Genomic DNA, 57,671 nt, shown 5'->3' with positions numbered 1-57,671 from the left:
ACGATATTGATGCCATGGCTCATATCCGTTCTAAGACAGACCTCCCGCTTATGATTGATGAAGGACTAAAAAGTTCTCGTGAAATGCGCCAAATTATTAAATTAGAAGCTGCTGATAAAGTGAATATAAAACTAATGAAATGCGGTGGCATATATCCAGCTGTAAAGCTCGCTCATCAAGCTGAAATGGCCGGCATTGAATGCCAAGTGGGATCAATGGTCGAATCATCTGTTGCCTCTTCCGCAGGATTCCATGTCGCTTTCTCAAAGAAAATCATTACGAGCGTAGAGCTAACAGGACCATTAAAATTCACGAAAGACATTGGAAACTTACATTACGATGTACCATTCATTCGCTTAAACGAAAAGCCCGGACTCGGCATTGAAATAAACGAAGATACACTACAAGAACTAACCGTCTTTCAAGACGTTGTACGCTAAAGGAGGACTATCATATGACGGTTCTATACGAAGGAACATTAAAACAAAATAACGAATCATTTCACGTTACATTACTATCACTAGAGCACATCGAACAAATTTTATCACTACAAAACATCGTAGTTGAAGCACTAGAAGATAAAAGTCGTTTACAACCACTCTCACAAGAAGAATTTCAATACATTCTAGAAGGAAACGGCATGATGATCGGTGCTTTTATCGAAAACGAACTCATCGCATTTCGCGCTCTACTCGTCCCTCCTATCGACGATGAACATTTAGGGCTTGATATTGGTTTGCCAGAAAGTGAACTACACCGCGTCATCTATCAAGAAATCTCAAACGTTCATCCGAACTGCCGAGGAAATGGTATGCAAAAAATATTAGCGAAAGTCATTATGGAAGAATTGCAAAAAGAAGACAGCAAATATGATTACGTATGCTGCACCGTTGCTCCTTTTAACATTCCAAGTTTGAAGGATAAATTTGCGCAAGGGATGGAGATTGCTGCGCTGAAAGAAAAGTATGGTGGTAGTCTGCGGTATGTTTTTGTGAAGAAATTGCGTGAAGACAAGAAAAGAGATTGGACGGATGTTCAAAGTATTCTAATGAGTGATGCTAGTGGACAGCAGGCTTTGCTTTCGGAGGGGTATCGTGGGTATGAGATGGAGAAAGTTGATGAAGAATTTGTTGTGAAGTTTGGACGATAATCTATATACTCAAAAAAAGGAGATGCCTGCTATGACATCTCCTTTTACTTTCTCTTCATTGAACATATCGATTGCAACTCCAAATATATCGGCGGTTTTCGAAATATATCGGCGCAACTCCAAATATATCAGCGATTTTCGAAATATATCGGCGCAACTTCAAATATATCAGCGATTTTCGAAATATATCGACTTACCGACAAAGATTGACAATAATTGCAACCTATACAAAGCGCAACATTAAACCGTCATCTTCCAACTAGATAAAGCTAACCAGTTCTCCATTTCTTTATAATCAGGCATTATCTTCCCGACAAGACGCCAAAACGATCGATCATGATTTAAATGAACCATATGACACATTTCATGAACAACTACATAGTCAATTACTCGCTGTGGTGCCATTGCTAGCTTCCAATTGAATGTTAGTTGTAAATTCGAATCGCAAGTACCCCAAGTACGACTACTATCTGTAATACGAATAGAACGTGGTTTTGTTTTGAAATTACTTTGATGCGCTTTAATACTCTTCTCTACTAAAGATTTACACTGCTTATAGTAAAATCGTTTTAAAGCTTGTTGTATTTTCTCATCCTTAAGCTCTTTCACATAAATATGTAACTTATCCCCTTCAAATACTGCGTTGTCTTGCTCAATGCTTGCATCTTGGGAAATCTGTATCGGATACGTATTCCCTAAATACAAAAAGCCTTCTCCTTGATCGTAATCCTTTTCCTGTGGTCCACGCGCTCGCTCCGCCATTTCCTTACGAGTTGTCTGAATCCAATCCCACTTTTCCTCTAGCAACTGGACTAAGTATTCAACAGGTGTCCCTTTCGGAGCCTGTACTTCCACATTTCCGTATGAATCTACAAAAAGACGCACGGACTTTTTCTTCTTATAAGTTATATGAAAATTAATTGTCTCACCTAAATATGTATGTACCATTTCATCACCTAGCGTATTATTTTACAAATAAAAAAGAGTAGGATACAAACGTCCTACTCTACCTATTATATCATTTACTGCTTTAACGAACTCATTATCCTCTATACTTTACAGCTAATCCTTTAATGAAATTCCTTGCGTATTTATCGCCGCACTCTTTGTAATTTTTATGGCCTTTTTTTCTTAACAGAGCGCCTAACTCTCCTTTTGTTACCGTAACGCCTACGCTATCTAATATATCAAGTACATCCTCACTCGTTAAAGATAGTGCGATTTTCATTTTCTTTAGAAGAAGGTTATTGGCACTCTCCTTACTCTGTACAGGTGCAGGCTGCCCTGGTTTCGGATCTTGCTTTCCTCTTTTTAAAGTAATAAATCCATTGAAAAATGCCTCTAACATCATCATATCGCATGTTTTTACGTACTCATCATCTTCGATTACATCCGCATCTTCAGCTTCATGCTGAGGAGCTCTCTTTATTTTTGTAAGCATATCAACTACGTCTTCTTTCGTTACTTCCATCCCGCCAAGTTTAAAGATTTCTACCATATCTATATCTCTTATATCTAAAGCATATCTTACTCTTTTTAATATATCGTTGTTGCTCATTGCCATTGGGTTTCCTCCTGAAATGTTGATTATCATAATGCTTTTAGCATGTGTAAATGAATGTCGTTAAGTTACTACTTTAACATTTTAGGGGGAGGTTTTGTAGTCTTGGGTGGATTAATGGTTTTAGAGGTTATGCTAATACCATAAGCAGACACTTAGTTTGAAAGAGACTAAAATATTTCTAAATTTATCTTTCCCAGTTTATTGCACTTGTTAAGTAAATAATATTTCCTCTTTATCCACACCTACCATATCTGAAACAAAATCCTAAATAAAGGTTGTATCCCCACTCTTTTCTTTAATGAAATCAATGAAATCATAACCAAATTTGGTTACTGTACCATCTTCAGGTGGTGCCTCACCAAATGATATCGTTTGAATTAAACCTAGTTGTTCTAATTTGTTATGAATATATGTAGTTAAAGCCGTTCTACGCTGCCCCATTTCCGAAGAGTCTATCTCCAATTTTTTCTTTTCTTTTGATAGTAGCTCTCTATATTCATTAGTTTGTTTAAATAAATGCTGAATATCAATTTAGTGCATATTCTAGGAAAGTAAATGCGATAGGAAATCATTAAGTATGTAGCAGGATCAATTAAATCATTGGGGTTATGAAAACTTTCCGCTTTTATTTGTTACTTATTTTCGATAACATAAATAGAAAATAAAAAAAGAATCATATATATTTATTCACTATGTTTACTTAACAATTTTTTATATAAGTTATTACCTTCATACTGACTTTTAAGCCCCATAAGCAATATAGTAAATGCTAAAGCAAGGATTGTAAAAGCATTGGAGTTCTCAGTTAAATATGTCTCTAATCTCCCCGATTGTAACAATTTAAGATTAGGAATTATTAAAATTCCACTCATAAAAACTAGATACAAAAAGACCTCAAGCAATTCAAATATCCTTCTCAACCATATAGAGCTTGCAACCTTTTTAGCAAATTCAACCATGTCTAAATACACCATAGCAATACCACTTAAGGAGAACCCAAAAAAGGATGCAACTGATAAATTAATTAATCCGTGAGCGTATAAAAAGGACAATAAAATTAATATAAGGCCAAAATAGATGGTAAAATCATTCCTTTTTTTAATAACCGTTTCATATAATTGTTTCCAATTATCCATAACAACCTCCAATATTATATTTCCTTATATAAATATATAACATTTTTTGTTTTTATTACTAATTTTATTTATACAATTATTCCCTATACTTATTTTAGCTTTAATCTTAATTAATCCATTCCTTTCTATTTCAATCTCCATTCAATTATCCCCATCCCCCTAAATATTTACCTACTATAAACAGATGAAATAGAAAAGGGGATCATAACTTAACATTAGTGATTTCTTCAATAAACTCCGTCGGCAATAATACATTGTATTTTTTAAAGATTTCCTTAGGCATTTCATATCCTTGAAATACATTATTCTTTACCAATAATTCAACAACTTGTTTTAGGTCTCTGCTTCATACTACTACACATAAAATAATTAAAAGGCTGTGGAGAATGCATTCTCCACAGCCTTTTTTTCGCTGAACCTCTTTTTCTGTTTCAACACTGCTAAAAAAGAAAAAGAGCGATTTCTTATGATAGGGACAATCGAGAATCATCGAAATGAAATCCAGTTTCCGTAAAAAAGCTAGTTCCGCCAGATCCCTTTCTTCGTGCAATTGAAGCAACAATTAGTTTTGATTTTATTAAAGAGAAGTTACCTCTTTATTACTGTGAATATAATGGTTGCTCTCCTATTCAATCTCTTTTTTATTTGATACTCTTATTGCTTATCAATGTAATCTAAACACCCTTGACACCATGAAGAATTCCCTTCAACATTAGAGTTGTAATATTCTTCACATCGCTCGCATCTTTCTAGCTCATTAAGATGTCCACAGTTCACGCAAGTTCCAATCTCACATATGGAACTATCAATACAAATATATTGCTCCGAACACTCCTCACATTCACTATTAGCAACAGGATAGTTTCCACCATTCTTAATAGATTCATGCTTTGCCCTTTCAACTATCTCAACCAAATTAGGAAATAAATCTTCAATTTGCGATTCTACTTCCACAACAAATTCACTTATTGATCCTTTTGAAAACTCATTGTACTTAGTTGGAAGATAATAATTTTGCTCATCCACTAATGCCGCTTCACCATTAGTGTAAGTCAGATTACAAGTATCAACTACCTCGCCATTATTTAATAATTTAAGAGTTAAAGTACTTTCTCCACCACTCTCTTCATTAATATCTAAATTCGAAGTAATTACCAACTCGTCATCTGTTATTTTACTTTGAATACTTAACAATTCATTTTCTGTACCTTCATCATAAGAGAAGGGATATATCTCCGTCTTCACATCATCCCTAAAATATATACTATCTCTAATAGAATCTATATAACCCAAAACATTCTCTTCAAATATTTCACAAATAGATTCATTATCTAAAATTCTAATACCCGCTTCTGATTCCATTCTTTCAAGTTCGAACATTTCTAGTTCGGCTTTTCGTTCTTCCTCGATTTCCTGGATAATTTCTTTCTCTTCATCAGAAAAACTAGTCTCATTAAATTTTGTTTCTGCTCCAGACAAAGAAGTAGCAACTACTTTTATACTTTTCTTAATTGTTTTGTAAGCGTTGTGGTCAAGAAGTTTATTGTGGGCAACATGATTTCGATTTTTACCAAAATCAGACCATTCATCTATAAATCCTTCAGGAAAATACTTCCCAAACAGCGTATCCCACAAGTCTATTTCAACTTCACACTCTTTTCTTAACTTTTCTATAACTTTTTTATACTCTGCAGCAACGGTACTAATATCACCCGTTTCCTTTAAAGATTCCAGTAAATTCGCTACCACATGATTATTTTCAGGAGAAAATTTCTTTATCTTAAGTGTCATTATTTCAAGTAAATCATCAGTATCTATAGATAAAAGACGATCACTTACATTAGCATATGATTGAGCAACACGCTTATAGGAAGAAAATCTAGCTTTATATTTATCTTGTATTTTCCTTGTAGTATACTTGTCCCACCAATTCACCCCGAAGTTTCTAATCATTACTATATTAATAAACTGTCTTAATTGATTTTCTAATTCATGTATATCGGCATACAGTTCTTTAGCAAAGCTCGTTGACTGTTCATCACTAAGCCATATGCATTCTTCCCAATCTTTTCGTAAACCATTTTTGATAGTGAACTTTAGTTCAGATAAATCCTTATCAAATTCTTGATTTATAAATTGAGATACAATAGATACAAATAGGTGCTTTGAATTATTATATGTATATATTTCTGTTTCTACAAAATACAACCTACCATTTTCTGACTCTAATTTAATTTTCTCGCCAAATGGTGTAGTATCATAAATATCACATGTTTTTACAATATCTTGATTAACCAATAATTCATTCGCGAAATTTTCAATATATTTCTCTTGAATATCCTCTATAGGATTTACCATTACAAATTTAATCATCTAGCCACCTACCCATTTCTATTTAAAGTAACTTAATTATTATACCAACTCCATTCCATTTTTTACAATTAAAATTAATAACCTTATATGCACAAGGATAACCCTCACTCCTCTGGAACGGGTTATTCTTTTGCATACTTGTTCATATAAATAGAAAAAACTATTTTTTACTTTTTTAATAAGTTAGTATCCAAGATGTCACTATTTTTTCAGAAAATTAAAATAACTAACAATCAAAAAAGGATTTCAGCCCTAAATCTTACAGGTTCAGGGCTGAAATCCTTTTTAAAACTAACCGCGCCATACAAGAGACTCGTAGATTTATTACATCCTTAAAGACTTCTTCTTTCAAAAAATAAGCCTTACCAAAAAAATCTCCATCTACAAAGAAACTCAAAACTAAACAACTCCCCCTAAATTAACGCAACCCATCCCCTCTAACTCTCAAGACTTACACCGTCTCACTATCCCCAACCCCATCAACACTATCCTCAAACTTATCCAACAAAGCACGCACCTCATCCGTCGACTTCGTGCTCATCAATTGATTTCTCAATTCAGCAGCCCCAGGGAAACCTTTTACATAAATTTTGAAGAAGCGGTGAAGCCCTGTGATTGAGCGTGGCAGTACTTCTGCATATTGATCTTGTAAATCAAGTTGTAGTCTTAAAAGATCTAGATGTTCTTTACTGCTATGCTCTCTTGGCTCTTTTTCAAACGCAAATGGATTTTTGAAGATGCCTCGTCCGATCATTACGCCATCAATGCCGTATTTTTCAGCAAGTTCCAGTCCCATTTTACGATCAAGGATGTCTCCATTGATTGTTATTAACGTATTGGGTGCAATGCGGTCACGTAATTTTTTAATTTCCGGAATTAGTTCCCAATGCGCATCTACTTGGCTCATTTCTTCTCTTGTGCGTAAATGAATAGAAAGGTTTGCAATATCTTGTTTGAAAATGTGCGTTAACCAATCTTCCCACTCGCTTAACTCTTTAAAGCCAAGTCGTGTTTTTACGCTGACAGGTAGTCCACCCGCTTTTGCTGCTTGGATAAGTTCTGCTGCAACGTCTGGACGTAGAATAAGGCCACTACCTTTCCCTCTTGATGCAACGTTCGGTACTGGGCAACCCATATTAATATCGATGCCTTTAAATCCTAGTTCTGCCATACCGATACTCATTTGACGGAAGTATTCGGGATTGTCTCCCCAAATATGTGCTACCATCGGTTGTTCGTCTTCTGTAAAAATTAAACGGCCACGTACACTTTTCATACCTTCTGGATGGCAATAGCTATCCGAGTTTGTAAACTCTGTGAAGAATACGTCCGGACGACCAGCTTCACTTACTACGTGACGGAAAACAACGTCTGTCACATCTTCCATTGGTGCAAGTACGAAAAATGGTCGTGGTAATTCACGCCAAAAATTATCTATCATTTTAAATTCAAATCCTCTCACTATGAATACAATTTCAAAATCTCAATTTATAATTTGTGAAAATCAGCAATATTTATTTTAACTAAAATCGCTTATGAATGGTATTTTTGTAAACCAAAAAGCAGATGGTATAGATTTTCCTATATCAACTGCTTTCCTATTATACTAACTTAAGCCAAGCGACACACTCTACGTGAGTCGTATGCGGGAACATATCAACAGGTTGTACTTCCTGTGTTTTATATCCGCCTTCTTCTAGTACTTTTAAATCACGTGCTAATGTTGCTGGGTTACATGATACGTATACGACGCGTTTTGGCTTCATGTCGATGATTGTATTTAGTAATGCTTCGTCACAGCCTTTACGCGGTGGGTCTACGACCATTGTGTCAGCAATTACGCCTTCTTTGTACCATTTTGGAATGACTACTTCTGCCTCTCCTACGCCAAATTCAGCGTTTGTCATGTTGTTTAGTGCTGCATTTCGGTTTGCGTCTTCAATTGCTTCTGGGACGATTTCAACGCCGTACACTTTTTTCGCTTTTTGCGCTAGGAATAACGAGATTGATCCGATTCCGCAATAGGCATCAATTACTGTTTCGTTACCGTTTAATTTTGCGTATTCTAACGTTTTATCGTATAGCACTTTCGTTTGTTCTGGGTTTACTTGATAGAATGAACGTGCTGAAATCGCAAATTTAATGTCACCGATAAAGTCATAAATATATTCTGATCCGTACAGTACTGTCGTTTTATCTCCGAAGATTACATTCGTACGCTTCGTATTTACGTTTTGAACAATGGATTTTACTTCTGGGAATTTCGCTGCAATTTCTTCAATGATTGCGTTTTTGTTCGGCAATTCTGCTGTACGTGTAATGAAGACAAGCATAATTTCCCCTGTTACTTGTCCGTAACGAGCCATTACGTGACGAAGTGTTCCTTTGTTACGCTCTTCGTTGTACGCAGTGATACCGTGCTTTTCACAAATACGTTTTACTTCTTGAATTAATGTATCGTTTTCTTCTGCCTGAATTAAGCATGATTCCATATTAATGATATCATGCGTTCCTTGGCGATAGAAACCAGCTACAAGTCCGCCTTCACGTTCTCCGATTGGTACTTGTGCTTTATTGCGATATACCCACGGATTTTCCATGCCAAGTACAGGATGAACAGGAACATCACCTAGTCCTCCGATACGTTGCATAACGTCACGTACTTGTTTTTCTTTCGCTTGTAATTGTCCTTCATAAGTTAAGTGCTGAAGCTGACAACCGCCGCACTGATTATATACTGGACATTCAGCATCTTTACGATATGGACTTTCTGTATGAAGCTTCATTAAACGACCAAATGCGAAGTTTTTCTTCACTTTAATAATTTTAATTTGCGCTTCTTCACCTGGTAATCCGTTTTTAACGAAAATAGGATAGCCCTTTACTTTCGCAACACCGGCACCATCATGTGTTAAATCTTCAAATACTACATCTATAAACTCGTTTTTCTCAACTGGTGGCGTCATTTTAGTACTCATTTTCCGACCTCTCTTTTTCATAACACTGCGTTACATTTTATCATACTTATATGGTCTTTTTCTATTGGAAGAAAAAAAGCTATTGACGATAGTTCTCTGTTAATGTTACGCTACTACTAATTTAATACGGACGATGTTACCTCATATATACTTGATAATATGGATCGAGAGTTTCTACCCGGCAACCTTAAATTGCTGGACTATGGGGAAAACTAATGAATATTAGCCTATGCGCAAAAAAGGACTCATATTGATTAGCTTTCTCTCATAGATGAAAGTGAATCCATATGGGTCTTTTTTTATTTTTATTTTTCTAAAAGGTCAGACATCTTACGTATGACATAAAACCTCATTCCTTTATTTTTAGTAATATAACGAGCGTTTTATGTACAAACTTTATACGAACTTCTGAAAGGGGCAACTACATGCAATATGTAATGAGCATTATCGGTATTCTTGCCGTGTTAGGTTTATGTTTTGCTTTGTCAAACAACAAAAGTAAAATCAACTTCCGTGCAATTGCAATTATGATTGGTTTCCAAATTTTAATCGGTTGGTTTATGTTTGCTACAAAGATTGGTCAACAAATCATTATTTTCATTAGTAAGGTTTTCAACAAACTAATTAAACTTGGTACGACAGGTGTCGATTTTCTCTTTAATGGAATTCAAAGAGATTTTGTCTTTTTCTTAAACGTATTATTAATTATCGTATTTTTCTCAGCACTACTTTCAATCTTTAGTTATTTAGGTGTTTTACCATTCATCGTTCGCGTTGTCGGCGGTGCAATTTCAAAAATTACTGGTTTACCACGCGTTGAGTCATTCCATGCAGTAAACTCTGTATTCTTCGGTTCAAGTGAAGCGTTAATCGTTATTAAAAACGATTTACAGCATTTCAATAAAAACCGTATGTTTATCATTTGTTGTTCTGCGATGAGCTCCGTTTCTGCTTCTGTTACAGCATCATACGTAATGATGTTAGATGCAAAATACGTACTAGCAGCTCTTCCGCTAAATTTATTCTCAAGCTTAATCGTTTGTTCGTTATTAACACCAGTTGATACGAAGAAAGAAGATGAAGTGATTCAAAAATTTGATAGAACGCTATTCGGGGACAGCTTTATCGGTGCAATGATTAACGGTGCGCTTGATGGTTTAAAAGTAGCTGGTATCGTTGCCGCATTAATGATCGCCTTTATCGGTGTGATGGAAGTTGTAAACTACGTAATTAGTGCAGCTTCAGGCGCAATGGGACATGCCATTACTTTACAACAAATCTTCGGTTACGTACTTTCTCCATTCGCATTCTTAATGGGTATTCCAACTCAAGATATTATCCCAGCTGGTGGTATTATGGGTACGAAGATTGTTTTAAATGAGTTTGTAGCAATCCTTGATTTAAAAGACACAGCTACAACATTAGCTCCACGTACAGTTGGAATCGTTACAGTATTCTTAATTAGCTTCGCAAGTATTAGCCAAATTGGTGCAATCGTTGGTACAATCCGTGCCCTTTCTGAAAAACAAGGAAGCGTTGTTTCTAAATTTGGTTGGAAAATGCTATTTGCATCAACACTTGCTTCTATTTTATCTGCGACAATCGCTGGATTGTTTATTTAATAAAAAATCACCTTACTTTAACGAGTAAGGTGATTTTTTTGATTCTTTATGAAACCGAGTGAAATTCAACTGCTTCTTCTGTATTGATAATCCTATCTTTATATATACCTTTTATTGAAATGTAAATGATAGATTTGTTTATGTTTTTTAACTTTCCTAATGAAAAATGATAAAGCAATCCATTACTTTTTAAAGTCCACATCTTCCCACTCCATGGACCAGTAGCTTTTTGTTCATCCGACGCCTTGATTTCACCTTCATATTCGCATTCTCCCAAAGGAGTTTTAATTGTATTCTTCTCTGTATCAATTCGAATATTTTTAATTAGATTCAAATTTTCATCAGAGAGAATTTGAATTTCATGATCTTTCTTTTTAAAAAAGAGTTTTCCGTCTTTGGTATTTATATATTCTGCATTATCCATTTTATCTATCATAAAATCATATTCTTCTTTTGTAATACCTAAGTTTTGATGATAAGGAAACGTTTTTTTCGGTATAATTTCTTCTTCGGCATACTTCAAATACCAATCTAAATTATTTGTAATACTATCGCTCATTTTATTTCCGATTTTCTCTAATTTCTCTTTTATCTCATAAGGAAATTCAAGTGTCATAATATCCGCCGTCACTTCCGCATTCATAAGATGCGATGGAATATACTCTTCCACGCTATTCGCTTTACTCACTTCACTTTGACAACCAACTATAAATAGCGATATGAAAAAGATATATATTATTTTTTTATATTTCATTTCTATTCTCCACTCCATACATTATTCTTACTTAGTTTTATAGCGGTTTTCATTATAGTATAAAATCTTTATATTTTAATAAAATACATATCCTTATGCAAAATTGCATATTAATATGTATTCTTCTTACTTTAAAATTAGCTTAAATAACTTTCCAAATTATACAAATAACAAGTTTAAAATGTTATAATTTTCAAAAAAACCATTGGAGGATATTATGAAAGCTCACGCAATTTTCGATTTCTTACATTTACTAGTCTTAACGCTGAAAAGCTATTATGTATGGGGAATACCTATCTATGTCTTCATTATTCCTCTTATCTTTGTAGTCGGTTATATTATTATTAATTCTAATAAGAAACAAAAAAATACATCTATTCAAAGTCACTAATCTATTACATTAATAACCTCCTAAAAATCATATTCCCCTCATTTTCTTCAAATGATATGATGAACAAGGGTATATCCCCACCACTCTTATAGCGGTGGGGATTTTAATGTAAATATGCAACATACTACACAATAGAAGGTGATTTTTATGAGAAAATACGCAGCAATTGCTTTATGTACGTCTGCCATTCTAGCAGGCTGTAATACTAACAATGTAAGTCCAGAACCTAAAAAAGAGAAAACGGCTCAAGGGATTAAGAAACAAGAAGAGACTGTGCAAGAACAAGGTAAAATCTCATATAATTCAGTTACACACGAATCTACAAACACAAGTATTCATATTACAGACATAAAAGATTCTTTAAATGAAGTACAATATAAAATTTGGCGCACAGCTGATGGCAAGGAAAGTGCTAAATCTTTTTCTTCTAAAGAAAAAGAGAAACAATTCACACTTCCTTTTGATATAAAGGAATTTGAAGGAAAACGCGGTGAGTTCCAAATTGAAGCAACAGGAATGAAAGAAGATGGGAAAACAATCCCGCTTACGAAATCTACTATTACTTTCGAACAAAAGGTTCCTGTTCTTATGTATCACGCAATTGATGATTATCATGGTCAAGGCATTAAAGACTTATTCGTATCACCAGCTAACTTTGAAGCACAAATGAAACATTTAAAGGACAATGGTTATACGCTTTTAACGTTTGAACGCTGGGGCGATATAAATAAAGTAAATAAACCGATTTTCGTTACATTTGATGACGGTATGAAAAATAATATGAATGCATTTCGCATTTTACAAAAGCTAAAAGATGATACTTTTAAACCGGCAGCAACAGAATATATGATTGTTGATAACGTTGATGTAGAAGGAGCATTGTCTACTTCTGAAATAAAAGAAATGGTTGATTCCGGCATTTTCTCGGTGCAATCTCATACTGCAACACATGCAGACTTACCGAAAATTACAAACTATGAGGAAGAGTTAAAAGGTTCAAAAGAAAAGCTAGAAAAAATAACAGGTAAGCCTGTTATCGCGATTGCTTATCCATTCGGTCATGTAGATGATAAGGTTGTTGCAGAAACGAAGAAGTATTATCAATTTGCGACGACGACAAAGCCTGGGCAATTCATTACGAAGGGTGAACCTGATGAATTGTTAAAGATGAAGCGCGTTCGTATACACCATACAACGACTGTAGAGCAGTTTGCTTCTTCAATTAAGTAAATATAAGGGCTCAATACATTTTGAGCTCTCTTTTTACTTTATATTTATATATATTTTTAGAATTTTCTTGTATTATATATAGTAAGAAATCTTTCAAATTAAAGGAGATTATACATATGTCATTTGAACAAACGTTAGAGAAATATGCTGCTCTTGCAGTTAATGTTGGTGTTAATATTCAACCTGGACAAACTTTATCAATTAGTGCACCTCTTGAAGCTGTACAATTTGTACGCCTCGTTACAGAAAAAGCATATAAATCTGGTGCAAAACACGTATATGTAGATTGGAATGATGAGACGTTAACACGCTTAAAATTCGATCTAGCTCCTGAAGAAGCTTTCGCTGAATTTCCATCTTGGAAAGCACATGCTCGTGAAGAATTAGCAAAAGAAGGCGCTGCATTTATGTCTATCTATGCAGAAAACCCTGATTTATTAAAAGGTGTAGAACCATCGCGTATCGCAACAGCTCATAAAGTAGCTGGAGAAGCAATGAAAGTATACCGTGATTACGTACAAGCAGATAAAGTAAGCTGGTGTGTCATTTCTGTTCCTACGAAAGAATGGGCTGCGAAAGTATTCCCTGACGTAGCGCCAGAAGAACAAGAAGCCAAGTTATGGGATGCTATTTTCAAAGCTACTCGTGCTGATTTAGAAAATCCTGTAGAAGCATGGAAAGAACATGATGAAACATTACATACAAAAGTGGATTACTTAAACGAAAAGCATTATAAAGCTCTTCACTATACAGGTCCTGGAACAGATTTAACAATCGAACTTCCAGAAAAACATGTATGGGCTGGTGCTGGTAGCTTAAATGAAAAGAACGTACCATTTATGGCTAATATTCCAACTGAAGAAGTATTTACAATGCCACTTAAAACAGGTGTAAACGGCCAAGTTTCTAGTACAAAACCGTTAGTATTTGCAGGTAATATTATCGATAATTTCACGTTAACATTTGAAAACGGACGTATCGTAGACTATAAAGCTGAAGCTGGTGAAGAAGCTTTAAAACATTTAGTAGAAACAGATGAAGGTTCTCACTTCTTAGGGGAAGTAGCTTTAGTACCTCATGACTCACCAATTTCAAACACAAATGTTTTATTCTACAATACACTATTTGACGAAAATGCATCTTGCCACCTTGCGATTGGAAATGCTTACGCATTTAACTTAGTTGGCGGAAAAACAATGTCTAAAGAAGAACTTGCTGAAAACGGCGCAAACGCTAGTATTACACACAACGACTTCATGATTGGATCAGCTAAGCTTGATATTGACGGTATTACTGCTGATGGCAGACATGAGCCTATCTTCCGTAAAGGTAACTGGGCGTTTTAAATTTATTACCATAAAGAAACACATTGGATAATCCAATGTGTTTCTTTATTTATTTGGTTTCAATTCAAATTTTATTGTTCTATTTTCACGCGTAAACTCTGGTCTATACGTAGCGATATACGTATTTTCTTTCGCTACGTCAAATAGCATGATATCTTGAATTTTTTCTTCTGGTGCTAACTTTTTACTAATAAAGCTATCAGGGTTATTATATTCTTTAAATCTTGTACCTTTCTTATCGGTAATCTCAAATTCATAAAATGCAAAAGGTATTTCCTTTTTACTATTATTTTCTACTTTGAAAATAATCCCCAAAATCTCCTCTTTCTTTTTATCCTCATCATAATCCGGATATCCTAATTTAACTGAATCGATAGTTACTTGCAAACCATCTACGTCTACTGTCTCCCCTATTTTATACACTTTATCTTGAACATCTTCTTGTTTACTTTCATTACTATCTTTAGTCTCAGTGCAAGCACTTAAACTAAAAGCTATGCCAAAAATTAAAACAATTTGACTTACCTTTTTTAACATACTCTTTCCTCCACATAAGACAAAATTTCATATATATCATAACAAAACGCTTTACTCTTTCTTGTCATATTTTGTCGTATTAATTGCTAACTGCACAAATAGAAAAAAGCTATCTTCTACAAAAGATAGCTTTCATGATGCCGATGAAACCTTAAGCCCAATGACACCCAAAACAATAAAAAGAATACAAAATGCTTGAAATAAACTAATATGCTCTTTAAAAAAGTACACACTAATGATTGTAATAAGTAATGTTCCAACGCCAGACCAAATAGCATAAGCAATACTTAAATGAATCTTTTTAACGACGATGGCGAACACGCTGAAACAAATTCCATAAAACACGAAAATCAGTACACTTGGAACGAGCTTTGTTAAACCATTTGATAGTTTCATCGCAATTGTTCCAGCTACTTCAAAAATAATTGTAACAAGTAATAATAGCCAATATACCATACTAGAATCTCCTTCTCTGTTACCTTATAGAGATTCTAGTATACTACTTATAGTCCCAATGAAATATATTTAATTTCTAAATATTCCTCAATGCCGAAATGGCCTCCTTCACGACCGATACCACTTTCTTTAAAGCCACCGAATGGTGCTTGTGCAACTGATGGAAGACCGTCGTTTAGACCGATAATACCGTACTCTAACGCTTCACTAATTTGGAATGCTTGGCTAATGTCTTTCGTGAAAATATACGCAGCTAAACCGTATGGTGTATTATTTGCACGTTCGATTACTTCATCAACTGTTTTAAATTTCGCAACTGGTGCCACTGGCCCAAATGTTTCTTCATTCATACAAAGCATCGTATCATTTGCCAATCCAATTACAGTCGGTTGAATGAAATGTCCCTCTAACTCTGCGACCTTTTGACCACCATATAAAACTGTTCCACCTTTTTGAATAGCATCTTCAATATGTTCTTGTACTTTTGAAACTGCATTCTCATCAATAAGTGGTCCGACAGTCGTTCCGTCACCGAAACCGTCTCCTACTTTCAACTGCCCTACTGCCTTTTGGAACTTCTCTACAAATACTTCGTATACTTCTTCTTGAACGAATACTCGGTTTGTACATATACACGTTTGTCCTGCGTTACGGAATTTCGAGCCAATCACCGCTTCTACTGCTTTATCTAAATCCGCATCATTCATTACGATAAACGGAGCGTGGCCACCTAACTCAAGCGAAACTTTTTTCATCGTTTGTGCAGCACTAGCCATTAACTCTTTCCCGATTTCCGTTGACCCTGTAAAGGATACTTTTCGAACGCGACTATCTTCCATCCATGTATCAGCAATTGCTTTTGCACTACCTGTTACGATATTGATTACGCCCTTTGGAATATCTGCTTCATGGGCTAATTCCGCTAATTTCAATGCAGTTAGCGGCGTTTGACTTGCCGGTTTCACAACGGCTGTACAGCCTGCTGCAAGCGCTGGGGCTACCTTTCTCGTAATCATAGCAGCTGGGAAGTTCCAAGGTGTAATAGCTGCCATAACGCCAACTGGTTGCTTCATAACTAAAATGCGCTTATTCGGATGAGAAGCAGGAATCATTTCACCATATACACGTTTCCCTTCTTCTGCATACCATTCAACAAAACTATTTGCATAATTTACTTCACCAAGCGCTTCTGCAAACGGCTTTCCTTGTTCCTTCGTCATAAGCGCTGCGATCTCTTCTTTATTTTTATCAATAAGCATGAACCACTTTTTTAACTTCGTTGCACGATCTGCTGCCGTTAACTTAGACCACGTTTTAAAAGCTTCATGTGCAGCATCAACAGCTTGCTTTGCCTCTGTTACTCCGCCTTTTGGTACAGTTGCAAATATTTCCTTCGTCGCAGGATTATTTACTTCAATTTGTTCTTGTAGTGTAATCCACTCACCATTTATATACATCGCCTTTTTATCTATACTTACGAAAGTCGCCTTTTTATCCAATGTTTTCTTCCTCCTCTATGAACTTCTTAATTTTCCTAGTAGCAGCAGATTGACTAATTTGCAAAAACTCAGCTACTTTATAACTTGATCCATACGTTTTATACGCTTTAAGAATAATATTTCTCTCTACCTCTTCCAGCATTTTATAAAGGCTTTGCCCCGATTGTTCAACTGCAACCTCTTGCATAGAGAGTGGCAAATCCTCTACCGTTACAACATCATCGACAGTAATAACAATTCTCTCAATTACATTCTCTATTTCTCTATTGTTTCCTTCCCACGGATATCCAACAAACATTTGTAACGTACTCGGCGCTAGTTTCACATCACGTCCGTATTTTTTATTAAAGTGCTGCAAGTAATGATAAATAAGCGGTAAAATATCTTCTGTTCTTTCCCTAAGCGGGGGAATTGCAATTGGAATGACATTCAAACGATAGTATAAATCTTTCCGAAATGTTCCTTGTTTCACCATCATACTTAAATCTCTATTTGTTGCCGCCACAATTCGAACATCCACTTTTTTTAATTCTCTTCCCCCTATAGGACGAAATGTTTTTTCTTGCAATACTTGCAAAAGCTTTGCTTGAATTTCAATCGGCATTTCACCGATTTCATCTAAAAAAAGAGTTCCTTTATGCGCGGATTCTAATAGTCCTTTTTTCCCTTCACGATTCGCACCTGTAAAAGATCCACCTGAATATCCAAAAAGCTCTGATTCAATTAAATTAGTTGGCAATGCTGCACAATTAATTTCATAGAAACTTTCATGCTTACGGTGACTCACTTCATGTAAATGGCGTACCAATCGACTTTTTCCTACTCCAGTCTCGCCTAAAACGAGAACAGTACTATCCACTACAGATACTTTTTTGATTGTATCGACTATTTTTTGCATAGCTAGACTTTTAAAAATCAGTCCTTCATGCTCATATGTTTCTCTTAATTCTTTTTTATATGTTTTTAGCTGATTATCCATTTCCTCTACCTTTTGACGTAATTGATAGAGTTCAGTAAGGTCGCGAGAATAACTAATCACTCTTCTTAAATTTCCCTCATCATCAAAAACAGGCCTTGTACGAACGTGTAAATACTCTCCTGATTTTGTAGTTTGAACGAGTTCAATTGGCCTCTTTTTTTCAATCACTTCTAATGTCGCTGATGGATAAAAGATTCCATCCTTTTGTAGTTCTTTTACATGCTTACCAACTAACTCTTCGGCAGCTAGTTGGTAGTGCCTTTCACATGTACTATTTACACGCACAACGATCCCTTGCTCATCTGTAACAAAAATTTCGTCAAACGCATATTCAAATACATCTTTTAAATCCATTAACACTCGTTCCTTTTCTGCAACCATCCTAGCCACCCCTAACTTCAAATCCATCGATCCACTTCACTACCTTTATTATAAAGTGAATTTTCTGCATTTAATATAGAGTCAGCTAGAATGTTTGCTATTTATACTTCAGTTTTTAAACACGAGCGATGTTTGTTTGTTCATAACAAGCTTGCAACGATTCTTCAATTATTGTTAATCCTTCTTCAAGTTGCTCATCTGTAATAACTAAAGGCATTAACACACGGATAACATTTCCATATGTTCCTGCTGATAATAACAGTAACCCACGCTTATTTGCTTCTGTACATAGATTAGCTGTTAACGTTTTGTCAGGTGCTTTCGTCTTACGATCTTGAACGACCTCAAATGCACACATTGCTCCTAACCCACGCACATCACCGATGCAATGATATTTATTTTTCATCTCTTCGAATCGGTTCATTACGACTTTTCCTAATTCTATCGCTCTATCATTTAATTTCTCATTTTCTATTACATCGAGAACAGCTAATGCAGCCGCACATCCTAATGGACTTCCTGCATACGTTCCACCAAGTTCACCTGGTGCAGACTCATTCATAATTTCTTTACGTCCAATGACACCACTTATCGGTACACCAGCACCTAATGATTTAGACACTGTAATTAAATCTGGAACGACATCATAGTGATCAATTGCAAAATATTTTCCTGTACGACTAAAGCCTGTTTGTATTTCATCCGCTACAAATAAGATGCCGTTCTCTGAACAAATGCGGCGTACTTCTTGAACAAATTTCTTACTTGGGACGATAAATCCACCTTCCCCTTGAACAGGTTCCATTACAACAGCTGCGATTGTTTCTGGTGCTACTTCCGATATGAAGAAGTTCTTAAACTCTTCAATAATAAAATCATCATACTGCTCTTCCGTTAATCCCTCTGGGCGACGGTATTCGTATGGAAATGGCGCTTTATATACTTCTGGAGCAAAGGGACCAAACCCAAATTTATATGGCTTCACTTTACTTGTCATCGTCATTGTCATTAATGTACGCCCGTGGAAACCTTTAGAAAATGCGATAATACCAGGTCTCTTCGTATATTTACGAGCGATCTTCACCGCGTTCTCAACTGCTTCTGCACCACTATTTAAAAAGAGGACTTGCTTATCGAAACTTCCTGGTGCCAATGCCGCAAGCTTTTCCGCTAATTCAATATATGGCTCATACATCATGACATTAAATCCAGTATGAATGTATTGATCGACTTGTTTATGGAGCGCTTCTTTAACCGCTGGATGACAATGCCCTACGTTAATTGTCCCAATTGCTCCTGCAAAATCAATGTACTGATTACCATCAACATCCGTTACAAGAGCACCATTTGCAGATTGTACAAACGTTGGGATGCCGTTACTTACTCCTTTTGGTACTATATTTTGACGGCGTTCTAATAAAGATGCCGCTTTCGGTCCTGGAATTTGTTCATTTACTTTAGCAAATTTTTTTGTGTTCATTGCGTACCCCATCCTTTTCTTTACATTGTTTTCTCTTTTTATTGCAAAATGTATGCCAACTTTCTTTTCTAGCATTTATCCTATATTCTTTGTATCCAGGCATAAAAAATAAGTCTATAAAGACTCATTAAGAGTCTTTATAGACTTATTTTCCTTACACATTAGACTTTTCTTTCTCCCAGAAAAACTCACCCGATTGAGAAATAAACTCTCCAACAGAATCTAACACTAAATCAGCAAGTGGTTCTAATGTTGGACGGTCTCCCGTACCAGATAGCACCCCAATTGCATAGCAATCGCCATTTTTGGCTAAATGTAAATCAGTTGGCGTATCTCCAACAACCGCAACCTCACATGATGCTAAATTAAATTTCTCACAAAACACTTCTATAATCTTTTTATCTGGTTTTTGCGCAGGGAATGTATCCGAGGCTATAATATAATCAAAAAAGTTCTCCAACTTATATTGTCTTAAAAATAATTCTGTTGGTGCGAAATCATCCGCCGTGACAACCCCTAATATAAATCCTTTATCTTTTAATGCCTGTAACACTTTCGGTAAATCTGCTGTCATTTTCATATGCGAACGATGCTCATACATAAGGGAAAATAACTTCTCACTTACCCAATGATGCATCTCTTCTTCTCTAGCAGACTCAATATAATTACAAAGCCCCTTCGCTACATCAAGGCTTGTTCCAGCAGCTATTGCACTCCTCGGATTAACAAATGCTCCCTCTACACCAATCTCTTCTAATAAGGTCTGCCGCATTGTACTTGGTAAATGATATAAACTTATACATTCAGCTACAAGTTCTTCAGCTACTTTTATCCATATTGAATGAAAATCCATTAATGTCCCATCTTTATCAAATAATATCGCCTTTACCTTCTCCATAGCACCCTACCTCTCATTTCTTATCTCTTCCAGTGTATCAATAAAGTATGGATGTAAAATAAAAGAATTGTAAAAATACCATAAAAATCAAACTAACTCCCAATTTACAATTTATTTTAACAAAGTAAAAAGGATGCCTTTACAGGGCATCCTCTTGATGTTCAGGAACAAATAGTTCTAAACAATGATATATATTTTCGAATTCCATCGGTGCATCTCCACCATACTCACCATCTAAATTAATCATTAGTTTATCTGGTGAATGTACTTTAATTCGGTTCGCTTGTGTATATAACACTTTTGGATTATTAATATGTTCACCACGTTGTGCTTGTGTTGCTGCTTTAATTAAATCAGCGATAGAACCTTTTTTCAGTACTAATAGGTCAAATAACCCATCGTTAATAGATGCATACGGTGCTACCTTTTCAAATCCACCTACTGAACGGGTATTCGTAATTAAAAACATCGTAATTTCTTCTTGTAGTAACTTTCCATCATACTCAATTTCAACATATGTCGGATGCAATGATGGTAACATCTCGATACCTTTTAGGTAATAAGCAAGTTGTCCTAATACTGTCTTTAACTTACTCGGTACTTCGTATGTTAATTCTGTAATACGACCGCCACCAGCGATGTTAATAAAATATGTATCGTTCGCTCTACCAAGGTCTAATGGCACTGTTTTTCCTTCGCAAATAATATCTGCTGCCTCTTCAATAGAACGAGGTACACCAATTGCACGTGCAAAGTCATTTGTCGTTCCAACTGGAATAATTCCAAATTTCGGACGGAATTCATGCCCAACTAAACCGTTTACTACTTCATTTAATGTACCGTCGCCACCAGCCGCAATAACAACATCAAACTTACGATCCGCAGCTTGCCTCGCCGCCACAGTAGCGTCTCCAGGACCCGTTGTCGCATGACAAGATGTCTCATAGCCAGCTTGTTCTAATTTTTGTAATACTTCTGGTAAGCTCTTCTTAAATAGCTCACGCCCCGAAGTAGGATTATAAATAATTCTTGCTCGCTTCATCATTTATTAGCACAGGAAATTTCTTTATGTATCGAAAAAGAACATACTGAACTTCTATTCAGTATTCCCATGCCTACCTCCTCTCATCTTGCTATCCTTCTTTTATCCCGCTCAAACAGGCAGTAAGAACCCGATTCGTGTAGTCCATCAAAAGTAAATATTCATTTCAATGGTTTTTTATTTGACTCCAAAATTTATCCCGCTATTTGCGGGCAGTAAATGCCCGATTGATGAGGGCTAATAATCAATGGTGGATGAACCTCCTACTGATTAAAGTTTCACTTTATTTCTATCCATTCTTCCATAAAAATTTACATATAACGAATAATAACTATCTATTATTTCATGAGATGAAAAAAACCTCTATGTTTAGATTTATCATTATTCCCACCTTTTTGCAACTATCATACCATAGTTGCTATACAAACATTTTTCCACTTTTGACAGTTAATCAAACGTTTGTTTAAACGATTTTGTCTCATTTAAACAAACGTTTGATTAACCTAGAAAAACACCCATGTACGGGTGTTTTTCTGCTTAATCTTTAAAAGTCACTACTATTATCGCTTATTAATCTCTTCAAGTAAGATTTTGTTAACAAGTGGTGGATTTGCTTGTCCTTTTGTAGCTTTCATAATTTGACCAACTAAGAAGCCAATTGCACGGTCTTTACCGTTTTTAAAGTCTTCGATAGATTGCTCATTATTATCAAGAATTTCTGTTACAACTTTACGAAGTGTACCCTCGTCAGAAATTTGAACAAGACCTTTCGCTTTAACGATTTCTTCTGGGTCTCCACCTTTTTCAATTAATTCGTTAAATACTTTCTTCGCGATTTTAGAAGAAATTGTACCTTTTTCAATTAATTGAACCATTTTAGATAAACCAGCAGGCGTTAATGCAACGTCTTTTAATTCTTTTTGTTGTTTGTTTAAGTATGCAAGTACTTCACCCATTAACCAGTTCGATGTTAATTTCGCATCAGCACCGTCTGCAACAGTTGCTTCAAAGAAATCAGACATCTCTTTCGTTAATGTTAACACGTGTGCATCATAAGCTGGTAAGCCTAATTCTGCAACGTAGCGAGCTTTACGTGCATCTGGAAGTTCTGGAATAGAAGCTCGAACTGCTTCTTTCCACTCATCATCGATGTAAAGTTCAACTAAGTCTGGCTCCGGGAAGTAACGGTAATCGTCAGATCCTTCTTTCACACGCATTAAGATTGTTTTCTTTGTTGCTTCATCATAACGACGTGTTTCTTGTTGGATGATGCCACCAGATAACAGTTCTTTTTCTTGGCGCACTTGCTCATGCTCAAGACCTTTTTGTACGTAAGTGAATGAGTTTAAGTTTTTCAGTTCCGCTTTTGTACCGAACTTCTCTTGTCCAACTGGACGAAGGGAAATGTTCGCATCACAACGTAAGGAACCTTCTTCCATCTTACAATCAGATACACCAGTGTATTGAATGATTGATTTTAACTTCTCTAAGTATGCATATGCTTCTTCTGGCGTACGCATATCTGGCTCAGATACGATCTCGATTAAAGGCATACCTTGACGGTTGTAGTCTACTAATGAACCATCAGCTGTATGCGTTGATTTACCAGCATCTTCTTCTAAATGAAGACGTGTAATACCGATACGTTTCTTTTTACCGTCTACTTCGATTTCAATCCAACCATTTTCACCAATTGGCTTATCAAATTGAGAGATTTGGTAAGCTTTCGGGTTATCTGGATAGAAATAGTTTTTACGGTCAAACTTCGTTTCCGTTGCGATTTCACAGTTTAATGCCATTGCAGCTTTCATTGCAAAGTTAACTGCTTCTTTATTTAAAGTAGGAAGTACCCCTGGGTATCCTAAGTCAATTACACTTGTTTGTGTATTTGGCTCCGCTCCGAATTCTGTTGGACTCGCAGAGAAAATTTTCGAATTTGTTTTTAACTCAACGTGAACCTCTAAACCAATAATTGTTTCTAAATTCATCTATGCTCGCCTCCTTACAGACTTGCTTTTTTTGTATGATAGTCTGTTGCTTGCTCAAACGCATGTGCAACGCGGTAAATTGTCGCTTCATCGAAGTGTTTACCAATGATTTGTAGACCAAGTGGCATGTTGTTAGCACCGAATCCACATGGAACAGAAATCGCTGGAACACCCGCTAAGTTTACTGGGATTGTTAAAATGTCATTTGCATACATTGTCATTGGATCATCAACTTTTTCGCCCACTTTAAATGCCGGAGTTGGCGTTGTTGGTCCAATAATAACATCATAGTTAGCAAATACATTTTCAAAGTCGTTTTTAATTAATGTACGTACTTGTTGTGCTTTCTTGTAATATGCATCATAGTAACCAGAGCTAAGCGCAAATGTACCAAGCATAATACGACGTTTAACTTCATCACCGAAACCTTCACTACGTGTGTTTTTGTAAAGATCTAATAAGTTATTTACATTATCAGAACGAACACCGTAACGCACGCCATCAAAGCGTGAAAGGTTCGCAGATGCTTCAGAAGAAGATAGTAAGTAATACGTTGCTAGAGCGTATTTAGAGTGTGGAAGCGATACTTCCTCCCAAGTTGCGCCCATACCTTCTAATACTTTTAAAGCAGCTAGTACTGACTCACGAGCTTCTTCGCCAACACCTTCGCCTAAGTATTCTTTCGGTACAGCAATGCGTAAACCTTTAACATCGCCTGTTAAACCAGCTAAATAGTTTCCAACTTCAACGTTTGCAGAAGTTGCATCCATGCGGTCAATACCTGAAATAGCTTGTAATAAGTATGCATTGTCTTCTACTGTACGTGTAATCGGTCCGATTTGGTCAAGTGAAGATGCGAATGCTACTAATCCGTAACGAGATACGCGTCCATAAGTTGGTTTTAAACCTACAACACCGCAATATGCAGCTGGCTGACGGATAGAACCACCCGTATCAGAACCTAGAGAGAATAGTACTTCTCCTGCTGCTACAGCTGCTGCAGAACCACCACTAGATCCGCCCGGAACGTAATCTAAGTTCCATGGGTTTTTCGTAGCGTAGAATCCTGAGTTTTCATTTGAAGAACCCATTGCGAACTCGTCCATGTTTAATTTACCGATTGTAATTGTGTCAGCAGCTTTTAGCTTTTGCACAACTGTCGCATCATAAATTGGATCGAAGTTTGCTAACATTTTGCTCGCACAAGTTGTACGAAGACCGTTAGTTACAATGTTATCTTTTACACCAATTGGCATACCGAATAATAAACCATTATCTTCAGCGCCGATTTTTGCATCTAATTCTTTCGCTTTTGCGCGTGCATTTTCTTCATCTAATGTAAGAAAAGCTTTTACGTTATCTTCAACATCCGCAATACGTTTGTAAGATTCTTCTACTAAATCCGTAACGGAAATTTCTTTGTTGTTTAACTTCTTATGTAACTCTGATACTGAATGATCAAATAATGACATCGAAATTCCCCTCCTCTATTCTAATACTGCTGGAACACGGATTTGATTATCTTTGTGATCCGGTGCATTTTTTAATACTTCTTCGACTGGTAAACCTTTTTCTGGTACATCTTCACGCATAACATTTTTCATAGTTAATACATGAGTTGTTGGTTTTACATCTGTTGTATCTAATTCATTTAACTGTTCTGCAAATGTAACAATTGCATCTAGTTGTTTTTGAAATTTTTCTGCTTCTTGATCAGTAATTGCAAGACGTGCTAAATGTGCTACGTGCTTTACATTCTCAACGGAAATTCTTGACACGGCTAGGCCACCTCCATAATATATCGTTCAATCTACAATACTATTGATGATACCAAATTTTCAGTACTTCAAGCAAGTCAACACAGAGTACTTACGCCATTTTTACATAAAAAAAGAAAGGCAAATGCCTTTCTTTACAATTTACTCTTTATCTAACGGTTTATTTTTCGGAAATCTCTCGTTATCTTCTTCATTATCACGAATTGTTTTTTGTAATACAAAACAAGACATCGTTAAAAATAATGTTCCAATTAAATAGTATCCTTTTACACTAAGCGTTTCATCTAACGTATAAATCCCAATTAGCATACCTGAAATCGCACAAACAAATGAAGTCCATGCTAAAAACGTGAACGCTTGCGTATTACGTCTTCTCATCGTTCTCCCCCTCGTTAGCTGCATACCCATTATAGATAAGTATATTTACCATGATGGATTTTTATGTAAATTCTCGTTTTATATTTATAAATCTATCATAAAAGAATACTATTTTAAAGAAAGTTTTCTGCCTAATCTGAAAAAACAATTAAAATCATTGACAATTATTTCTATTCTACATAAAATAAAAATAAATATTACGAACCTCGAAATATACGGGAGTGGAATTAATTGTTGCAATATGAACATTTTTTAGACTTACTGCTAGATAACGCCAAGAAACTTTTCTATCCTGAAGAATGGGTAAGCCTAGATTTAACACTTTCTAAAACAGAAGTATTTTGTTTACTTTGGATGGAACGAAATACAGATATTACAATGACGAAAATTGCTGATCTTCTTGATATACCGATGAGTACAACAACGGGCGTTGTAAATCGCCTTGTAAAAAAGGGATATATTGAACGCTACCGTGATGAAAATGACCGACGTATTGTATTAATTCGGTTAACAGAAAACGGCGTAATACTCGTTCAAGAAGTAAAACAAAATGCGGCCCATTACTTTAGCTTAGTAACAGAAGCATTATCAGAAGAAGAAAAAGCATTCTTACTACAAATCTTCCAAAAAATCATGAATCACATCGCTACGTCACAGCAAAAAACAGAAGAAAAGATTTCTACACCTAAAATGAAAAACATTCCGATTGAATAAAACCCTATCTGGGTTTTTATTCAACCATTTACTTCGACACTCGTAATATTCGACATTCGAAACAAAGGGGATATGAATGATGAGAATTATCTTGTATACAGGTAAAGGCGGCGTAGGAAAAACTAGCATTTCAGCAGCAACAGCAATTCAAAGTGCGAAACAAGGATTAAAAACATTAGTAATGAGCACAGATCCTGCTCATAGTTTAGGAGATTCATTTGGTATAAAGCTATCTTCTGAACCACTAGAAATTCGTGAAAATTTGTGGGCACAAGAAATTAATACGATTTATGAAATGGAAAAAGGCTGGGGAAAATTACAGAAATATATTACACTACTCTTCACTTCTAAAGCAGCTGATGATATTACAACAGAAGAATTAACGATGTTTCCCGGTATGGAAGATTTAATTAGCCTACTTCGCGTACTCGATTATTATAAGCAAGACACATATGATGTTATCATTATTGATTGTGCCCCTACAGGAGAAACATTAGCAATGCTAAGCTTTCCAGACATGCTCGGCTGGTGGATGGAAAAATTATTTCCTATTAAAAGAAAAGTTTTAAAAGTCGTTCGTCCTGTAGCTCAACCACTCCTTGGTGTCCCTCTTCCAACCGACGATATTATGGACGAATTAACAAGTACACTTGAACAGCTCGGAGAAATGAGAGATATTTTATCAAATCGAGAAGTAACAAGTATCCGCATCGTTGTAAATCCTGAAAAAATGGTCATTAAAGAAGCCCAGCGCAGCTTTACTTATTTGAATTTATACGATTATAACGTAGATGCCATTATGATTAACCGCGTCATCCCTAATACTGTCACCGATCCTTATTTTCAGGCATGGAAAGATACACAGAAGAAATATAAAACATTAATTAAAGATAGTTTTCAACCCCTTCCTATTTACGAAGCTCCAATGTTTGAACAAGAAGTTGTTGGTTTGTCTATGTTAGAACGTGTAGGAGATTCTTTATTTAAAACTGATCATTCCCCTACAGAAGTAAAATTTAACGGGCGCACTCAATATGTAAAAAAGGATGGCGATGAGTATATTTTCGTTCTGTCCATTCCCTTCTCAAACAAAAGTGAACTTTCCTTAAATCAAAAAGGTGATGAACTTATTATTCGAGCGGGTTCTGTTAAACGGAACATCACGTTACCAAAAACATTAACACACCTTTCTATTCAAGGAGCAAAATTTGAAGAAGATGTACTAAATATTCGGTTTGGAGGTGTAGTACATGCATGAGGAATTACTACGAAGGGTAATTCGTACAAAAGTAAAAGTCGGGATGCATATATTAGAAGAGCTACCTAATCCAATCCAACAATCAGCTAAGCAAATATTAAATATTTTACAAGAGGAACTAGCTGCTTATCTGAAAGAACGAGAGCATCATGAAGTTAATTTAAAAAATATCATAATTGAATAACCATCTCTGTATAGAGGGCCTTTTTTTAGGCTTTCTATACTTTATTGGAGTGATGTAAATTGATGAAAAAACATTCCACTACTATATTCTGGATCATTCCCTTATTATTTTTCATTCATAACCTTGAAGAAGCTTTCCAAATGCCACAATACCTTGCTAATCAATTTTCAATCCGTCTTATAACTAGCCAACAATTTTTCATCGCCATTTCCGTATTAACAATCTTTGTATTACTTATCGTCTTTCTATATCAACTTAACTTCTTGTCTTCTATATGCTGGATTATTTTTATACAAGGGGCCATCTTCTTCAACTCTGTTCAACATATTATTTTGTTTTTCATTTATCGCTCTTATAACCCCGGCGTAATATCAGCATTTTTCATTACTCTCTTTTCTATTTTCTTTTTTTTATCAAAAAAACACTTAATTCATCCAAAGCAATTCGTAATTACACTCCTTTTCAGCTTATTTTCTTATCCCATTATAATTTGGATCACCTTACTGTTCGCTAGCTACTTTCATTCATAAAAAAAGACCAGGAAAATTCCTGGTCTATCACTCTACTTAACAAACATTGGATTCTATGTTATACAAAATTGGAAGGTACAGAATTAGGGTTTGTTTGTTAAGTTTATATGTTGAACGAACTAACAGCGGAGGGGTTCCTTCTGTTAGTCCATTAAACCCAATGATTATTTTACGATTTTTTCAAGCTCATCAAGTGAAAGATCTACTGAAATGGAACCATCATTTGTTTCTTTCTTAATTGCGTCTGTTACTTCTTTTGAATGATATAGTTCAATTACTTTTTTCAATGTTGGATCATCTTTATCTTTCTTACGAGCTGCAAAAATATTAATATATGGCTTTGCATTTTCATTCTTTGGATCTTCTAAGAAAATAGGATCCTTCGCTGGATCTAATCCAGCTTGACCAGCAACACCGTTATTAATAACTGATGCCGCTACATCTTTTAACACACGAGGTGTTTGCTGTGCGATAACCGGTGTAATTTTTAATTTCTTCGGATTTTCAGCAATACCACTTGGATCTCCAAATAGACCAAAGTCTTTTTTAAGCTTTAATAATCCAGCTGCATCAAGAAGTTTTAATGCCCGTGCTTGGTTCGTTGGATCGTTTGGAATTGCAATTTCTGAACCATCTGGGATTTCATTTGCTTTCTTATATTTTTCAGAGTATAAACCCATTGGCGCAATTTGCGTTGTACCAACAGCTGTAATATCTAACTTATGCTCTTTTTTAAATTGCTCTAAGAAAGCAATATGCTGGAATGAGTTTAATTCAATATCTCCATCAGCTAACGCTTTATTTGGCGTTGTGTAATCAGAGAACTCGACCAGTTTAATCTTAATCCCTTCTTTTTCAGCTTTTTTCTTCAAAATTTCCCAAGCGTCTCCATCCGTTCCAGTTACACCGACGCGAACTACTTTTTCTTTCGCTCCTGCACCCGTGTCTCCACTTGAGCAGCCGCTTAATGCTGAGACTCCTACAATCGCTGATAATGCAAATGCTAAAATTTTCTTCATTTTCTTTTCCTCTCTTCCTTTTTATGATCTGCGTAACAAGACTTTCGCAAAGTAGTTTCCTAAATTTTGAGCTATCTGTACGAGAATGATAAGTAACACGACCGTTACGAACATAACTGATGTATCAAAACGTTGATAACCATATGTCATTGCCAAGTCACCAAGACCGCCACCACCGACAAGCCCAGCAACTGCAGAGAATTCAATTAAACCAACTGTCATAAATGTGACACCTAAGATTAATGGTGCTAACGCTTCTGGTACAAGGATTTCAAAAACAATTCTAATTGGTGAGGCGCCCATTGCTTGCGCTGCTTCAATTACTCCTTTCGGAACGGAAACAAGGTTTGTTTCAACCATTCTAGCAATACCAATTGATGCGACTAACGTCATCGGGAAAATTGCCGCTGCTGTTCCAATCGTCGTTCCGATAACACTTCTTGTTAGTGGACTTAAGGCTACTAAAAAGATAATGAATGGTACCGGACGAATTGTATTAATTATGATGTTAAGAATAGAAAAGACCCATTTATTTTCTAAAAAGTTTCCTTTTCTCGTTACATATAAAAGTAAACCTAGAGGTATACCCAGAATTGTAGCGAATATAAGGGTTACAATTACCATTAAGAGGGTATCCCCCGTCGCATCTAGTATGCGCGGCCAAAATATACTCCAATCAACTCGCATGAGCTTCTACCTCCTTCAGCTGCACTTGCAGTCTTAGATGTTGTAATGCTTTTTGAATTTCCCTCTGCTCACCTTGCAACTCTACAAGAAGATTTCCAAATAGCACATTTTGAAGTTCAATAATATTTCCGTACAGTACATTTACATCGACGTTATAGTTTTTTGCGATATATGATAGTACCGGCTGTCCTGTCTCCTCACCAGTAAATGTTAGACGATAAATTTGACCACCATTTTGAATTTTCGCTAGAACACTTTCCGGTAAATGATCATTAATGACAGAACGTACAAAGTTTTGAGTCGTCTTTGTTTTTGGTTGCGTGAAAACATCAAACAGTTTTCCTTCTTCAATAACCTTCCCCTTCTCCATTACAGCTACACGGTGACAAATTTCTTTCACAACATGCATTTCATGTGTAATAAGAAGAATTGTTAAATTGTATTCTCGATTTACTTTCTTTAATAAGTTTAGAATTTCTGTCGTCGTTTCTGGATCTAAGGCTGATGTTGCCTCATCACATATAAGAATATCTGGCGATGTCGCAAGTGCTCTAGCAATGCCCACACGCTGCTTTTGCCCACCTGATAGCTGCTCTGGATAATAGTTTGCTTTATCTTCTAACCCTACAAACTTCAGCAGTTCATTTACTCTTTCTTTTATCTCATTCTTTGGTACTTTCGCTAACTTTAATGGATAAGCAATATTTCCAAATACTGTTCTTGAATTAAATAAATTAAAACTTTGAAAAATCATTCCGATTCTTTGTCTTAGTTTACGCAATTCTTTCGTCGATAATGATGTAATATCTTTATCATCTATTGAAATCGTTCCTGCCGTCGGTCTCTCTAACATATTTACTAAGCGTAATAACGTACTCTTTCCAGCGCCACTAAAACCGATAATGCCAAAAATTTCGCCTTTCTCAACTGATAATGTTACATCCTCCACCGCATGAACAGATTGGCCAGCTGATTCATACACTTTACTTACATTGGTAAAAGAAATCATTTTTTTCCCTCCTATATGCTGTAAAAACTTGAAGCAGAGCTTTCGAGGTAAAATAAAAAGTGCCCTCCTTCTTATCAACCATAAAGATAAGAAGGAGAGCACTTATATGTACTCGTTCACATCTTCTCATCTTCCAAGCCTTTATATGGCTTGCTGGAGTTAGCACGGTATTAAAAAACCCGTTGCTGAGGTATCGTAGGGCCAGTCCCTCCACCTCTCTGGATAAGAATGTATCGATTTAATTGTCGTTTAATTAATTCTCATTATAGAACTCAGAATAATAAGAGTCAATACATTTTTTAGAAAAATATTAATTATTCCTTTATTAAAATTTTCAGATGAATATTCATCTGAAAAATAGTAACTTTCAAGGTTATTTAAAATTCTTCTTCCTCATATTTTTAAACAGGAGAATCCTCTCTACGAATTGAATAAATTTATTTGAATATGAAACTCGGAGGAAGATAAATATATGAAAACAGCTCTTTTACTCGTCGATATTCAAAACGATTATTTTCCAAATGGAAAGATGGAATTGCGTAATCCAGTAGGAGCAAGCGAATATGCTAATCAGTTATTACAACACTTTAGAACAAACAGCGAACCTATTTTTCATATCCAACACGTAGCTATAAAAGATGACGCTACTTTTTTCCTACCTAATACAGAAGGTGTACATATTCACGAAAGCGTACGTCCACTTAGAGAAGAAACAGTTATAGTCAAACATTATCCAAATAGCTTCCGAGAAACTAATCTTCTAGAGCAATTAAAACGTTTTAATATTGAACATGTCGTTGTATGCGGGATGATGACTCATATGTGTATCGATGCAACAGTAAGGGCTGCATTCGATTTTGGCTTTCAATGTACCGTTATACATGACGCTTGTGCTACAAAAGACCTTTCTTTTAAGAACGCTACTATACCAGCTGTTTATATTCACAATACAATTTTAGCTAGTTTAAATGGCGTATATGCAAATGTAATAAGCACGCAAGAATTTTTAGCTACATAAAAAAACACTCCTTTCAGTGAGCAAAACCGAAAGGAGTGTTCCTTGTCGAACCATAGATTTTCTTTCAAATTGTATTATACAGGAAATTCTCAAAATGAATACTAAAAAATATGACTAATAAGTCAACTTTTCTCATTATTTTATTTCTGTTTACATGTTTATCCCGCTATTAATAGGTTTTAGCTCATTCTCTTCGAACGACGGTAATATATGGGGTTTCAATTTTAAAAGGAGCTCTTCACATTCTGTGAAGAGCTCCTCTACTATTTCTTATAAAGTTTCAGAAGTAGTTTTTGCTTGCATGTGAAGTGCTAAATAATCAGGTCCACCAGCTTTAGAGTCTGTACCAGACATGTTAAAGCCACCGAATGGCTGGTAACCTACGATTGCACCAGTACATCCACGGTTGAAGTATAAGTTACCAACGTGGAAGTCTTCGCGTGCTTTTTCAATATGGTCACGGTTGTTAGTAATAACAGCACCTGTTAAACCGTATTCCGTATTGTTTGCAATTGCAAGTGCATGATCGAAGTCTTTCGCTTTACAGAATGCTACTACTGGTCCGAAGATTTCTTCTTTCATTAAGCGAGCATCTTCTGCAACGTCAGCAACGATTGTTGGTTGGATGAACCAGCCTTTAGAATCGTCTCCTTCGCCACCTGCTAAGATTCTACCTTCTTCTTTACCAATTGCAACATAGCTCATTACTTTATCAAATGCAGCTTGGTCATTAACAGGACCCATGTTTGTACCTAATACTGCTGGGTTAGCAACTGTTAATTCTTTTGTTAATTCAACAGCACGATTTAATACGTGATCGTATACATCTTCATGGATTACTGCACGAGAACATGCAGAACATTTTTGTCCTGAGAATCCGAATGCTGATGCAACGATAGACTTAGCTGCTAATTCAAGATCTGCTTCTTTATCAACAACGATTGTGTCTTTACCGCCCATTTCAGCGATAACGCGTTTTAACCAAATTTGTCCTGGGTTTACTTTCGCTGCACGCTCATAGATGCGGATACCTACATCACGAGATCCCGTGAAGCTTACGAAACGTGTACGAGGATGATCTACTAAGTAGTCACCAACTTCAGAACCGTTACCTGGAACGAAGTTTACTACGCCAGCTGGTAAGCCAGCTTCTTCTAATACTTCCATAAATTTCGCTGCTACTACAGGAGTTGTACTAGCTGGTTTTAGTAATACTGTGTTACCAGAAACTAAAGCAGCTGTTGTCATACCTGCCATAATTGCGAATGGGAAGTTCCAAGGAGAAATGATAACACCTACTCCTAATGGAATGTAAGAGAAACGATTATATTCAATTGGACGGCTTTCTACTGGAATACCGTCTTTTAATTTTAACATTTGACGACCATAATATTCCATAAAGTCGATTGCTTCTGCTGTATCAGCATCTGCCTCATTCCATGGCTTACCTGCTTCTTTTACAAGAATAGCAGAGAATTCATGTTTTCTGCGACGAACGATTGCTGCAGCACGGAATAAAATGTCTGCACGCATTTCTGGCTTTGATTTTCTCCAAGTTTGGAATGTTTCATCCGCTACTTGCATTGCTTTTTCAGCTAACTCACGGCTTGCTTTTGAAACACGACCAACAAGTTCCTCTTTATTTGCAGGGTTTACAGAAACAATTTTGTCCTCTGTAGTGATTTTTTCTCCCCCGATAATTAATGGATAGTCTTGTCCAAGATAAGATTCTACTTTCTTTAAACCTTCTTCAAACGCTAATTTGTTAGCCTCCACTGAAAAATCTGTAAATGGCTCATGTTTGTATGCTACTACCATTTTTTTAGCCTCCCCTTAGAAAAACGTTTACATTTTACAACATTATTCTACACGATAATTTAGATTTATTCAAATATTCCTAGACTTATATTTTAAAAATTAATAAATTTTTAAAATATAATAAAAAAAGAGATTCATACATGCGTATGAATCTACAAAATATGAGTATATTCCAAAACATTTTTCCCGATCAATAATATAGTAACTAATAAAAATAAAGTCCTTACATATCCAACACCTTTTTGAACCGCAAACTTCGATCCAAAATAAGCACCTAAGATCATTGATAATCCCATGATAATACCGTATTCAAAATGAATTATGTCTAAGAATAAAAAAGTAATTAAAGATACAATATTACTAACAAAGTTCAAAAGTTTTCCAGATGCTGCCGCTTGAATAAAATCCAAGCCAATTAATAAAAATGCAAAAATTAAAAACGACCCTGTCCCTGGTCCAAAAAACCCATCATAAAATCCTATCATTAAAATAGCAAAGAAAAATATTAATGTTTTTCTTTGCGTCATCTTCTTATAGGTAGACACACTTCCCCAATTCTTTTTTGCAATAATATAAATAGCAATAAATACCAACATTACAAGTACTAATGGGCGTAAAATATCCGATGGAATAAATTTTACTACTAAAGCACCTGCAACAGCTCCAACAATAGTTAACGGGATTAACTTTCCTACAATTTTAAAATCAACTTTTCCTGATCGAATGAAATACATCGCACTCGTAAACGTCCCCATTGTTGCCGCTAATTTATTCGTTGCAATTGCCGAAGCTGGCGATAGGCCAACAAACATAAGTGCAGGAAGTGAAATTAACCCTCCTCCTCCAACAACGGAATCAATAAAAGCTGCTAAAAACCCGAATGCAATTAATAAAATAATGACTTGAAAACTTAATTCTTCCATGAGCTTTACCCCTCACCCCTATTTTTTACAACATTTTAAATTATAACAAAATTACATAAGAAAAAAAGCTGTTCCATAGAGGAACAGCCTTCATATTTAATCTAAAATTTTCACAAGTGGTTCATCTTGTTTTGCTTCACGTATAATAATAGCTTCTGGGCGTTCTACAGATTTAATCGTTACTTGTACTTTCATATAATTCGGGAAGTATTCCATAACAAGCCCTGCCACATATTGTGTAAAACCAACTATTTCAGCTTTTCCATTAAACTGGACAGGAATATCAAGCTTCATTTCTCTTAATTCATCATCTCTATACATACCAGTACCAATAACAGCTGTATAGTCGCCTTGGAAATAATCGCTTAGTTTTGCCTTAAAGTTGGATACTCTTGCAAGATCTTCACGTTTATTATCTGTTTTCGCTTGCTCTGATGGGAACAAATAATATTTTTCATTAATTTGTTTCCAATCTTCAACCGTTTCACTACCTTTTTCGACATTTGCATAAGAAACAAAATTACCTGGCACGAGCGAAGACTTTGGAGCTTGGCGATAAATCGCAAATGTTATCGGAATATTTTTTGTTTCAGGTTCTTTTTGATGTATGACTTTCAAAATTTCTTGCGCCATTTTTTTCCCTTCAGCTAACATCTTTTCATCTGGGATTGCAGCTTCACGTGGGTAACCATGCTCTTCGTTAAAATATTGAACAGAATTCATCGCTAATCCAACTACCATACCAACACGTTCCTCGCCGTTATCGCCTTTTTTCACATAATAATCATGCTCTAAAATATTTGAAATATATATTGGATTTTTTTTATTTTTCACTTCTAGTGATTCGGATCCTGTTCCTAATGCAGGATTTAATCCTATATTTGGAAATTTAACTGCATCTTTTTTTAATTTTTCCTCTAGTTCCTTTTGTTCAGCATCTGTACGTTTTCTTTTAACAAGCATCTGTATAGTTTGAGTATCTAGAGCTTTTCCGCCTTTTAAAAAATTATCTTTCGTACTAAATGATTCTTTTGCAATTCGCATTAATCCTGTTTCAAATTCATCTATATCAAGGCGACTATTTAACCCTTGCACCACTAAACCACGTGCCTTTCCACCATCAAATGGAATAGTCGTCTTATAATATTCATCCGAAATAGCGTATTTTGGAACAACTGATTGTTCTTTTGCTTTCCCCGATTTCCCAGCCACTTTTTCATCTTTGTCGGCACCTGCACTACACCCACTTACAAGTAGGCCAAGGCTTAATACCGCTAATGCTATTTTTTTCATGGTAAGTTTGCACCTCTTACTTATTTAGCTCTTGTAAGAACCTCTCTTCATTCCAAACCTCAACATTATGTTTCTCCGCTTGTGCTAATTTCGAACCAGCTGCTTCACCTGCAACAACTAAATCCGTACTCTTACTAACACTTCCTGTTACTTTTCCACCTAATGCCTCAATCTTCTTCTTCGCTTCACTTCGTCCCATAACTTCTAGCTTACCTGTTAAAACAACCGTTTTTCCTGCGAAGTAAGATTCAACATTTTGTAAATCTGCAATTTTTATACCTTTGTATGTCATATTCACGCCATACTCTTTAAACTGCTGTAATAACTCTAATACATCTTCATTATCAAAATATGTCACAACAGATTGAGCCATTTTTTCGCCAATTTCATTAATTGCTTTTAGTTCTTCTTCCGTTGCTTTTACAAGCTCATCCATCGTTTCAAAGTGCTCTGCAAATGTACGTGCTGCTTTCGCTCCAACGTGGCGAATTCCAAGACCAAATAATAATCGCTCTAACGAGTTTTCTTTAGAATTTTCAATTGCTTGTATTAAGTTTGTTGCTGATTTTTCACCAAAACGTTCTAACTGTAATAATTGCTCTTTCGTCAATGCATATAAATCAGCAAATGTACGAATGTAATCAGCATCAAAGAGTTGTGTAATGACACGTTCTCCAAGTCCATCAATATTCATTGCATTTCTTGAAACGAAATGGATTAACCCTTCTCGAATTTGAGCAGGACAAGTTGGATTTATACAACGAAGTGCTACTTCTTCTTCTAAACGAACAAGTTCACTCTCACATGCTGGACAATGAGGTGGCATGCGGTATTCTTCTTCCTCACCAGTACGCTTATCAAAAATAACGTTCACAACTTCAGGAATAATATCTCCAGCCTTCTTCACAACAACGTAGTCACCAATTCGAATGTCTTTTTCACGAATTAAATCTTCGTTATGTAAAGAAGCACGACGAACAATCGTACCAGCAACTCTCACTGGCTCTAGTTCTGCAGTCGGTGTTACAACCCCTGTTCGGCCAACACTTAATTCAATGCCTGTTAATCTCGTTACAACTTCTTCAGCCGGAAATTTATAAGCAATCGCCCACCTTGGACTCTTCGCTGTAGTTCCTAGACTTTCTTGAAGAGCAACATCATCTACTTTTATAACGATTCCATCAATCTCATAATCAAGATGCGGACGTTTTTCTTGCCATTCTTCTACATAAGCTATAACTTCTTCAATTGTTTCACATGTACGGCGATTTGGATTTGTCTTAAATCCAAGTTCACCTAAGAAATCCAGCGATTCACTATGTGATGAAATTGTTTTTTCTTCTACATTCGCAAGACCATACACAAACATAGATAAGTTACGCTTCGCTGCAATTTTCGGATCAAGTTGACGTATTGAACCTGCTGCTGCATTACGCGGATTCGCAAATACATCTTCTCCATTTTGCTCTTTTTCTTCATTTAGTTTAACGAATGAACGCTTCGGCATATAAGCTTCGCCTCTTGCTTCTAACGTTACTTCTTCATTTAAACGAAGTGGGATAGCTTTAATCGTTTTTAAATTTTGAGTAATATCTTCACCCGTTACACCATCACCACGTGTCGCCCCTTGAATGAAGCGTCCTTTTTCATAATGAAGCGAAACGGCAAGCCCGTCAATTTTTAATTCACATATATATCTTACATTCGCACCATCAATTCCTTGACGTACTCTTCTGTCGAAATCACGTAAATCTCCTTCGTTAAATGCATTTCCTAAACTTAACATTGGTGACTTATGTGTTACTTTTTCAAATATATCAAGAACAGTCCCCCCAACGCGAACGGAGGGAGAATCTTCACTCATAAACTCTGGGTTCTCTGCTTCTAATTTTATAAGCTCCTGCATATTACGGTCATATTCCGCATCAGAAACAGAAGGATTGTCTAATACGTGATATTGATAGTTAAATGTATTTAACAAGTCACGTAATTCTTCTATACGTTTTTTTACTATCTCTTTTGACATATCCTCATTCCTTTCCTATTGTTTCGTCACAGGTGCAAATTTTGCTAACAAACGTTTAACACCAATTGGGCTTGGGAACGCAATATCTAATTCTTTTGCATCACCTTCACCTTTTACACTTACAACTGTACCGACTCCCCATTTTTGGTGGGAAGCTTTATCTCCTACTGCCCAGCCAATTTGTTCGCCGCCTGTCGTCTTAGCTGCAGGGCGCGCGAAAGCTGAACGAGAGCGTGTTGCTGTTGTGATTGTCGTTTTGCCGCTACTTGCCGTTCTGCCTTTTGTACCAAACGATGTTTCACGCTTCGGCGCTGTTTCATTTAATGATTCCACTAGTTCTGTCGGGATTTCTGTAATAAATCGAGACGCAGCGTTCATACTTGTTCTACCAAATAATGTACGCATTTGCGCGTTAGATAAATATAGCTCTTCTTCTGCACGAGTAATACCTACATAAGCAAGACGACGTTCTTCTTGCATTTCATCCTCTTCCATAAGAGAACGAGTATGAGGGAATATCCCTTCCTCTAAGCCAACAATAAAGACAACCGGGAACTCTAATCCTTTCGCCGAGTGCATCGTCATTAAAATAACTTCTTCACCAGCAGTTGGGTCTTCATCTACACGATCAATATCAGCAACAAGTGCTAAATCTGTTAAGAATGCAACAAGGCTCTTATCTTCGCTTTGAGATTCAAATGTTTGCGTAACAGATAAGAACTCGTCTAAGTTTTCTAAACGACCTTCCGCTTCTAAAGAACGTTCATTTTTTAACATATCGCGATAGCCTGTTTTTTCAATAACTTCTTCTACTAATTCTGTAACAGATAAATACTCTTGCATATTTACCCAGTTATTTAATAAATTCGCGAATTCTTTTACTGCCTTTGTAATTTTTGCACTTACTCCAACATGCTCAATCTCATCAAATACAGCAGTTAATGAAATTCCATTTTGCACACCGTAATTAATAATTTTATCGATAGAAGTCGCACCAATGCCACGCTTTGGCACATTTATAATACGTGCAAAACTAATTTCATCATCTGGATTACCGATTAAACGTAAGTACGCCAAAATATCTTTAATCTCTTTACGATCGTAGAACTTCGTACCCCCGACAATTTTATACGGAATGTTAGATTTAAGGAAAATCTCCTCGACCATACGAGACTGAGCATTCGTACGATATAGCACTGCAAAATCAGTATATTTTCGTTTCCCCATTTGAATATCGTCACGAATTTTTTTTGCAACAAAATACGCTTCGTCCTTTTCAGTTGCAGCACGATAATACGAGATTTTACTTCCAACTTGGTTGTCTGTCCATAATTTCTTCGGCTTACGATTCGTATTTTTTTCAATAACAGCATTCGCTGCATTTAAAATATTTTGTGACGAACGATAGTTTTGTTCTAACAGAATTACTTGTGCATTCTCATAGTCTTTTTCGAATGACAAAATGTTAGAAATATCTGCACCACGCCAGCGATAAATAGACTGGTCAGAGTCACCCACAACGCAAAGATTTTTAAAACGCGCTGCCAAATGTTTAACAAGAAGATATTGCGCTTTGTTCGTATCTTGATACTCATCAACATGAATATATTGGAACTTACGCTGATAAAACTCTAATACTTCTGGAACACGTTCAAATAGCTGAATCGTCGTCATAATTAAATCATCAAAGTCTAATGAATTATTTTTCAAAAGACGTTTTTGATACTCTGTGTATACATCGCTCGTTAATTTTTCATATGGATCAGCCATTGTAATTTTTTTTGCATATTTATCCGCAGATAACAGTTCATTTTTCGCATTACTAATACCCGCTAAAATAGAGCGCGGCTCAAATTTCTTCGGATCAACATTGCGCTCTTTCATAATTTTTTTGACTACAGTTAGCTGATCACCTGAATCTAAGATTGTAAAGTTACGATTAATACCAATACGATCGATATCGCGTCGTAAAATACGTACACACATAGAGTGGAACGTCGAAATCCAAATATCTTCTGCTTCTGGTCCCACAAGTGTATCAATACGCTCACGCATTTCACGAGCTGCTTTATTTGTGAAGGTAATAGCTAGTACATTCCATGGTGCTACACCTTTTTCACCAAGTAAATACGCAATACGATGTGTTAACACACGTGTCTTACCACTACCTGCACCTGCCATTAATAGAAGTGGTCCATTCGTTGTTTGTACTGCTTTTTGTTGCTGTGGATTTAAACCGTTTAATAACTTATCTGTCATACTCATATACGCCTGCACCTACTCTCCTTTTACTGCTTTAACTGTTTTTAACGCCGATTTTATATCATCATAAATAATATTTCCAACAACTACTGTATCAGCATATTGTGCCATTTCTTTCGCCTGTTCTGCATTAGAAATACCACCGCCATAATATAACTTAGCTTGTTTCAATTCTGCTTTTACATTTTTAACAAGTTCAACATCTCCATACGTACCGCTATATTCTAAATAAAATATCGGTAAACGTAATAGCTTGTCTGCTAAACGAGCATATGCAATAACGTCATCTTCTGTTACATCACATTTCGCTTCTGTAAGCTGGGCTACTTTCGCTTCTGGATTTAAAACACAATACCCTTCCATAAAAATTTCGTCCCAGTCCATAATATCCCCAAATTCTTTCAATGCCTCATGATGAACACCTGTTACCCATTCTACTTTTCGGCTATTTAAAACACTTGGGATGTAATAAAAATCAAATCCTGGTGTAATTGCTTCTACATCAGAAACCTCTAATACACAAGGAACTGCATATCTACGAATGCTAACTAGCATGTGTAATACGTTATCAATTGTAACTCCATCACTTCCGCCTACAATAACCGCATCAGTTCCAGACTCACAAATCATTTCTAAATGTTCATCGCTTAACTCCTTATTTGGATCAAGCTTAAATACATGTTTCCATCCGGAAATATCGTACATGAAAACACCCTTCCTTTTCTCTAGTTATATATATTTCTGTTCAAAATAACAGTTTATTTTCATCATTATTGTTTTAACTTCATCTTAAATATTTGTTTAAAACGGAGAATTAAGTTTGGAATTACCTCTTCCATATTTTTTAAACTAGAGGATTTAATTTTGAAGTTCCTTTTATGCATTCTTTCATTATAACAAAAAAAGTTACTTACACACACGCACATTCCAACATCTTTTTCCACGTCAAATGTTGGATTACATATCCCAAAAATCAAACGGGATACTAATAAAAGAAATAGTATTATCTATTTCAACTTTCATAAAAAGGAGTGTTTTTCTAATGAAGCAAAATATCGGGACAATAAACGCTCTAATTCGAATTACACTTGGGCTCGTCCTCTTCGGATGTAGTGCAACTAAACTTGTACGCAAGCCGTGGTGCACTTGGTCTAACATTTTTCTATGGATTGGTGCAATGAAAGTTGCAGAAGGAATTGTTCGTTTCTGCCCTGTTGTTGAAATGTGGAAATTCGGAAAATACATGAACATGGGGGCATTTAAAATGCCTAGCATGAATTTTGGTGAAAAAGGACATGCTAAAGAAGAAGTGAATCAAACTTCCACTCATGACAAGCCAGAGTCAAAAGGAAGTTATGACGCTTCTGACAAAGAGATTGAGTCAGCGATTGAAGATATAATCCTGGCAAAACCGCTTTGAATCATTTGTCACGATGCAAGATGCTCTCAAAGGGACTTAGCTGCTGCAGTGGGCGGTTAAGTCTTCTTTATTTTACCATAAAACAGAACGTATATTCTCTTTTTGAACCTTAAAATGTATATAAAAGATATCAACCAATAAAATTCAGAAAATTAGATGCATACCTCTTGCTTAAAATGATATAAAAGTGATATCATTTTTATATCAGGAGGCGATCATATGAAAGAAAAACAAGTATTTTATGTAAATGGTTTTCTCGGTATTATTGGAATTTTGATTTTAGCTGCTATCGGTGTATTTTTCCTTGCACAAGAAATTTTCATAGGAGCGGCACTAACTATTATATTAGCCGCAGTTCTCGCTACAGGTATCGGTATTGTTCAACCGAATCAAGCGAAGGTTATTACGTTCTTCGGTAATTATTTAGGAACAATTCGTCAAAACGGTTTATTTTTAACGATTCCGTTCGCATTCCGTCAAACTGTATCTTTACGTGTTGAAAACTTTAACAGTAAAAAATTAAAAGTAAATGACGTTGATGGAAATCCAATTGAAATTGCAGCTGTTATCGTATATAAAGTTGTTGATTCTGCAAAAGCAATGTTTGGTGTTGAACATTATGATCGATTTGTAGAAATTCAAAGCGAAACGGCAATCCGCCATGTTGCAACAAAATATCCTTATGACAATTTCCAAGATGAAACCTGCGTTACGTTACGCGGAAATACTGAAGAAATCTCTGAAGAATTAAAACGTGAGTTAGAGGCGCGTCTTGAAATTGCTGGTGTAGAAGTATTAGAAACTCGTTTAACGCACTTAGCTTACGCAACAGAAATTGCCCATGCAATGCTACAACGCCAGCAAGCAAAAGCAGTATTAGCTGCTAGAAAAGAAATTGTTGAAGGTGCTGTGAAGATGGCGAAAGATTCCATCCATATGTTAGATGAAGAAGGCGTACTAGAACTCGATGACGAGCGTAAAGCAAATATGGTAAACAACTTATTAGTTGCCATCGTTTCAGATAAAGGTGCGCAGCCAGTTATTAATACAGGAAGCCTATACTAAGGGCTATAAGTAATTATGGCTAAAAAGAAAAGCTTTCCATTACGTATTGATCCTGAATTACACGCAGTCATCGAAAAATGGGCAAATGATGAATTTCGTAGCGTCAATGCACACATCGAGTATTTACTTCGAGAAATGGCAAAGCAAAAAGGGAAATTAAAAAAAGATAAAGATGCATAAAAAATCCCGCTGATTCCTCAGCGGGATTTTTACATATTAACTTTTCGTCATCTCATGCCCAATTGCACGATATCCTATATCACTTCGATAAAATAGACCATCACTCTCAATTTTACCGATTTCTTTATATACTTTATCTTTTGCTTCTTGTAAACTATTTGCCTTACAAGCAACAAATAATACACGGCCACCGTTCGTTACAAAGTCCCCATGTTTCATTGCTGTACCTGCATGGAAAACAATCACATCTTGCAGTGCATCTAGTCCGCTAATAATATCACCTTTTTTATATGCTTCTGGATATCCTTTAGAAGCAAGTACAACACCGATTACCGCTTCTTCTGACCATTGTAACGTTAGTTCACTTTCATCTAATACAGCGTTACATACATCAACTAAATCGTTTTCTAATCGAGGTAATACAACTTCTGTTTCAGGATCACCGAAGCGTGCATTAAATTCAATTACCTTCGGACCATCATTTGTTAAAATAAGACCTGCGTATAAAATACCTGTAAACGAACGGTTTTCTTCAATCATCGCCTTAGCAGTTGGATGCAATACGGTTTGAATCGCTTCTTGAACTGCTGATTCTGGAATTTGTGGTACTGGAGAATATGCACCCATTCCGCCCGTATTTGGTCCTTTATCACCATCAAAAGCTCTTTTATGATCTTGGGCGATTATCATTGGATGTACAGTTGTTCCATTCACGAATGCCATTAATGAAAATTCTTGTCCACCTAAAAACTCTTCAATAACGACCTTCTTACTTGCCGCGCCGAATTTCACATCTTGCAGCATTTCTTTCACAGCTTGTAATGCCTCTTCAAGCGTCATCGCTACCGTTACACCTTTACCAGCAGCTAGGCCGTCAGCTTTAATAACGATTGGTGCACCAACTTTTTGAATGTACTGTACTGCTTCTTCATAATCTGTAAAAGTTTCGTACGCCGCAGTTGGAATATCATACTTTTTCATAAGCTCTTTTGTAAAAGCTTTACTACCTTCAATAACAGCAGCCGCTTTATTCGGACCAAATACGCGAAGTCCCTCTTCTTTAAAACGATCAACAATTCCATTCATAAGCGGAATTTCTGGTCCAACGAAAGTTAACTCAACATTATTCTCTTTTGCAAATAAAACTAATGCATCAAAATCATTTTCATCAATATCAACTGGTGTTGCAACATCTCTCATACCTTCATTACCTGGTGCTACATATACCTTTTCTACTTTTTCAGATTGTGCAAACTTCCAAGCTAAAGCATGCTCACGCCCACCGCGGCCAATTACTAAAACATTCATATTTCATCCCCCAATAATTAAATAAGTACAAACTAGAAGCTATGCTCCTAGTTTGCTTTTTCATATCAATAAAAGGTTATCTCGACCAGACTTTTTAAACATCCATATCAATAAAGGTTTAAAAAGGAGGATTAAGAGAACCAAGCAGGTCTAGGCGCATTTGCCAGGAGGACACGGAGTGTAGCTTTCCTACATGAGTACCGCACTGGCGATGCAACGACGACATGCGAAGGTTATCTCGACCGGACTTTTTAAACATCCATATCAATAAAGGTTTAAAAAGGAGGATTAAGAGAACCGAGCAGGTCTAGGCGCATTTGCCAGGAGGACACGGAGTGTAGCTTTTCTACATGAGTACCGCACTGGCGATGCAACGACGACATGCGAAGGTTATCTTAACCGGACTTTTTAAACATCCTCTATTAGTGTTTGAAATGACGTACGCCAGTGAACACCATAGCAATCCCATAAGTATCTGCCACTTTAATAGAATCTTCATCACGGATTGATCCGCCCGGTTGAATGATTGCTGTAATTCCTGCTTTTGCTGCTTCTTCTAATGTATCTGGCATTGGGAAGAAAGCATCAGATGCAAGCGCGCTACCTTGTGCTTTTTCACCAGCTTGTGTAATTGCGATTTTTGCAGAACCTACACGGTTCATCTGTCCCGCACCGACACCAATTGTCATGTCATCTTTCGCTAAAATAATTGCGTTTGATTTCACATGTTTTACAACTTTCCAAGCGAGTTTTAAATCTTTCCATTCTTGCTCTGAAGGTTCACGTTTCGTTGGAATTGAAATTGTACTTTCATCTAATGATAACGTATCTTCCTCTTGAACAAGAAGTCCACCTTGTACAGAAGTTAGTTTTTTGCTTGCACTTGTCGCTTTTTCAATATTTATAGTTAATAAACGTAAGTTCTTCTTACTTTGCAACACTTCTAAAGCTTCTTGCGAGAACGAAGGTGCGATAACAATTTCTAAGAAAATTTCATGTAACTTTTCTGCTGTAGCTTTATCAATTTCACGATTTGCTGCAATAATACCGCCGAAGATTGATACTGGATCTGCTTCATAAGCACGAGTATATGCTTCGTGAATATTAGTTCCTACTCCAACACCACATGGATTCATATGCTTTACTGCTACTACTGCTGGTTCTGTAAATTCTTTTACGATGCTAAGCGCTGCGTCTGCATCATTAATATTGTTATACGATAATTCCTTACCGTGTAATTGTTCTGCGTATGCAACAGAAGACGTTGCTGCGAATGACGCTTTATAGAAAGTTGCTTTTTGATGTGGGTTCTCGCCATAGCGTAAGTCTTGCTTTTTCTCAAATGTCACAGTTAATGTTTCTGGACTTTCTTCACCCATTTGCTCTGTTAAGTAGTTAGAAATTAACGCATCATACGCTGCTGTATGACGGAATACTTTCGCTGCTAGTTTACGTTTTGTTTCCTCTGCTACTTCACCGTTCTCTTTCAGTTCTGCTAACACAATATCATAATCTACTGGATCTACAATTACCGATACAAATTTATGATTTTTCGCAGCAGAGCGAATCATTGTTGGGCCACCGATATCAATATTTTCAATTGCATCAGCAAATGTTACATCAGGCTTAGCGATTGTTTCTTTAAATGGGTATAAGTTAACAACAACAAAGTCAATTGGCTCTATACCTAACTCATTCATTTGTGTTACATGTGTTTCATTATCACGAACTGCTAATAGACCACCATGAATATTTGGATGTAATGTTTTCACACGGCCATCCATAATTTCAGGGAAACCAGTTACTTCAGAAATGCCGATTACTTGTAAGCCATTTTCTTCTAGTAACTTTTTCGTACCACCTGTTGAAATAACTTCAATCCCTTGTTCTAGTAACCCTTTAACAAATTCTACTACTCCTGTTTTATCTGAAACACTTACTAATGCACGCTTTTTCATTTATCCTTCACCCCTGGTTGTATGTTAGTTAACAGTTGATTCTTTCACAGACTGAACAATTTGATTCACTGTATTTACGTATAATTTATGTTCAACTTGTTGAATTTTCTTTTGTAAGCTTTCTCTCGTATCCCCTTCAGAAACAACCACTGCTTCTTGTGCAATAATTGGCCCTGTATCCATACCTGCATCTACATAATGAATTGTTACTCCAGTTACTTTCACACCTGCTTCTAACGCTTGACCGACAGCATCTTTACCCGGAAAGCTCGGTAGTAATGATGGATGAATATTAATAATCTTCCCGCCGTATGCTTCTAGTAACGTCGGCCCGATTAAACGCATATATCCAGCTAAAATAACATAATCAATTTCATATTCTTCTAGCTTCTTTAATATCTCTTTTTCAAACGCTTCTTTTGACTCATATGCTTTCGCTGAAAAAGCAAAACACGGAATATGATGATAATTTGCCCGTCCAACAGCTCGTGCTTCTGGTTTATCACATACTAATAAACTAATTTCTGCATCCAATCTTTTTTCTTCTACCGCATTAACGAGAGATTGAAAGTTAGATCCACTTCCAGAAGCAAAAACTGCTAATCTACTCATAGTGCTGTGCCCCCATTAAAAGTAACGCCAGCTCCTTGTATAGTACGTCCAATAATACGAGCCATTTCTCCTTGCTCTTCAAGAAGACGAACAACATCTTTTGCATCTTCTTCCTTCACTGCTACTACCATACCAATACCCATGTTAAAAATATTGAACATTTCTTTCTCTTCCAGTTTTCCAACTTCTTGAAGCAAACTAAAGATCGGCTGAATTTCCCAAGATCCTAGTTCAATCTCAGCACCGATTCCTTCTGGCAACATGCGTGGAATATTTTCAATAAATCCACCACCTGTAATATGCGCCATACCGTATACTTCATGTTTCTTCAATAGTTCTAAAATAGGTTTGACATAAATTTTCGTTGGTTTTAATAATTCTTCACCAAGAGGTAGTTCTAAGCGGCCATAAATACGCTCTAAAGATAGTTCCCCATCTTCTAATAACACTTTTCGTACTAAAGAGTAACCATTGCTATGAATACCGCTAGATGCTAAGCCAATTAGCACGTGACCAGCTTCAATCTTTTCACCTGTTACAATTTTCTTTTTATCAACAATCCCAACTGTAAAACCAGCTAAATCATATTCTTCCGTAGAATACATTCCTGGCATTTCAGCTGTTTCTCCACCGATTAATGCACAACCAGCTTGGCGACAGCCCTCTGATATACCTTTGACGATGTTTTCAATTTTACTAGGTTCAGCTTTACCACAAGCAATATAATCAAGGAAGAAAAGCGGCTCTGCTCCTTGGACAACAATATCATTTACACACATTGCTACTGCATCAATACCAATTGTGTCATGTTTATCTGCCATAAAAGCGAGCATCAATTTCGTTCCCACGCCATCTGTTCCAGATACTAATACAGGTTCTTCTAATGCAAATTTTGATAGATCAAACATACCTCCAAAACCGCCTAAACCGCCTAGTACTTCTTTTCTCATAGTTGTTTGTACGTGTTTTTTCATGCGAGATACCGCTTCATATCCAGCTTCAATATCTACTCCTGCTTGCTTATATGCATTCGCCATCGTTATTTACACCTCGTCTTTTAATTTCTCCCCATCCAGGGCGGGCTATTTTAAGAAAGGATCTAGCTCCTACATCAAAAGAAGTAGAAGCTTTTCTCACTTTTCTTATTTCATGCTTTCTAAAAGCTCTTGCTCATAATCATAAAGAGCTGTTGGATAGTCCCCATTAAAGTAAGCCATGCATAGGCCGCCATATTTCCCTTCATATGGACGTCCAATTGCATCTACTAATCCATCTTCACTTAAAAATGTTAAAGAATCTGCTCCGATCATTTCACGGATTTCTTCTACTGTATGATTTGCTGCAATTAATTCTTTTCTCGTTTGAATATCAATGCCATAGAAACATGGATATTTCAGAGGTGGTGAAGCAATTCTTACGTGAACTTCTGTCGCTCCAGCCTCACGAAGCATACGAACAATTCGTTTACTTGTCGTTCCTCTTACGATAGAGTCATCAATCATAACAACTCGTTTCCCTTCAACTACACCTCTTACTGCGGAAAGCTTCATCTTAACCCCTTGCTCGCGCAGTTCTTGAGAAGGTTGAATAAACGTACGTCCAACGTAACGATTTTTAATTAATCCTAACTCATATGGAATACCTGTCGCCTCCGCATAGCCAATCGCAGCTGAAATACTAGAGTCTGGTACACCAGTAACAACATCTGCTTCAATAGGAGCTTCTGCCGCTAAACGTTTCCCCATATTCTTACGTGCTGCATGAACATTAACGCCTGCAATATTAGAATCTGGTCGTGCAAAGTAAATATATTCCATACTACAAATTGCATGTTCTACATCGTTTGTGAAACGATCTACGTGAATTCCTTCATCATTAATGATAAGTAATTCACCCGGTTCTACATCACGAATGTATGTTGCACCTACTACATCAAAAGCACATGTTTCTGACGCTACAACGTAAGCATCCCCCATCTTTCCAATTGAAAGCGGACGGAACCCATTCGGATCTAATGCAACGATCATTTCATTTCCAGTTAGTAAAAGATACGCAAACGCACCTTTCACTTTATTTAAAGCCTCTTTTACACTTTCAATTAAAGAATCTTTCGTGCTACGTTTAATAAGATGTAAAAGTACTTCTGTATCTGAACTAGTTTGAAAAATACTGCCCTCTGCTTCTAATTCACGACGAAGCATTTTTGCGTTAATTAAATTTCCGTTATGAGCTAACGCCATACTATGATCGGAAAAACGGAACAACAATGGTTGAACGTTAGCAACTTCACTTCCACCAGCTGTTGCATATCGTACATGTCCGATTGCTGATTTTCCATTTAATCCTTCTAGCTCACCTCTTGAAAACACTTCTGATATTAAACCTAACCCCTTGTGACCGACGATTTTTTCCCCATTATTTACGACAATGCCTGCGCCTTCTTGCCCACGGTGCTGTAAACTGTGCAATCCGTAGTATGAAACTTGTGCTGCATTTTCATGCCCCCAAATTCCGAAAACGCCACATTCTTCGTTTAACCCCTTTATTTCAGCAAGCATGGGATTGCCCCTTTCCAAGCCTTTCTCATTTCATCTACATTTGCTGTAAGTAATACTTCATTTTCTTCATTATGAATTGTTACTTCATTTGTACTTGTTACTTCTCCAACTTGGATTGCTTCTACTGCTTTCTCAAACGCCTCTTTATTTTCACGTTTTACAGTTATCACGAAGCGAGACTGTGATTCAGCGAATAATGCTGCTGTTGCTTCTCCATCTAATTTCACAGTAGCACCTAAGCCTTTAGCACCAATTGCACTTTCTGAAATCGCAACTGCTAAACCACCTTCAGCAACATCATGTGCAGATTGAACAAGACCAGCTTGAATTGCTTCTAATACTTGTTTTTGGCGTTTTAATTCTACATCTAAATCGATACTTGGTGATTGACCGAAAATTTTGCCGTGAATCATTTTCTGTAATTCACTTCCGCCAAACTCAGCTTTCGTCTCACCAATTACATACACTAAATCACCAGCTTGCTTAAACTCTTGTGTTGTTACATGTTTTAAGTCATGCACAAGTCCGACCATCCCAACAGTTGGTGTTGGATATACAGCTTCACCACTACGCTCGTTATACATCGATACGTTTCCGCCGATAACTGGTGTTTGTAATGTGCGACAAGCTTCACTCATACCGTCTACTGATTTCTCAATCTGCCAGAAGATTTCTGGTTTTTCTGGGTTACCGAAGTTTAAGCAATCTGTAATTGCAAGTGGCTCTCCGCCAGAACATACGATATTACGCGCTGCCTCTGCTACTGCAATTTTACCGCCCATCTCTGGGTCTAGATAAATGTAGCGAGAGTTACAATCTGTCGTCATTGCTAATCCTTTTTCTGTACCGCGTACACGTACAACTGCAGCATCTGAACCTGGCGTAACAACTGTGCTTGTGCGAACCTGGTAATCGTATTGATCGTATACCCACTCTTTACTTGCAATTGTTGGTTGCTGTAATAAAGCAAATAACGCGTCTTTATAATTTTCTACTTTTGGCGTTTCCATTTTCATTGCTTGGAATTCAGCAAAGTATGCTGCTTCTTTTGATGGCTTATGATAAATTGGTGCTTCTTCTGCTAAAGCATCTGCTGGAACTTCAGCTACCTTTTCACCTTTATGGAATAAACGAAGCATTTTATCTTCCGTTACTTTCCCCATCGTAACCGCTGCAAGACCATACTTCTCAAATAAATCTACTATTTCTTGTTCTCTACCTTTTTTCACGACAATTAACATACGCTCTTGTGATTCAGATAGCATCATTTCATATGGTGTCATTCCTGTTTCACGCTGTGGTACATCATCTAAGTACATTTCAATACCCATTCCTGCTTTACTTGCCATTTCTGCAGATGATGATGTTAAACCAGCCGCACCCATATCTTGAATTCCAACAAGTGCATCAGATTGAATTAATTCTAAACATGCTTCAATAAGAAGTTTTTCCATAAATGGGTCCCCTACTTGAACCGCTGGACGTTTCGCTTCTGAGCTTTCAGATAGTTCTTCCGACGCGAATGTTGCACCGTGAATACCGTCACGACCAGTTGATGCTCCTACGTACATTACTGTGTTACCAGCACCATGCGCTTGCCCTTTTTTAATGTCTTCGTGGTTAATCAAACCTACGCACATTGCATTTACAAGTGGGTTTCCTTCATAACATGGATCAAATTGTACTTCGCCGCCAACAGTCGGAATACCGATGCAGTTACCGTATCCTGCAATTCCTGCTACTACTTCTTCGAATAAATATTTCACACGTGGTGACTGTAATTCACCGAAACGAAGTGAGTTTAATAGAGCTACCGGACGTGCTCCCATAGAGAATACGTCACGAATAATACCACCAACACCTGTTGCAGCTCCTTGATATGGTTCAATAGCTGAAGGATGGTTATGACTTTCCATTTTAAATACAACTGCTTGATTATCACCGATATCTACAATTCCAGCACCTTCTCCAGGTCCTTGCAGAACGCGCTCACCTGTCGTTGGAAACTTACGAAGAACTGGTTTCGAATTTTTATAACTACAATGTTCAGACCACATTACAGAGAATAACCCTGTTTCTGTATAATTTGGCAGACGACCTAAAATCTTTTCAACCATGGCAAACTCTTCGTCTGTTAGCCCCATTTCCGCATATATACGCTCTTCTTTAATTTGTGTTGGATTTGGTTCAAGCATTAACGACATATGTTTCCCTCCACTGTTTTAAGATAGATTGAAAGACTTTTAACCCTTCAGCACCACCAAGTAATTCATCTACAGCACGCTCTGGGTGTGGCATCATACCAAGTACATTTCCTTTTTCATTTACAATACCAGCAATATCTGAAACGCTACCGTTAGGGTTTTCTACGTAACGGAATGCGATTTGATTGTTCTCTTCTAATTGTTTAAGCGTCGCTTCATCACAATAGTAATTCCCCTCACCATGCGCGATTGGAATATTAATTACTTCATCTTTTCCATATTGTGATGTAAACATCGTTTCATTATTTTCAACACGCAACTGAACAGTGCGACACATAAATTTTAAGTTTTCGTTTCTCATTAACGCTCCTGGTAGTAATCCTGATTCAACAAGAATCTGGAATCCATTACATACACCTAAAATCGGCTTTCCTTGCTCAGCAGCTTTTTGCACTGCTTTCATTGCATTAGCAAAGCGAGAGATAGCACCGCAGCGTAAGTAGTCACCATAAGAAAATCCACCTGGTAGTAGAATTGCATCATATTCATCTAAATTCTCTGTATCGTGCCAAACGTAATCTACTTCTTCGCCAAGCTCATCTTTAATTGCATGGAACATATCGACATCACAGTTCGAACCCGGAAATACTATTACGGCAAATTTCACTGTGCGACAACCTCCTCAACTTCATAACGGAAGTCTTCCATTACAACATTCGCTAATAGTTTTTCACACATTTCCTTTACCTTGCTATCTAAATCAGATACAGATTTATCAATTGTTAGTTCCATGTACTTTCCGATTCGAACATCTTGTACTTCTGTGAATGAAAGACTATGAAGTGCTCCTTTTACTGCTGTTCCTTGTGGATCTAATACGCTTTCTCTTAATGTTACATATACCTTAACTTTATACATGTGAAATTCCCCCTAAACGTTTTAAAATCTCTTCATAAGCATCTGTTAAATTTCCAAGATCGCGACGGAATACGTCTTTATCAAACTTTTCATTGCTCGTTTCATCCCATAAACGGCAAGTATCCGGTGAAATTTCATCCGCTAAAATGATTTCTCCTTCTTCCGTTACACCAAACTCTAATTTGAAATCTACTAATCTTACACGACAGCTTGCGAAATGATCAATCAACACTTGATTGATTTGTAGAGCCATATCTCGTAATACACTTACTTGCTCTGGTGATGCAACGTTTAATACACGAATATGATCTTCCGTTACAAGCGGATCTCCTAAATCATCATCTTTGAAGTAAAATTCTACGATTGGTTCTGCAAGTACAGTTCCCTCTTCCATTCCTAATCGTTTTGAAAGACTTCCTGCAATTACATTTCTTGTGACAACTTCTAAAGGAATAATACTCACTTTTTTAACAAGTTGTTCTGTTTCAGATAACTTCTCAACAAAATGTGTTTTAATTCCCACTTCTTGTAACTTTCTGAACAATAAAGTTGTAATTTCATTGTTCAAACGACCTTTTCCTGTAATCGTCTCTTTTTTCTCCCCATTGAAAGCAGTCGCACTATCTTTGTACTCTACCCAAACCATATCTGCTGATTCTGTACGATAAATTCTTTTTGCCTTACCTTCATACAGCAATTCTAGCTTTTGCATTTCGCAAGCCCCCTGTAGTTTGAAAAATGTGAATAATGTTTTTATAAAGAATGGCACAGAATGACTCTATTCTGTGCCATATGAAATTTTACGCTTCGTTTAATCCAAGGCGTTCAAAGATTGTATCAACGTGTTGCATATGATGCTCATAGTTGAAGCATTCATTAATTTCTTCTTGTGTTAACTTGCTTGTAATACGCTCATCAGCTTCTACAAGCTCTTTAAATTGTACTTGTGTTTCCCAAGCTTCCATCGCTTTAGGCTGTACGATATCATAAGCTTCTTCACGTACCATACCTTTGTCGATTAGTGTAAGCATTACGCGCTGAGAATAAATTAAGCCGTATGTTCTTGTCATATTGCGTTTCATATTCTCTGGGTATACAGTTAAGTTTTTAACGATATTACCAAAGCGATTTAACATGTAATTTAATGCGATTGTAGCATCTGGTAAAATTACACGTTCTGCCGAAGAGTGAGAAATGTCACGCTCATGCCATAATGGAACATTTTCGTAAGCTGTCATCATATAACCGCGGATAACACGAGCTAAACCAGTCATATTTTCAGAACCAATTGGATTACGTTTATGTGGCATTGCAGAAGAACCTTTTTGACCTTTTGCGAAAGCTTCTTCAACTTCACGTGTTTCACTCTTTTGTAAACCACGAATCTCAACTGCCATCTTTTCGATAGATGTTGCAATTAGTGCAAGTGTTGACATGTAGTGTGCGTGACGATCACGTTGCAATGTTTGTGTTGAAATTGGTGCTGCTTCTAATCCTAAGTTTTCACAAACATATTTTTCTACGAATGGATCGATATTTGCATATGTACCAACCGCACCAGATAGTTTACCAACACGAACTGTATCAGCAGCTTGTTTGAAACGCTCTACGTTACGTTTCATTTCTTCATACCAAAGACCAAGTTTTAAACCAAATGTTGTTGGTTCTGCATGAACACCATGTGTTCTTCCCATCATGATTGTGTATTTATGCTCTTTCGCTTTGTTAGCTAAAATGCTTACAAAGTTTTCTAAGTCTTTTAATATGATTTCATTCGCTTGTTTTAAAATGTAAGATAACGCTGTATCTACTACGTCTGTAGATGTTAAACCGTAATGAACCCATTTACGTTCCTCACCTAATGCTGGCGTTTCGGATACAGCACGAGTGAATGCAACTACGTCATGACGTGTTTCTTTTTCAATTTCATAAATACGATCAATATCAAATGATGCATGCTCACGAATTTTCTTAACATCTTCTTTTGGAATATCGCCAAGCTCAGCCCATGCTTCACAAGCTAAAATCTCAACTTCTAACCATGCTTTAAATTTGTTCTCTTCCGTCCAAATTGCACCCATTTCTGGGCGTGTATAACGACTAATCATCTTTTTCCCTCCAACAGTTGTTCTTGATGGTCCCAAATATGCAAACTCTTCGCTTTTTCTAGAGCGACTTCAATATTATCATTTAAAATATTAACATGCCCCATTTTTCGCTGTGCTTTTGCTTCTTCTTTTCCATACAAGTGTAAATAGCACCCGGTTAATCTATTCACTTGTCTTAGGACCCCTTCTATATGTTCGCCTAAAATGTTTACCATGACAACTGGTTTTAACAAATTTGTTTCTCCTAGAGGTAAATTACAGATTGCTCGAATATGTTGACCAAATTGACTCGTCTCACATGCATCCTGTGTATAGTGTCCTGAATTGTGAGGTCTTGGCGCTAATTCATTAATATAAATCTCACCATTATCTGTAGCAAACATCTCTACAGCTAGTGTTCCCACAAGTTCTAATTCATCCGCAAGTACCTTTGCATAAGCAATTGCTTTTTGAGAAAGCTCTTCTGTAATGCGAGCTGGAACGATAGATTCATGTAAAATGTTATTTACATGAATATTTTCTGCTACTGGAAACACTTTTGTTTCACCACTTACACTACGAATCACAATAACTGATACTTCTTTTTCAAAAGGCACCCATTTCTCTAAAATACATTCTGCTTTATCCACAAGATTTCTTGCTGTCTCAACATCAGCTTCACTTCTTAAAACAACTTGTCCTTTCCCATCATATCCACCTGTCGTCGTTTTTAAGACGGAAGGGAATGATAACTCAGCAATTGCTTCTGTAAGCTGATCTTGATTTTGAACTAATCTATACGTTGCTACTGGTAACCCAGCCTTCTCAATCGCATTCTTTTCTGTAAAACGATTTTGCGTTGTATTTAACAACTGACTACCTTGTGGTAAGTACGCATGTTTTTCAAGCCATTGTAAACATCTATAATCAATATTCTCAAATTCATATGTGACAACATCACTTATCTCTGCTAAATGCTGAATTGCTTTTAAATCATCATATGGTGCAACAATTTCAATATCAGCAACTTGTGCACATGGTGAATGCTTTGTAGGATCTAAAACAGCAATTTTATATCCCATTTCCTTAGCTGCCAATGCCATCATTCTTCCTAGCTGGCCGCCTCCAATAATACCGATTGTTTTTCCAGGTAAAATGATCCTCGTCATACTAGCTCACTACCTTCACGCACATCTTTTTCAATCGCTTCTCGTCTCAATTCTAATGCATCATGTATATCATCATGGAATGATCCAAGTATTTGTGCGGCAAGTAATCCAGCATTCGTTGAACCGGCTTTACCAATTGCAACAGTTGCAACTGGAACACCTCCTGGCATTTGGACGATGGATAATAATGAATCTAAGCCGTTTAATGCTTTTGATTGAACTGGAACTCCAATTACAGGAAGATTTGTCTTCGCTGCAACCATTCCTGGTAAATGTGCTGCTCCACCAGCTCCAGCAATAATAACTTTCAATCCACGTTCACGAGCCGTCTCTGCATATTCAAACATATAATCCGGAGTCCGATGAGCGGATACAACTTTTTTCTCATACGGTATATTTAATTCATCTAAAATATCACAAGCATATTTCATTGTTTCCCAGTCTGACGTGCTTCCCATTATGACTCCAACTAGTGATTTCATATTAGAATCCCCCCGATTCAAATAAAAAAAGCCTGAAATAGAACAGTTTCTCTTTTACTATGAGAGAAAGCGCTCTACTCAGGCATACGTATCCCTTGTGAATAGAAAAATACCGAGTGACTTTCCCTCATAGTCTAACGAATAACGGTCGTTAGGTAGAGACTTGCAGGCCATATCCCCGCGATTATATGAGGTCTTATATTATTGTTTCTATGGTTATATTAACAATATTTCATAAACAATGTCAATAAATAATCGAATGTTTTTTTATTAGTAGTCAATAACGTTCGTGTTTTAGTTATATTCAAAAGAAGAATTGCAACTATATGCAAGAAGAAAAGGGAATTAGAATATATATTTCTAGAGATCTATTTTACGTATAATCGTTTAAATGGCACTTCAGTATGTTTTAAATCAATATATATACACTCTTGTATTATTATAACGATTTAATTTCTAAGGAGGATAACTGTTAAAGAAAGAACTATGCTATTATCCTATTTATTTTTCTCTATTGCAGTAATTTCTGTAATTATTAAATACTTATTTATAGCATCTCATTATTTAAAATATATACTTATGATAGTAATAATTTGTCCTATTTTAAGTATTACTTTAGCGACATTAGGAAAATCAGGAACACAAAAAATCATTGCTATTATTTTAAACAGTCTCTATTTCATTCTTTTTTCGTCTTTAGCTTTATTAAATTTATGGATTATAGCCTTCGGTAAATAAAAATAAACACAAAAAAACCTAAGTCGAAACGACTTAGGTTTTTGCTTGGCGACGTCCTACTCTCACAGGGACAAGGTCCCAACTACCATCGGCGCTAGAGAGCTTAACTTCCGTGTTCGGTATGGGAACGGGTGTGACCTCTCTGCCATCATCACCAAACTATGAAGGCATATTCCTTCAAAACTAGATAACATTTGCTACATATTATATGGTTAAGTCCTCGATCTATTAGTATTCGTCAGCTCCACATGTCACCATGCTTCCACCTCGA

At 36.4% G+C, this 57,671-nt stretch carries 55 protein-coding genes, 1 rRNA gene and 3 riboswitches (1 of these 59 running past the window's edge); of the genes, 15 read left to right on the top strand and 41 right to left on the bottom strand.

Features of this window, described 5'->3' with window-relative positions; genetic code table 11:
- Both ES895_RS18875 and ES895_RS18870 read left to right on the top strand, forming a co-directional pair.
- Positions 1-440: the final stretch of a mandelate racemase/muconate lactonizing enzyme family protein gene (locus ES895_RS18875; protein ID WP_000704486.1), read on the top strand. Its footprint begins 670 nt before the window's first position; 440 of the gene's 1,110 nt are visible here — the last part of the coding sequence; the start codon falls outside the window, past its left edge; the stop codon is at positions 438-440.
- 14 nt (positions 441-454) lie between these two features.
- Positions 455-1,150 carry a GNAT family N-acetyltransferase gene (locus ES895_RS18870; protein WP_135238561.1) on the top strand — a complete coding sequence of 232 codons (696 nt, stop codon included), beginning with the start codon at positions 455-457 and terminating at the stop codon, positions 1,148-1,150.
- 240 nt (positions 1,151-1,390) lie between these two features.
- Here ES895_RS18870 and ES895_RS18865 read toward each other — a convergent pair whose 3' ends face one another.
- The 7 genes from ES895_RS18865 to rlmD all read right to left on the bottom strand — a co-directional run bounded on the left by ES895_RS18865 (position 1,391) and on the right by rlmD (position 9,201).
- Entirely contained in the window at positions 1,391-2,098 is a 708-nt protein-coding gene (locus ES895_RS18865) for a M48 family metallopeptidase (protein ID WP_135238560.1), read from the bottom strand.
- 94 nt (positions 2,099-2,192) lie between these two features.
- Complete coding sequence (locus tag ES895_RS18860) at positions 2,193-2,714, bottom strand: YehS family protein (protein ID WP_135238559.1); 522 nt, start codon at positions 2,712-2,714, stop codon at positions 2,193-2,195.
- Between the two features lie 264 nt (positions 2,715-2,978).
- On the bottom strand, positions 2,979-3,155 hold the full coding sequence (locus ES895_RS29345) for a hypothetical protein (protein WP_167754523.1): 177 nt from the start codon (positions 3,153-3,155) through the stop codon (positions 2,979-2,981).
- Positions 3,156-3,397: 242 nt separating this feature from the next.
- Positions 3,398-3,850, bottom strand: coding sequence for a hypothetical protein (locus tag ES895_RS18855; RefSeq protein WP_070172216.1), 453 nt, complete (start codon positions 3,848-3,850; stop codon positions 3,398-3,400).
- A 654-nt stretch (positions 3,851-4,504) separates the two neighbouring features.
- Entirely contained in the window at positions 4,505-6,223 is a 1,719-nt protein-coding gene (locus ES895_RS18845; protein WP_135238558.1) for a hypothetical protein, read from the bottom strand.
- 451 nt (positions 6,224-6,674) lie between these two features.
- Entirely contained in the window at positions 6,675-7,664 is a 990-nt protein-coding gene (locus tag ES895_RS18840; RefSeq protein WP_167754522.1) for a tRNA dihydrouridine synthase, read from the bottom strand.
- 160 nt (positions 7,665-7,824) lie between these two features.
- Positions 7,825-9,201: a 23S rRNA (uracil(1939)-C(5))-methyltransferase RlmD gene (gene rlmD, locus ES895_RS18835; RefSeq protein ID WP_003311736.1), complete on the bottom strand. Its 1,377-nt coding sequence runs from the start codon at positions 9,199-9,201 to the stop codon at positions 7,825-7,827.
- A gap of 121 nt (positions 9,202-9,322) precedes the next feature.
- Positions 9,323-9,424, top strand: a riboswitch (purine riboswitch).
- Between the two features lie 202 nt (positions 9,425-9,626).
- On the opposite strand from rlmD, the gene ES895_RS18830 reads away from it, so the two are divergent.
- Complete coding sequence (locus ES895_RS18830; protein ID WP_098283636.1) at positions 9,627-10,823, top strand: NupC/NupG family nucleoside CNT transporter; 1,197 nt, start codon at positions 9,627-9,629, stop codon at positions 10,821-10,823.
- Between the two features lie 46 nt (positions 10,824-10,869).
- Here ES895_RS18830 and ES895_RS18825 read toward each other — a convergent pair whose 3' ends face one another.
- Positions 10,870-11,577 carry a hypothetical protein gene (locus ES895_RS18825; protein ID WP_000875595.1) on the bottom strand — a complete coding sequence of 236 codons (708 nt, stop codon included), beginning with the start codon at positions 11,575-11,577 and terminating at the stop codon, positions 10,870-10,872.
- A 217-nt stretch (positions 11,578-11,794) separates the two neighbouring features.
- Here ES895_RS18825 and ES895_RS29340 point away from each other — a divergent pair, with 217 nt between their 5' ends.
- From ES895_RS29340 to ES895_RS18815, 3 genes are all read left to right on the top strand, one after another.
- Positions 11,795-11,968, top strand: coding sequence for a hypothetical protein (locus ES895_RS29340; RefSeq protein ID WP_167754521.1), 174 nt, complete (start codon positions 11,795-11,797; stop codon positions 11,966-11,968).
- A 147-nt stretch (positions 11,969-12,115) separates the two neighbouring features.
- Entirely contained in the window at positions 12,116-13,198 is a 1,083-nt protein-coding gene (locus ES895_RS18820; RefSeq protein WP_001233712.1) for a polysaccharide deacetylase family protein, read from the top strand.
- A 116-nt stretch (positions 13,199-13,314) separates the two neighbouring features.
- The gene (locus tag ES895_RS18815) at positions 13,315-14,544 is read left to right on the top strand and encodes an aminopeptidase (protein ID WP_135238556.1); all 1,230 of its coding nucleotides are present in this window, start codon (positions 13,315-13,317) and stop codon (positions 14,542-14,544) included.
- A gap of 45 nt (positions 14,545-14,589) precedes the next feature.
- Here the strand turns inward: ES895_RS18815 and ES895_RS18810 are convergent, their stop codons facing one another.
- The 11 genes from ES895_RS18810 to ES895_RS18760 all read right to left on the bottom strand — a co-directional run bounded on the left by ES895_RS18810 (position 14,590) and on the right by ES895_RS18760 (position 25,960).
- Positions 14,590-15,081 (bottom strand): DUF4352 domain-containing protein, encoded by a 492-nt coding sequence (locus ES895_RS18810; protein ID WP_000915105.1) that lies wholly within the window; start codon positions 15,079-15,081, stop codon positions 14,590-14,592.
- A 132-nt stretch (positions 15,082-15,213) separates the two neighbouring features.
- A complete protein-coding gene (locus tag ES895_RS18805; RefSeq protein WP_000263262.1) occupies positions 15,214-15,537 on the bottom strand; it encodes a DMT family transporter in 324 nt (107 codons plus the stop codon).
- A gap of 47 nt (positions 15,538-15,584) precedes the next feature.
- The gene (gene gabD, locus ES895_RS18800) at positions 15,585-17,036 is read right to left on the bottom strand and encodes an NADP-dependent succinate-semialdehyde dehydrogenase (protein ID WP_000358130.1); all 1,452 of its coding nucleotides are present in this window, start codon (positions 17,034-17,036) and stop codon (positions 15,585-15,587) included.
- On the bottom strand, positions 17,029-18,396 hold the full coding sequence (locus ES895_RS18795) for a sigma-54 interaction domain-containing protein (RefSeq protein ID WP_000225133.1): 1,368 nt from the start codon (positions 18,394-18,396) through the stop codon (positions 17,029-17,031). The genes gabD and ES895_RS18795 overlap by 8 nt, the downstream gene beginning before the upstream one ends.
- Positions 18,397-18,511: 115 nt before the next feature.
- Entirely contained in the window at positions 18,512-19,876 is a 1,365-nt protein-coding gene (gene gabT / locus ES895_RS18790; protein ID WP_205687982.1) for a 4-aminobutyrate--2-oxoglutarate transaminase, read from the bottom strand.
- A 154-nt stretch (positions 19,877-20,030) separates the two neighbouring features.
- Positions 20,031-20,774: an HAD family hydrolase gene (locus ES895_RS18785; RefSeq protein WP_000416668.1), complete on the bottom strand. Its 744-nt coding sequence runs from the start codon at positions 20,772-20,774 to the stop codon at positions 20,031-20,033.
- Positions 20,775-20,913: 139 nt separating this feature from the next.
- Positions 20,914-21,819 (bottom strand): diacylglycerol kinase, encoded by a 906-nt coding sequence (locus ES895_RS18780; RefSeq protein ID WP_000977679.1) that lies wholly within the window; start codon positions 21,817-21,819, stop codon positions 20,914-20,916.
- A 557-nt stretch (positions 21,820-22,376) separates the two neighbouring features.
- Positions 22,377-23,804, bottom strand: coding sequence for an Asp-tRNA(Asn)/Glu-tRNA(Gln) amidotransferase subunit GatB (gatB, locus tag ES895_RS18775; protein WP_001047685.1), 1,428 nt, complete (start codon positions 23,802-23,804; stop codon positions 22,377-22,379).
- Between the two features lie 14 nt (positions 23,805-23,818).
- Positions 23,819-25,276, bottom strand: a complete 1,458-nt coding sequence (gatA, locus tag ES895_RS18770) for an Asp-tRNA(Asn)/Glu-tRNA(Gln) amidotransferase subunit GatA (RefSeq protein WP_000051441.1) — start codon at positions 25,274-25,276, stop codon at positions 23,819-23,821.
- A 15-nt stretch (positions 25,277-25,291) separates the two neighbouring features.
- Complete coding sequence (gatC, locus tag ES895_RS18765) at positions 25,292-25,582, bottom strand: Asp-tRNA(Asn)/Glu-tRNA(Gln) amidotransferase subunit GatC (protein ID WP_000086999.1); 291 nt, start codon at positions 25,580-25,582, stop codon at positions 25,292-25,294.
- 141 nt (positions 25,583-25,723) lie between these two features.
- Positions 25,724-25,960, bottom strand: coding sequence for a YiaA/YiaB family inner membrane protein (locus ES895_RS18760; RefSeq protein ID WP_001254391.1), 237 nt, complete (start codon positions 25,958-25,960; stop codon positions 25,724-25,726).
- Positions 25,961-26,191: 231 nt separating this feature from the next.
- On the opposite strand from ES895_RS18760, the gene ES895_RS18755 reads away from it, so the two are divergent.
- The 4 genes from ES895_RS18755 (at position 26,192) to ES895_RS18740 (ending at position 28,646) form a co-directional block, all read left to right on the top strand.
- Entirely contained in the window at positions 26,192-26,674 is a 483-nt protein-coding gene (locus ES895_RS18755; protein WP_000942472.1) for a MarR family winged helix-turn-helix transcriptional regulator, read from the top strand.
- A 76-nt stretch (positions 26,675-26,750) separates the two neighbouring features.
- Entirely contained in the window at positions 26,751-27,932 is a 1,182-nt protein-coding gene (locus ES895_RS18750; protein WP_002100673.1) for an ArsA family ATPase, read from the top strand.
- Positions 27,925-28,116, top strand: coding sequence for a DUF3926 domain-containing protein (locus ES895_RS18745; protein ID WP_000544105.1), 192 nt, complete (start codon positions 27,925-27,927; stop codon positions 28,114-28,116). Before ES895_RS18750 ends, ES895_RS18745 begins: the two co-directional genes overlap by 8 nt.
- A gap of 62 nt (positions 28,117-28,178) precedes the next feature.
- On the top strand, positions 28,179-28,646 hold the full coding sequence (locus tag ES895_RS18740; RefSeq protein ID WP_001986283.1) for an HXXEE domain-containing protein: 468 nt from the start codon (positions 28,179-28,181) through the stop codon (positions 28,644-28,646).
- Between the two features lie 164 nt (positions 28,647-28,810).
- Here the strand turns inward: ES895_RS18740 and ES895_RS18735 are convergent, their stop codons facing one another.
- From ES895_RS18735 to ES895_RS18725, 3 genes are read right to left on the bottom strand one after another with little or no spacing between them, the layout of a single operon-like run.
- A complete protein-coding gene (locus ES895_RS18735) occupies positions 28,811-29,665 on the bottom strand; it encodes a MetQ/NlpA family ABC transporter substrate-binding protein (protein ID WP_000721594.1) in 855 nt (284 codons plus the stop codon).
- 21 nt (positions 29,666-29,686) lie between these two features.
- Complete coding sequence (locus ES895_RS18730; protein WP_001261865.1) at positions 29,687-30,352, bottom strand: methionine ABC transporter permease; 666 nt, start codon at positions 30,350-30,352, stop codon at positions 29,687-29,689.
- A complete protein-coding gene (locus ES895_RS18725; RefSeq protein ID WP_000623013.1) occupies positions 30,342-31,361 on the bottom strand; it encodes a methionine ABC transporter ATP-binding protein in 1,020 nt (339 codons plus the stop codon). Before ES895_RS18725 ends, ES895_RS18730 begins: the two co-directional genes overlap by 11 nt.
- A 123-nt stretch (positions 31,362-31,484) precedes the next feature.
- Positions 31,485-31,590, bottom strand: a riboswitch (SAM riboswitch).
- A 243-nt stretch (positions 31,591-31,833) separates the two neighbouring features.
- Between ES895_RS18725 and ES895_RS18715 the strand changes: the two genes are divergently transcribed.
- On the top strand, positions 31,834-32,379 hold the full coding sequence (locus tag ES895_RS18715; protein WP_135238554.1) for a cysteine hydrolase family protein: 546 nt from the start codon (positions 31,834-31,836) through the stop codon (positions 32,377-32,379).
- A gap of 270 nt (positions 32,380-32,649) precedes the next feature.
- Here the strand turns inward: ES895_RS18715 and pruA are convergent, their stop codons facing one another.
- The 6 genes from pruA to pcrB form a co-directional block, all read right to left on the bottom strand.
- Positions 32,650-34,197, bottom strand: a complete 1,548-nt coding sequence (gene pruA, locus ES895_RS18710) for an L-glutamate gamma-semialdehyde dehydrogenase (protein ID WP_000259555.1) — start codon at positions 34,195-34,197, stop codon at positions 32,650-32,652.
- A gap of 152 nt (positions 34,198-34,349) precedes the next feature.
- On the bottom strand, positions 34,350-35,120 hold the full coding sequence (locus ES895_RS18705) for a TSUP family transporter (protein ID WP_000391975.1): 771 nt from the start codon (positions 35,118-35,120) through the stop codon (positions 34,350-34,352).
- A gap of 96 nt (positions 35,121-35,216) precedes the next feature.
- On the bottom strand, positions 35,217-36,413 hold the full coding sequence (locus ES895_RS18700) for a CamS family sex pheromone protein (RefSeq protein WP_000717034.1): 1,197 nt from the start codon (positions 36,411-36,413) through the stop codon (positions 35,217-35,219).
- Between the two features lie 16 nt (positions 36,414-36,429).
- Positions 36,430-38,439: an NAD-dependent DNA ligase LigA gene (ligA, locus tag ES895_RS18695; RefSeq protein WP_098683002.1), complete on the bottom strand. Its 2,010-nt coding sequence runs from the start codon at positions 38,437-38,439 to the stop codon at positions 36,430-36,432.
- A 15-nt stretch (positions 38,440-38,454) separates the two neighbouring features.
- Positions 38,455-40,704 carry a DNA helicase PcrA gene (gene pcrA / locus ES895_RS18690; RefSeq protein ID WP_002100669.1) on the bottom strand — a complete coding sequence of 750 codons (2,250 nt, stop codon included), beginning with the start codon at positions 40,702-40,704 and terminating at the stop codon, positions 38,455-38,457.
- Positions 40,705-40,716: 12 nt separating this feature from the next.
- On the bottom strand, positions 40,717-41,406 hold the full coding sequence (gene pcrB / locus ES895_RS18685; protein WP_000272103.1) for a heptaprenylglyceryl phosphate synthase: 690 nt from the start codon (positions 41,404-41,406) through the stop codon (positions 40,717-40,719).
- Between the two features lie 337 nt (positions 41,407-41,743).
- Here pcrB and ES895_RS18675 point away from each other — a divergent pair, with 337 nt between their 5' ends.
- From ES895_RS18675 to ES895_RS18665, 3 genes are all read left to right on the top strand, one after another.
- Positions 41,744-42,121, top strand: a complete 378-nt coding sequence (locus ES895_RS18675; RefSeq protein ID WP_000812348.1) for a YgaP family membrane protein — start codon at positions 41,744-41,746, stop codon at positions 42,119-42,121.
- A gap of 219 nt (positions 42,122-42,340) precedes the next feature.
- A complete protein-coding gene (locus ES895_RS18670; protein WP_000660669.1) occupies positions 42,341-43,186 on the top strand; it encodes an SPFH domain-containing protein in 846 nt (281 codons plus the stop codon).
- A 15-nt stretch (positions 43,187-43,201) separates the two neighbouring features.
- Positions 43,202-43,366: a type II toxin-antitoxin system antitoxin gene (locus ES895_RS18665; RefSeq protein WP_001085171.1), complete on the top strand. Its 165-nt coding sequence runs from the start codon at positions 43,202-43,204 to the stop codon at positions 43,364-43,366.
- A gap of 36 nt (positions 43,367-43,402) precedes the next feature.
- Here the strand turns inward: ES895_RS18665 and purD are convergent, their stop codons facing one another.
- From purD to purE, 12 genes are all read right to left on the bottom strand, one after another.
- Positions 43,403-44,674 carry a phosphoribosylamine--glycine ligase gene (gene purD / locus ES895_RS18660; RefSeq protein ID WP_135238553.1) on the bottom strand — a complete coding sequence of 424 codons (1,272 nt, stop codon included), beginning with the start codon at positions 44,672-44,674 and terminating at the stop codon, positions 43,403-43,405.
- Positions 44,675-45,096: 422 nt separating this feature from the next.
- On the bottom strand, positions 45,097-46,632 hold the full coding sequence (purH, locus tag ES895_RS18655) for a bifunctional phosphoribosylaminoimidazolecarboxamide formyltransferase/IMP cyclohydrolase (protein ID WP_135238552.1): 1,536 nt from the start codon (positions 46,630-46,632) through the stop codon (positions 45,097-45,099).
- A 24-nt stretch (positions 46,633-46,656) separates the two neighbouring features.
- Positions 46,657-47,244, bottom strand: a complete 588-nt coding sequence (gene purN / locus ES895_RS18650; protein WP_000088589.1) for a phosphoribosylglycinamide formyltransferase — start codon at positions 47,242-47,244, stop codon at positions 46,657-46,659.
- Positions 47,241-48,281 (bottom strand): phosphoribosylformylglycinamidine cyclo-ligase, encoded by a 1,041-nt coding sequence (gene purM / locus ES895_RS18645; RefSeq protein WP_001262439.1) that lies wholly within the window; start codon positions 48,279-48,281, stop codon positions 47,241-47,243. Before purM ends, purN begins: the two co-directional genes overlap by 4 nt.
- Positions 48,282-48,386: 105 nt before the next feature.
- Positions 48,387-49,802 (bottom strand): amidophosphoribosyltransferase, encoded by a 1,416-nt coding sequence (purF, locus tag ES895_RS18640; RefSeq protein ID WP_000879025.1) that lies wholly within the window; start codon positions 49,800-49,802, stop codon positions 48,387-48,389.
- Complete coding sequence (gene purL / locus ES895_RS18635) at positions 49,787-52,006, bottom strand: phosphoribosylformylglycinamidine synthase II (protein ID WP_000055558.1); 2,220 nt, start codon at positions 52,004-52,006, stop codon at positions 49,787-49,789. The genes purF and purL overlap by 16 nt, the downstream gene beginning before the upstream one ends.
- A complete protein-coding gene (gene purQ, locus ES895_RS18630) occupies positions 51,990-52,673 on the bottom strand; it encodes a phosphoribosylformylglycinamidine synthase subunit PurQ (RefSeq protein WP_000666787.1) in 684 nt (227 codons plus the stop codon). The genes purL and purQ overlap by 17 nt, the downstream gene beginning before the upstream one ends.
- The gene (purS, locus tag ES895_RS18625; RefSeq protein ID WP_000278823.1) at positions 52,670-52,924 is read right to left on the bottom strand and encodes a phosphoribosylformylglycinamidine synthase subunit PurS; all 255 of its coding nucleotides are present in this window, start codon (positions 52,922-52,924) and stop codon (positions 52,670-52,672) included. The genes purQ and purS overlap by 4 nt, the downstream gene beginning before the upstream one ends.
- Complete coding sequence (gene purC, locus ES895_RS18620; RefSeq protein WP_001170544.1) at positions 52,917-53,636, bottom strand: phosphoribosylaminoimidazolesuccinocarboxamide synthase; 720 nt, start codon at positions 53,634-53,636, stop codon at positions 52,917-52,919. Before purC ends, purS begins: the two co-directional genes overlap by 8 nt.
- 88 nt (positions 53,637-53,724) lie before the next feature.
- The gene (purB, locus tag ES895_RS18615; protein WP_000625682.1) at positions 53,725-55,032 is read right to left on the bottom strand and encodes an adenylosuccinate lyase; all 1,308 of its coding nucleotides are present in this window, start codon (positions 55,030-55,032) and stop codon (positions 53,725-53,727) included.
- Positions 55,029-56,180, bottom strand: coding sequence for a 5-(carboxyamino)imidazole ribonucleotide synthase (purK, locus tag ES895_RS18610; RefSeq protein WP_000196770.1), 1,152 nt, complete (start codon positions 56,178-56,180; stop codon positions 55,029-55,031). Before purK ends, purB begins: the two co-directional genes overlap by 4 nt.
- Positions 56,177-56,662 carry a 5-(carboxyamino)imidazole ribonucleotide mutase gene (gene purE, locus ES895_RS18605; RefSeq protein ID WP_000839367.1) on the bottom strand — a complete coding sequence of 162 codons (486 nt, stop codon included), beginning with the start codon at positions 56,660-56,662 and terminating at the stop codon, positions 56,177-56,179. Before purE ends, purK begins: the two co-directional genes overlap by 4 nt.
- 110 nt (positions 56,663-56,772) lie before the next feature.
- Positions 56,773-56,874: riboswitch (purine riboswitch) on the bottom strand.
- 274 nt (positions 56,875-57,148) lie between these two features.
- Between purE and ES895_RS29810 the strand changes: the two genes are divergently transcribed.
- Positions 57,149-57,400 (top strand): hypothetical protein, encoded by a 252-nt coding sequence (locus ES895_RS29810; RefSeq protein ID WP_097842733.1) that lies wholly within the window; start codon positions 57,149-57,151, stop codon positions 57,398-57,400.
- A gap of 43 nt (positions 57,401-57,443) precedes the next feature.
- Here ES895_RS29810 and rrf read toward each other — a convergent pair.
- Positions 57,444-57,559: ribosomal RNA gene (rrf, locus tag ES895_RS18595) — 5S ribosomal RNA — on the bottom strand.
- Between the last annotated feature and the right edge of the window lie 112 nt (positions 57,560-57,671).

The sequence above is a fragment of the Bacillus sp. 007/AIA-02/001 genome (assembly GCF_004634455.1).
Classification (GTDB): domain Bacteria; phylum Bacillota; class Bacilli; order Bacillales; family Bacillaceae_G; genus Bacillus_A; species Bacillus_A cereus.
The sequence above is the reverse complement of the archived record's forward strand: the minus strand, read 5'-3'. Positions and strand labels throughout refer to the sequence as shown.

What these genes read in the sequence shown, in the direction of transcription:
- ES895_RS29345 (WP_167754523.1), bottom strand. Translation starts at nt 3,155, where the DNA reads ATGGGGCAGCGTAGAACGGCTTTAACTACATATATTCATAACAAATTA.
- ES895_RS18825 (WP_000875595.1), bottom strand. Translation starts at nt 11,577, where the DNA reads ATGAAATATAAAAAAATAATATATATCTTTTTCATATCGCTATTTATA.
- purM (WP_001262439.1), bottom strand. Translation starts at nt 48,281, where the DNA reads ATGGCGAATGCATATAAGCAAGCAGGAGTAGATATTGAAGCTGGATAT.
- ES895_RS18725 (WP_000623013.1), bottom strand. Translation starts at nt 31,361, where the DNA reads ATGATTTCTTTTACCAATGTAAGTAAAGTGTATGAATCAGCTGGCCAA.
- ES895_RS18820 (WP_001233712.1), top strand. Translation starts at nt 12,116, where the DNA reads ATGAGAAAATACGCAGCAATTGCTTTATGTACGTCTGCCATTCTAGCA.
- ES895_RS18760 (WP_001254391.1), bottom strand. Translation starts at nt 25,960, where the DNA reads ATGAGAAGACGTAATACGCAAGCGTTCACGTTTTTAGCATGGACTTCA.
- ES895_RS29340 (WP_167754521.1), top strand. Translation starts at nt 11,795, where the DNA reads ATGAAAGCTCACGCAATTTTCGATTTCTTACATTTACTAGTCTTAACG.
- purK (WP_000196770.1), bottom strand. Translation starts at nt 56,180, where the DNA reads ATGACGAGGATCATTTTACCTGGAAAAACAATCGGTATTATTGGAGGC.
- pruA (WP_000259555.1), bottom strand. Translation starts at nt 34,197, where the DNA reads ATGGTAGTAGCATACAAACATGAGCCATTTACAGATTTTTCAGTGGAG.
- ES895_RS18750 (WP_002100673.1), top strand. Translation starts at nt 26,751, where the DNA reads ATGATGAGAATTATCTTGTATACAGGTAAAGGCGGCGTAGGAAAAACT.
- ligA (WP_098683002.1), bottom strand. Translation starts at nt 38,439, where the DNA reads ATGTCAAAAGAGATAGTAAAAAAACGTATAGAAGAATTACGTGACTTG.
- ES895_RS18810 (WP_000915105.1), bottom strand. Translation starts at nt 15,081, where the DNA reads ATGTTAAAAAAGGTAAGTCAAATTGTTTTAATTTTTGGCATAGCTTTT.
- ES895_RS18830 (WP_098283636.1), top strand. Translation starts at nt 9,627, where the DNA reads ATGCAATATGTAATGAGCATTATCGGTATTCTTGCCGTGTTAGGTTTA.
- pcrB (WP_000272103.1), bottom strand. Translation starts at nt 41,406, where the DNA reads ATGTACGATATTTCCGGATGGAAACATGTATTTAAGCTTGATCCAAAT.
- purH (WP_135238552.1), bottom strand. Translation starts at nt 46,632, where the DNA reads ATGAAAAAGCGTGCATTAGTAAGTGTTTCAGATAAAACAGGAGTAGTA.
- purC (WP_001170544.1), bottom strand. Translation starts at nt 53,636, where the DNA reads ATGCAAAAGCTAGAATTGCTGTATGAAGGTAAGGCAAAAAGAATTTAT.
- purB (WP_000625682.1), bottom strand. Translation starts at nt 55,032, where the DNA reads ATGATTAGTCGTTATACACGCCCAGAAATGGGTGCAATTTGGACGGAA.
- purN (WP_000088589.1), bottom strand. Translation starts at nt 47,244, where the DNA reads ATGAGTAGATTAGCAGTTTTTGCTTCTGGAAGTGGATCTAACTTTCAA.
- ES895_RS18785 (WP_000416668.1), bottom strand. Translation starts at nt 20,774, where the DNA reads ATGGAGAAGGTAAAGGCGATATTATTTGATAAAGATGGGACATTAATG.
- ES895_RS18675 (WP_000812348.1), top strand. Translation starts at nt 41,744, where the DNA reads ATGAAGCAAAATATCGGGACAATAAACGCTCTAATTCGAATTACACTT.
- ES895_RS18780 (WP_000977679.1), bottom strand. Translation starts at nt 21,819, where the DNA reads ATGATGAAGCGAGCAAGAATTATTTATAATCCTACTTCGGGGCGTGAG.
- gatB (WP_001047685.1), bottom strand. Translation starts at nt 23,804, where the DNA reads ATGAATTTAGAAACAATTATTGGTTTAGAGGTTCACGTTGAGTTAAAA.
- ES895_RS18705 (WP_000391975.1), bottom strand. Translation starts at nt 35,120, where the DNA reads ATGGAAGAATTAAGTTTTCAAGTCATTATTTTATTAATTGCATTCGGG.
- purD (WP_135238553.1), bottom strand. Translation starts at nt 44,674, where the DNA reads ATGAATGTTTTAGTAATTGGCCGCGGTGGGCGTGAGCATGCTTTAGCT.
- ES895_RS18845 (WP_135238558.1), bottom strand. Translation starts at nt 6,223, where the DNA reads ATGATTAAATTTGTAATGGTAAATCCTATAGAGGATATTCAAGAGAAA.
- ES895_RS29810 (WP_097842733.1), top strand. Translation starts at nt 57,149, where the DNA reads ATGCTATTATCCTATTTATTTTTCTCTATTGCAGTAATTTCTGTAATT.
- gabT (WP_205687982.1), bottom strand. Translation starts at nt 19,876, where the DNA reads ATGAACACAAAAAAATTTGCTAAAGTAAATGAACAAATTCCAGGACCG.
- rlmD (WP_003311736.1), bottom strand. Translation starts at nt 9,201, where the DNA reads ATGAGTACTAAAATGACGCCACCAGTTGAGAAAAACGAGTTTATAGAT.
- ES895_RS18730 (WP_001261865.1), bottom strand. Translation starts at nt 30,352, where the DNA reads ATGCGAGTTGATTGGAGTATATTTTGGCCGCGCATACTAGATGCGACG.
- purS (WP_000278823.1), bottom strand. Translation starts at nt 52,924, where the DNA reads ATGTATAAAGTTAAGGTATATGTAACATTAAGAGAAAGCGTATTAGAT.
- ES895_RS18700 (WP_000717034.1), bottom strand. Translation starts at nt 36,413, where the DNA reads ATGAAAAAAATAGCATTAGCGGTATTAAGCCTTGGCCTACTTGTAAGT.
- ES895_RS18865 (WP_135238560.1), bottom strand. Translation starts at nt 2,098, where the DNA reads ATGGTACATACATATTTAGGTGAGACAATTAATTTTCATATAACTTAT.
- ES895_RS18665 (WP_001085171.1), top strand. Translation starts at nt 43,202, where the DNA reads ATGGCTAAAAAGAAAAGCTTTCCATTACGTATTGATCCTGAATTACAC.
- ES895_RS18740 (WP_001986283.1), top strand. Translation starts at nt 28,179, where the DNA reads ATGAAAAAACATTCCACTACTATATTCTGGATCATTCCCTTATTATTT.
- ES895_RS18870 (WP_135238561.1), top strand. Translation starts at nt 455, where the DNA reads ATGACGGTTCTATACGAAGGAACATTAAAACAAAATAACGAATCATTT.
- ES895_RS18840 (WP_167754522.1), bottom strand. Translation starts at nt 7,664, where the DNA reads ATGATAGATAATTTTTGGCGTGAATTACCACGACCATTTTTCGTACTT.
- ES895_RS18860 (WP_135238559.1), bottom strand. Translation starts at nt 2,714, where the DNA reads ATGGCAATGAGCAACAACGATATATTAAAAAGAGTAAGATATGCTTTA.
- gatA (WP_000051441.1), bottom strand. Translation starts at nt 25,276, where the DNA reads ATGTCATTATTTGATCATTCAGTATCAGAGTTACATAAGAAGTTAAAC.
- purE (WP_000839367.1), bottom strand. Translation starts at nt 56,662, where the DNA reads ATGAAATCACTAGTTGGAGTCATAATGGGAAGCACGTCAGACTGGGAA.
- purF (WP_000879025.1), bottom strand. Translation starts at nt 49,802, where the DNA reads ATGCTTGCTGAAATAAAGGGGTTAAACGAAGAATGTGGCGTTTTCGGA.
- ES895_RS18815 (WP_135238556.1), top strand. Translation starts at nt 13,315, where the DNA reads ATGTCATTTGAACAAACGTTAGAGAAATATGCTGCTCTTGCAGTTAAT.
- pcrA (WP_002100669.1), bottom strand. Translation starts at nt 40,704, where the DNA reads ATGAGTATGACAGATAAGTTATTAAACGGTTTAAATCCACAGCAACAA.
- purL (WP_000055558.1), bottom strand. Translation starts at nt 52,006, where the DNA reads ATGTCGTTAATGCTTGAACCAAATCCAACACAAATTAAAGAAGAGCGT.
- ES895_RS18735 (WP_000721594.1), bottom strand. Translation starts at nt 29,665, where the DNA reads ATGAAGAAAATTTTAGCATTTGCATTATCAGCGATTGTAGGAGTCTCA.
- ES895_RS18745 (WP_000544105.1), top strand. Translation starts at nt 27,925, where the DNA reads ATGCATGAGGAATTACTACGAAGGGTAATTCGTACAAAAGTAAAAGTC.
- ES895_RS18855 (WP_070172216.1), bottom strand. Translation starts at nt 3,850, where the DNA reads ATGGATAATTGGAAACAATTATATGAAACGGTTATTAAAAAAAGGAAT.
- ES895_RS18805 (WP_000263262.1), bottom strand. Translation starts at nt 15,537, where the DNA reads ATGGTATATTGGCTATTATTACTTGTTACAATTATTTTTGAAGTAGCT.
- ES895_RS18670 (WP_000660669.1), top strand. Translation starts at nt 42,341, where the DNA reads ATGAAAGAAAAACAAGTATTTTATGTAAATGGTTTTCTCGGTATTATT.
- ES895_RS18795 (WP_000225133.1), bottom strand. Translation starts at nt 18,396, where the DNA reads ATGGTTGCAGAAAAGGAACGAGTGTTAATGGATTTAAAAGATGTATTT.
- ES895_RS18715 (WP_135238554.1), top strand. Translation starts at nt 31,834, where the DNA reads ATGAAAACAGCTCTTTTACTCGTCGATATTCAAAACGATTATTTTCCA.